General features: G+C 61.0%; 53 protein-coding genes (2 of these 53 running past the window's edge). 24 read left to right on the forward strand and 29 right to left on the reverse strand.

The window, feature by feature from the left end; genetic code table 11:
* The 4 genes from pgm to ACVWXD_RS10440 form a co-directional block, all read right to left on the reverse strand.
* Window positions 1–40, reverse strand: the 5' portion of a protein-coding gene (gene pgm / locus ACVWXD_RS10425; RefSeq protein WP_032891469.1) for a phosphoglucomutase (alpha-D-glucose-1,6-bisphosphate-dependent). Its footprint begins 1,604 nt before the window's first position; 40 of the gene's 1,644 nt are visible here — the first part of the coding sequence; it begins with the start codon at window positions 38–40; its stop codon lies off the left edge, out of view.
* A gap of 96 nt (window positions 41–136) precedes the next feature.
* Window positions 137–1,543: an aminotransferase-like domain-containing protein gene (locus tag ACVWXD_RS10430; protein ID WP_032891468.1), complete on the reverse strand. Its 1,407-nt coding sequence runs from the start codon at window positions 1,541–1,543 to the stop codon at window positions 137–139.
* Window positions 1,540–2,958, reverse strand: a complete 1,419-nt coding sequence (locus tag ACVWXD_RS10435) for a hypothetical protein (protein ID WP_181640017.1) — start codon at window positions 2,956–2,958, stop codon at window positions 1,540–1,542. Before ACVWXD_RS10435 ends, ACVWXD_RS10430 begins: the two co-directional genes overlap by 4 nt.
* A gap of 707 nt (window positions 2,959–3,665) precedes the next feature.
* Window positions 3,666–4,688 (reverse strand): zinc-dependent alcohol dehydrogenase family protein, encoded by a 1,023-nt coding sequence (locus ACVWXD_RS10440; RefSeq protein ID WP_032891466.1) that lies wholly within the window; start codon window positions 4,686–4,688, stop codon window positions 3,666–3,668.
* A 247-nt stretch (window positions 4,689–4,935) separates the two neighbouring features.
* Between ACVWXD_RS10440 and ACVWXD_RS10445 the strand changes: the two genes are divergently transcribed.
* A complete protein-coding gene (locus tag ACVWXD_RS10445; protein WP_028616088.1) occupies window positions 4,936–5,850 on the forward strand; it encodes a LysR substrate-binding domain-containing protein in 915 nt (304 codons plus the stop codon).
* Window positions 5,851–5,988: 138 nt separating this feature from the next.
* On the opposite strand, the gene ACVWXD_RS10450 is transcribed toward ACVWXD_RS10445, so the two are convergent.
* From ACVWXD_RS10450 to ACVWXD_RS10490, 9 genes are all read right to left on the reverse strand, one after another.
* The gene (locus ACVWXD_RS10450) at window positions 5,989–7,323 is read right to left on the reverse strand and encodes an MFS transporter (RefSeq protein ID WP_181643893.1); all 1,335 of its coding nucleotides are present in this window, start codon (window positions 7,321–7,323) and stop codon (window positions 5,989–5,991) included.
* Between the two features lie 54 nt (window positions 7,324–7,377).
* Entirely contained in the window at window positions 7,378–8,139 is a 762-nt protein-coding gene (locus ACVWXD_RS10455) for a 1,6-dihydroxycyclohexa-2,4-diene-1-carboxylate dehydrogenase (RefSeq protein ID WP_095184814.1), read from the reverse strand.
* A 10-nt stretch (window positions 8,140–8,149) separates the two neighbouring features.
* Window positions 8,150–9,172 carry a benzoate 1,2-dioxygenase electron transfer component BenC gene (benC, locus tag ACVWXD_RS10460; protein WP_181643894.1) on the reverse strand — a complete coding sequence of 341 codons (1,023 nt, stop codon included), beginning with the start codon at window positions 9,170–9,172 and terminating at the stop codon, window positions 8,150–8,152.
* A 10-nt stretch (window positions 9,173–9,182) separates the two neighbouring features.
* Complete coding sequence (gene benB, locus ACVWXD_RS10465) at window positions 9,183–9,671, reverse strand: benzoate 1,2-dioxygenase small subunit (RefSeq protein ID WP_457370974.1); 489 nt, start codon at window positions 9,669–9,671, stop codon at window positions 9,183–9,185.
* A complete protein-coding gene (locus ACVWXD_RS10470) occupies window positions 9,668–11,044 on the reverse strand; it encodes a Rieske 2Fe-2S domain-containing protein (RefSeq protein WP_122753279.1) in 1,377 nt (458 codons plus the stop codon). The genes benB and ACVWXD_RS10470 overlap by 4 nt, the downstream gene beginning before the upstream one ends.
* 107 nt (window positions 11,045–11,151) lie before the next feature.
* Complete coding sequence (locus ACVWXD_RS10475; RefSeq protein WP_095184817.1) at window positions 11,152–12,099, reverse strand: AraC family transcriptional regulator; 948 nt, start codon at window positions 12,097–12,099, stop codon at window positions 11,152–11,154.
* Window positions 12,100–12,307: 208 nt separating this feature from the next.
* A complete protein-coding gene (locus ACVWXD_RS10480) occupies window positions 12,308–14,116 on the reverse strand; it encodes an ABC transporter ATP-binding protein (RefSeq protein WP_122765245.1) in 1,809 nt (602 codons plus the stop codon).
* 588 nt (window positions 14,117–14,704) lie between these two features.
* On the reverse strand, window positions 14,705–15,898 hold the full coding sequence (locus ACVWXD_RS10485; protein WP_457370975.1) for a GGDEF domain-containing protein: 1,194 nt from the start codon (window positions 15,896–15,898) through the stop codon (window positions 14,705–14,707).
* A 108-nt stretch (window positions 15,899–16,006) separates the two neighbouring features.
* Window positions 16,007–16,489 carry an Lrp/AsnC family transcriptional regulator gene (locus tag ACVWXD_RS10490; protein WP_032891412.1) on the reverse strand — a complete coding sequence of 161 codons (483 nt, stop codon included), beginning with the start codon at window positions 16,487–16,489 and terminating at the stop codon, window positions 16,007–16,009.
* A 164-nt stretch (window positions 16,490–16,653) separates the two neighbouring features.
* Between ACVWXD_RS10490 and ACVWXD_RS10495 the strand changes: the two genes are divergently transcribed.
* Window positions 16,654–17,694, forward strand: coding sequence for a zinc-dependent alcohol dehydrogenase family protein (locus ACVWXD_RS10495; RefSeq protein WP_260366900.1), 1,041 nt, complete (start codon window positions 16,654–16,656; stop codon window positions 17,692–17,694).
* 103 nt (window positions 17,695–17,797) lie between these two features.
* Here the strand turns inward: ACVWXD_RS10495 and glyA are convergent, their stop codons facing one another.
* Both glyA and ACVWXD_RS10505 read right to left on the reverse strand, forming a co-directional pair.
* Window positions 17,798–19,063, reverse strand: coding sequence for a serine hydroxymethyltransferase (glyA, locus tag ACVWXD_RS10500; protein WP_122681041.1), 1,266 nt, complete (start codon window positions 19,061–19,063; stop codon window positions 17,798–17,800).
* 83 nt (window positions 19,064–19,146) lie between these two features.
* The gene (locus ACVWXD_RS10505) at window positions 19,147–20,442 is read right to left on the reverse strand and encodes a benzoate/H(+) symporter BenE family transporter (protein WP_260366901.1); all 1,296 of its coding nucleotides are present in this window, start codon (window positions 20,440–20,442) and stop codon (window positions 19,147–19,149) included.
* A 283-nt stretch (window positions 20,443–20,725) separates the two neighbouring features.
* Here ACVWXD_RS10505 and pdxR point away from each other — a divergent pair, with 283 nt between their 5' ends.
* On the forward strand, window positions 20,726–22,222 hold the full coding sequence (gene pdxR / locus ACVWXD_RS10510) for a MocR-like pyridoxine biosynthesis transcription factor PdxR (protein WP_122765096.1): 1,497 nt from the start codon (window positions 20,726–20,728) through the stop codon (window positions 22,220–22,222).
* 138 nt (window positions 22,223–22,360) lie between these two features.
* Here the strand turns inward: pdxR and ACVWXD_RS10515 are convergent, their stop codons facing one another.
* Window positions 22,361–22,489, reverse strand: coding sequence for a hypothetical protein (locus ACVWXD_RS10515; RefSeq protein ID WP_260366902.1), 129 nt, complete (start codon window positions 22,487–22,489; stop codon window positions 22,361–22,363).
* A 138-nt stretch (window positions 22,490–22,627) separates the two neighbouring features.
* On the opposite strand from ACVWXD_RS10515, the gene ACVWXD_RS10520 reads away from it, so the two are divergent.
* The 7 genes from ACVWXD_RS10520 (at window position 22,628) to ACVWXD_RS10550 (ending at window position 30,859) form a co-directional block, all read left to right on the forward strand.
* A complete protein-coding gene (locus ACVWXD_RS10520) occupies window positions 22,628–23,884 on the forward strand; it encodes a cystathionine gamma-synthase family protein (protein ID WP_457370976.1) in 1,257 nt (418 codons plus the stop codon).
* Window positions 23,885–23,995: 111 nt separating this feature from the next.
* Complete coding sequence (locus tag ACVWXD_RS10525; protein ID WP_032891407.1) at window positions 23,996–25,420, forward strand: amino acid permease; 1,425 nt, start codon at window positions 23,996–23,998, stop codon at window positions 25,418–25,420.
* A 47-nt stretch (window positions 25,421–25,467) separates the two neighbouring features.
* The gene (locus tag ACVWXD_RS10530) at window positions 25,468–26,358 is read left to right on the forward strand and encodes a LysR substrate-binding domain-containing protein (RefSeq protein WP_032891405.1); all 891 of its coding nucleotides are present in this window, start codon (window positions 25,468–25,470) and stop codon (window positions 26,356–26,358) included.
* A 17-nt stretch (window positions 26,359–26,375) separates the two neighbouring features.
* On the forward strand, window positions 26,376–27,755 hold the full coding sequence (gene thrC, locus ACVWXD_RS10535) for a threonine synthase (RefSeq protein WP_181643900.1): 1,380 nt from the start codon (window positions 26,376–26,378) through the stop codon (window positions 27,753–27,755).
* Window positions 27,756–27,777: 22 nt separating this feature from the next.
* Window positions 27,778–28,215 (forward strand): Lrp/AsnC family transcriptional regulator, encoded by a 438-nt coding sequence (locus tag ACVWXD_RS10540; RefSeq protein ID WP_032891403.1) that lies wholly within the window; start codon window positions 27,778–27,780, stop codon window positions 28,213–28,215.
* Between the two features lie 177 nt (window positions 28,216–28,392).
* Window positions 28,393–29,442, forward strand: coding sequence for a homoserine dehydrogenase (locus tag ACVWXD_RS10545; RefSeq protein ID WP_122681046.1), 1,050 nt, complete (start codon window positions 28,393–28,395; stop codon window positions 29,440–29,442).
* 4 nt (window positions 29,443–29,446) lie between these two features.
* A complete protein-coding gene (locus tag ACVWXD_RS10550; RefSeq protein ID WP_457370977.1) occupies window positions 29,447–30,859 on the forward strand; it encodes an aldehyde dehydrogenase family protein in 1,413 nt (470 codons plus the stop codon).
* A gap of 60 nt (window positions 30,860–30,919) precedes the next feature.
* Here ACVWXD_RS10550 and ACVWXD_RS10555 read toward each other — a convergent pair whose 3' ends face one another.
* The 6 genes from ACVWXD_RS10555 to hpaA all read right to left on the reverse strand — a co-directional run bounded on the left by ACVWXD_RS10555 (window position 30,920) and on the right by hpaA (window position 37,286).
* Window positions 30,920–32,368, reverse strand: a complete 1,449-nt coding sequence (locus ACVWXD_RS10555; RefSeq protein WP_122757278.1) for an amidase — start codon at window positions 32,366–32,368, stop codon at window positions 30,920–30,922.
* A gap of 16 nt (window positions 32,369–32,384) precedes the next feature.
* Window positions 32,385–33,617 (reverse strand): MFS transporter, encoded by a 1,233-nt coding sequence (locus ACVWXD_RS10560; RefSeq protein ID WP_181643903.1) that lies wholly within the window; start codon window positions 33,615–33,617, stop codon window positions 32,385–32,387.
* Between the two features lie 10 nt (window positions 33,618–33,627).
* The gene (locus ACVWXD_RS10565; protein WP_122765090.1) at window positions 33,628–34,560 is read right to left on the reverse strand and encodes a SphA family protein; all 933 of its coding nucleotides are present in this window, start codon (window positions 34,558–34,560) and stop codon (window positions 33,628–33,630) included.
* Window positions 34,561–34,628: 68 nt separating this feature from the next.
* Window positions 34,629–35,621 (reverse strand): helix-turn-helix domain-containing protein, encoded by a 993-nt coding sequence (locus tag ACVWXD_RS10570; RefSeq protein WP_401379538.1) that lies wholly within the window; start codon window positions 35,619–35,621, stop codon window positions 34,629–34,631.
* Between the two features lie 153 nt (window positions 35,622–35,774).
* On the reverse strand, window positions 35,775–36,197 hold the full coding sequence (hpaR, locus tag ACVWXD_RS10575) for a homoprotocatechuate degradation operon regulator HpaR (protein WP_032891392.1): 423 nt from the start codon (window positions 36,195–36,197) through the stop codon (window positions 35,775–35,777).
* A gap of 183 nt (window positions 36,198–36,380) precedes the next feature.
* Window positions 36,381–37,286: a 4-hydroxyphenylacetate catabolism regulatory protein HpaA gene (hpaA, locus tag ACVWXD_RS10580; RefSeq protein ID WP_032891391.1), complete on the reverse strand. Its 906-nt coding sequence runs from the start codon at window positions 37,284–37,286 to the stop codon at window positions 36,381–36,383.
* A 181-nt stretch (window positions 37,287–37,467) separates the two neighbouring features.
* On the opposite strand from hpaA, the gene ACVWXD_RS10585 reads away from it, so the two are divergent.
* From ACVWXD_RS10585 to hpaI, 8 genes are read left to right on the forward strand one after another with little or no spacing between them, the layout of a single operon-like run.
* Window positions 37,468–38,127 (forward strand): fumarylacetoacetate hydrolase family protein, encoded by a 660-nt coding sequence (locus tag ACVWXD_RS10585; protein WP_179179016.1) that lies wholly within the window; start codon window positions 37,468–37,470, stop codon window positions 38,125–38,127.
* An 11-nt stretch (window positions 38,128–38,138) separates the two neighbouring features.
* Window positions 38,139–38,909, forward strand: coding sequence for a fumarylacetoacetate hydrolase family protein (locus ACVWXD_RS10590; RefSeq protein WP_457370978.1), 771 nt, complete (start codon window positions 38,139–38,141; stop codon window positions 38,907–38,909).
* Window positions 38,910–38,914: 5 nt separating this feature from the next.
* Window positions 38,915–40,375 carry a 5-carboxymethyl-2-hydroxymuconate semialdehyde dehydrogenase gene (gene hpaE / locus ACVWXD_RS10595; protein WP_457370979.1) on the forward strand — a complete coding sequence of 487 codons (1,461 nt, stop codon included), beginning with the start codon at window positions 38,915–38,917 and terminating at the stop codon, window positions 40,373–40,375.
* A gap of 48 nt (window positions 40,376–40,423) precedes the next feature.
* The gene (gene hpaD, locus ACVWXD_RS10600; protein WP_032891387.1) at window positions 40,424–41,281 is read left to right on the forward strand and encodes a 3,4-dihydroxyphenylacetate 2,3-dioxygenase; all 858 of its coding nucleotides are present in this window, start codon (window positions 40,424–40,426) and stop codon (window positions 41,279–41,281) included.
* 45 nt (window positions 41,282–41,326) lie between these two features.
* Entirely contained in the window at window positions 41,327–41,719 is a 393-nt protein-coding gene (locus ACVWXD_RS10605) for a 5-carboxymethyl-2-hydroxymuconate Delta-isomerase (RefSeq protein ID WP_095184846.1), read from the forward strand.
* A 52-nt stretch (window positions 41,720–41,771) separates the two neighbouring features.
* Complete coding sequence (locus tag ACVWXD_RS10610; protein WP_260366908.1) at window positions 41,772–43,076, forward strand: MFS transporter; 1,305 nt, start codon at window positions 41,772–41,774, stop codon at window positions 43,074–43,076.
* A 12-nt stretch (window positions 43,077–43,088) separates the two neighbouring features.
* Window positions 43,089–43,892: a 2-oxo-hept-4-ene-1,7-dioate hydratase gene (gene hpaH / locus ACVWXD_RS10615; protein ID WP_032891384.1), complete on the forward strand. Its 804-nt coding sequence runs from the start codon at window positions 43,089–43,091 to the stop codon at window positions 43,890–43,892.
* Between the two features lie 14 nt (window positions 43,893–43,906).
* Window positions 43,907–44,710, forward strand: a complete 804-nt coding sequence (gene hpaI, locus ACVWXD_RS10620) for a 4-hydroxy-2-oxoheptanedioate aldolase (protein WP_457370980.1) — start codon at window positions 43,907–43,909, stop codon at window positions 44,708–44,710.
* Window positions 44,711–44,812: 102 nt separating this feature from the next.
* Here the strand turns inward: hpaI and hpaR (ACVWXD_RS10625) are convergent, their stop codons facing one another.
* Window positions 44,813–45,235, reverse strand: coding sequence for a homoprotocatechuate degradation operon regulator HpaR (hpaR, locus tag ACVWXD_RS10625; RefSeq protein ID WP_032891381.1), 423 nt, complete (start codon window positions 45,233–45,235; stop codon window positions 44,813–44,815).
* A 238-nt stretch (window positions 45,236–45,473) separates the two neighbouring features.
* On the opposite strand from hpaR (ACVWXD_RS10625), the gene ACVWXD_RS10630 reads away from it, so the two are divergent.
* The 6 genes from ACVWXD_RS10630 to ACVWXD_RS10655 all read left to right on the forward strand — a co-directional run bounded on the left by ACVWXD_RS10630 (window position 45,474) and on the right by ACVWXD_RS10655 (window position 50,347).
* Entirely contained in the window at window positions 45,474–46,772 is a 1,299-nt protein-coding gene (locus ACVWXD_RS10630) for an NAD(P)/FAD-dependent oxidoreductase (protein ID WP_122753248.1), read from the forward strand.
* Between the two features lie 31 nt (window positions 46,773–46,803).
* The gene (locus ACVWXD_RS10635) at window positions 46,804–47,169 is read left to right on the forward strand and encodes a cupin domain-containing protein (protein ID WP_032891378.1); all 366 of its coding nucleotides are present in this window, start codon (window positions 46,804–46,806) and stop codon (window positions 47,167–47,169) included.
* Between the two features lie 56 nt (window positions 47,170–47,225).
* A complete protein-coding gene (locus ACVWXD_RS10640) occupies window positions 47,226–47,885 on the forward strand; it encodes a helix-turn-helix transcriptional regulator (RefSeq protein WP_457370981.1) in 660 nt (219 codons plus the stop codon).
* An 84-nt stretch (window positions 47,886–47,969) separates the two neighbouring features.
* Window positions 47,970–48,791, forward strand: a complete 822-nt coding sequence (locus tag ACVWXD_RS10645) for a molybdenum cofactor biosynthesis F family protein (RefSeq protein ID WP_457370982.1) — start codon at window positions 47,970–47,972, stop codon at window positions 48,789–48,791.
* Window positions 48,784–49,584 carry an SDR family NAD(P)-dependent oxidoreductase gene (locus tag ACVWXD_RS10650; protein WP_260366910.1) on the forward strand — a complete coding sequence of 267 codons (801 nt, stop codon included), beginning with the start codon at window positions 48,784–48,786 and terminating at the stop codon, window positions 49,582–49,584. Before ACVWXD_RS10645 ends, ACVWXD_RS10650 begins: the two co-directional genes overlap by 8 nt.
* A complete protein-coding gene (locus tag ACVWXD_RS10655) occupies window positions 49,577–50,347 on the forward strand; it encodes an SDR family oxidoreductase (RefSeq protein ID WP_181643908.1) in 771 nt (256 codons plus the stop codon). The genes ACVWXD_RS10650 and ACVWXD_RS10655 overlap by 8 nt, the downstream gene beginning before the upstream one ends.
* 61 nt (window positions 50,348–50,408) lie before the next feature.
* On the opposite strand, the gene ACVWXD_RS10660 is transcribed toward ACVWXD_RS10655, so the two are convergent.
* The 6 genes from ACVWXD_RS10660 to ACVWXD_RS10685 form a co-directional block, all read right to left on the reverse strand.
* Window positions 50,409–51,008 carry a TetR/AcrR family transcriptional regulator gene (locus tag ACVWXD_RS10660; protein WP_457370983.1) on the reverse strand — a complete coding sequence of 200 codons (600 nt, stop codon included), beginning with the start codon at window positions 51,006–51,008 and terminating at the stop codon, window positions 50,409–50,411.
* A 15-nt stretch (window positions 51,009–51,023) separates the two neighbouring features.
* On the reverse strand, window positions 51,024–51,986 hold the full coding sequence (feaR, locus tag ACVWXD_RS10665) for a transcriptional regulator FeaR (protein WP_099602404.1): 963 nt from the start codon (window positions 51,984–51,986) through the stop codon (window positions 51,024–51,026).
* A gap of 118 nt (window positions 51,987–52,104) precedes the next feature.
* The gene (locus ACVWXD_RS10670; RefSeq protein WP_420875941.1) at window positions 52,105–52,725 is read right to left on the reverse strand and encodes a DUF3156 family protein; all 621 of its coding nucleotides are present in this window, start codon (window positions 52,723–52,725) and stop codon (window positions 52,105–52,107) included.
* Window positions 52,670–54,169 (reverse strand): APC family permease, encoded by a 1,500-nt coding sequence (locus tag ACVWXD_RS10675; RefSeq protein ID WP_122681059.1) that lies wholly within the window; start codon window positions 54,167–54,169, stop codon window positions 52,670–52,672. The genes ACVWXD_RS10670 and ACVWXD_RS10675 overlap by 56 nt, the downstream gene beginning before the upstream one ends.
* A gap of 408 nt (window positions 54,170–54,577) precedes the next feature.
* Entirely contained in the window at window positions 54,578–55,510 is a 933-nt protein-coding gene (locus ACVWXD_RS10680; RefSeq protein ID WP_032891366.1) for a p-hydroxyphenylacetate 3-hydroxylase reductase component, read from the reverse strand.
* Window positions 55,511–55,566: 56 nt separating this feature from the next.
* Window positions 55,567–56,393, reverse strand: the 3' portion of a protein-coding gene (locus ACVWXD_RS10685; protein ID WP_032891364.1) for a p-hydroxyphenylacetate 3-hydroxylase oxygenase component. Its footprint extends 343 nt past the window's final position; the window shows 827 of its 1,170 coding nt (coding positions 344–1,170); the start codon falls outside the window, past its right edge; its stop codon occupies window positions 55,567–55,569.

The raw sequence follows: 56,393 nt of genomic DNA on the forward strand, positions 1-56,393 counted from the left end.
GGGCCGGCGCCGGTTTGCCCGCAAAAGGACTGATTGTCATGCATAAACCTCGGATAGAAGGATCTGGAAAAATGGCAGTTTACTGAGAGTTCGACTACGGCGCGACGGTATCGATCCTACAACCGTAAGAGAAATTTCACCCAGTCTGCGCCTGCCGCAGTGCGTCACTCAACGCTGCCAATGCAATATCCAGATTAGGCTGCCCGTGAAAGGTGTGACTCAAGCGCAGGTTTTGTTGATGCAGCCCGCTGACACTGAACAACTCGCCGGGCGAGATCACTACCTGCCGTCCCAGCAACCGCTGGAATGCCTGACGCATGTCCACCGCACGGCTGGAGGCCAGCCAAAAGGCGGCACCGGCGGCAGGCATTCGATAGGTCACCTGGTCGCCCAAGTGCTGCTCCAGGCGCTGACTCATTTGCACGGCCTGCTCGCTCAGCTGCTGGCGCAGTACGCGCAGGTGCTGGTCCAGTCGCCCGCTTTGGTACAGGCGGGCAATCGCTCGCTGACGGATCGACGATAAGCGGAATGAGCGCAACAAGAATTGGCGCTGTAACTCGTTGCTCATGCGTCGGGACAGCAGATACCCATAAGGAGCTTCAGAACCAAGCACCTTCTCGAACGAAGAAAATACAATCAGTCGTTCAGGGTTCACTAATTCGCGCAATGCCGTGTGCGGCGCTTCGAAACCCAGCTCACCGAAGGTGTCGTTTTCCAGCAACCAGCAACCGTGTTGTTCCAGCAGTTGTGCAACGTAAAGACGCTCGTCAATGGACATAGCCACCCCTGACGGCAGGCTGACCGAAGACGAGAGCAACACCAACTGCACCGACTCATCGCGTAGCAGTCTGGCCAACGTGTTCCGGTCAATACCGCCCTCCTTCGTCCAGGGCAACTCGATGATGCGCACCCCAGCGCCCTGCAACAACCGCAGGATCACCCAATCACAGGGTGACTCCACGATGACGGTAGTGCCCCGCAGGCCCAGCACTTCGATCAGAATATCCAGCACACCGCGAAGGTCGGCACCGATATACACATCGTCGGCATGCCAGCAGCGCGTAGCTGAAGAGGTATAACGTGCCGCCAGCGCCGCACGTAACTCCCACACACCACATGGCTGGGACCATGGCTGCAACTGCGGCGGATACTGGCGCACCAACTCCCGCTCCAGTCGCAGCAGCGTTTCATCCAGCGCTCCCAGCAAGGCCGGCTCGTCACCGCTGAAGACCGCCATGCCAGGGCGCCGAGCGGCAGCGTACAAGCGGTCGAGCAAATCCCCTCCCGCCCACGGCATCGGGTTTGCGGACATTGGCCAGGCGTAATAACCGGACTTGGCCACCGAATAGACCCTGCCCTCCTTCTCCAGCAGCGCATAGGCATACTGAATCGTCGAAATCGACACATTCAGGCGCCCGGCCAACTGCCGCAGGGACGGCAGTTTTACCCGGGTGTCGGTGCTGACTTCGTTGATCAGACTGATCATGTAGCGATAGACCGCCTGATACGCGAAATCCGCCTGACGCTCGCCACGCAGCGTCATCGACCGAACAATGGCACGGCCTGAGCCGCAATTTGGACCGCACCGTCTTGGCGTACGTCTTTCGCACTGACCACCTGCCGTTTGCGGTACAGATGCTGCAACAAGGGCAAGGGCAAGCCGCTGGTGTCCATTACCCACTGCTGCAGCATCTCGGCGCAGGGCTTGCCTTGCAGGACTTTGTGCAATTCGGGCAGTGCCACCAGCATGCCCGGATGGCATTGGCGCAAGTAACCCTCCAAGCGCTGGCCGTGATCAAGAAAGGGAGAGAACAGCATGCAGATCAGCTGAGTTTCATCCAGGCCAAAAAATTGCTGGGCGTAAGTGCTCGACAGCATCCGCCCTTCAGGGGTCCCGGCCTGAGCCAGCACATCTTCGGGCATACGCAGGCGACGCATGTAGGCATCGGCCTGTTGGATAAAGCCGTCGACACCGTCTTCATAATCCAGTTCATGCAGAAACTCGGCCTGCAGCCCGCGCAGATGCGCCATCAGCAACGGATTGGAATAGGCCGGATGGCTGAAGTGAAAGCCCAGCGGGTCTGGAACGTAAGCCATGAACTCAGTCAACAAGGGGGCCGACGCCATGTCGACATCTTCCAGCAGATCGGCGATGCCGATGTAGGCCAAGTGACGGTGCCCGGCTTTGCTGGGATTATCGTTGGCGGTGTATTCCTCACCGAATACATCACGGTAGTAACCGGTGCTGCACTCGTCCATGCGCGCAAACAGCGCGTTGAGCGACAGCGAACTGCTCTTGGGAACAGCGATACCCGCACTTTGAGCAGTTTGCTTGAACCAGGCTAAAAACTGACTCTGCTTACGCGGTGAATCACCGCTGACCAGCGCATGGACACCTCCGTTGTAAGTGGTGACGCGCTGGTAAAAATCACCGACCGCCAAGTAGGTGTCGTTGCACAACGTAGCGCGACAGTCCCCGGCACTCACGTGGCCCACCATCAACATATTGCGCTGGCTGACCTCCCGCCCGATCGCTGACGCGGGGCGCAGATGGTTGAAGGGCTGCACTTCCCGATTTTCCACCATCAATAACTCCACGCGCGGGTCGTCGTGGAGAAACAGCCGGCCGTAGCCGCGATTGAGGGTATCGAGTTGGCCCTCGGTCATGCCTGCGTGCCGTAGCGTCGCGACCCTGAGATGAAAGGTACGGGGTGCCCGACCGGCAATGGTCAATTGGGCAGCGCGCAGCAATGCCAGGGAATAACTGCTGACTTCACCGCCACCATGGGCCACCAGCACTTTGAAATCCCCAACCTGCTCCATGCCCCCTGCTGCGACAACGATTCGCTGCACCAATAACTGCAGGGCGGTACGGCCTGCGCGAGTAAAGTGCCCAATCAAACGTTGCAGAACTTGCTGGTAGACATGATTCATAGCCTGTTCGTGAATAGTGCTCATAGTTCTACTACCTGAGTTGAAATATCAGTTTCAAGCAACTGCTGACAGTGTTTGCTCGACCTATTTTGCGTGTAGGAAAATCGCGCACCGCATTGTGCGCCGATGATTAAACACTAGCACCGCGCAACAAAACGACAGGGATCGCCAGGGGTTTATCCCTCACCCTTAAAAACCCATAACTAAATGAATTTAGAAGGAAATCCAGAAAAACAAACTAGACTTAGGACTCTTCCGACAAGTTCCTACACATTTTTAATCAGCCTTTTAAAGAGGCGTCCGACAAATAGACTCAAACAACTTTCCCTTTTGCAGGGCAGGTACGACTTATGAAGGCTCCTTCCGTCACGAGCCCGTGTGCGCGCCACACTCATAGTTCGAATAAGTATCTGCAGAGTTTTCATAGATTCAATCATTGCTCAATCCTTGAGATGAAAGTGAAGACGCAATTATCAAGGCTGGAATAATGATTAATAGATACAGAAGCCCGCCTAAAACCAGTTCAGATGAGCGCGCGATGTCGCGTACGGGACGCACAAACAACAACGCCGCACTGGGATTCAGCGCGGCGTCAGGGAGGAAGAGCAGGATTTGGGGGCTAAAGTGCCGAATCGGCACCTTCTGGGGCGAGCGGGTTAAGCCCTGTCAAATGGCGTATTTGCCCCATTCACTCAGGCACCGGAACACTCATTTACGAATACTCCTACAGCTCAAACAGCCGCAACCTGCAAAGCAACTCGCTCGCGGCACGGGCATTCGTCCATATAACGGTGCGCTTCCACGAACTGGTTGAACGGAAACACCGTGGTTTTCAGTGGAAGCAGCACGCGGTCGGCGGTGAGTTGGTTGATATCACGCAACGCACGTTGCAATGCCACCTGGTCCTGAATGATGCCCAGCTCCGGTTTACCGGTGAAATTACCGATGCAGTGCACGAAGAACTGAATGTTCTTCTGGAACGCCGCACACGCGGGGAATGGGGTCTGGTTGCCGCCCTGCAAGCCATACAGCACCAAACTGCCACGGGGCGCCAGCACATCGCCGAGCAATGACATCTGCGGGCCACCCAAGCCATCGAACACCACGTCAACGCCACGGTTGTCGGTGAACTTGTTGATTTGCATCAGCAGGTCCTGCTCTTCGGTGACGATCACCTTCTCGGCCCCGAGGGACAGCAGGTACTCACGCTCAGCGCTGTCCTTGGTTGCGGCAATCACCCGCACACCCAGGGCCTTACCCAGCTGGACAAAGGAAGGGCCGGCGCAATGGCTCGCATCGGTGACCAGGGCAAATTGCCCCGGTTTGACCCGAGCCAGATCCATATAAGCAAAGTAAGCAATCAACAGCGGCGTGTAATGCACGCTTGCTTCAATAGGGCTCAGCACGTCCGGATAGCGAGTCAGGGCTGAACGGGGCATGACGATTTGTTCGCCATACACCGGGTAATCATTGGGGCTCTCGGCCGGAAAACTGGCCACCTTATCGCCCACAACCAAGTCGTCCACGCCCTCGCCAAGGGCGACGACCACCCCAGCCATCTCGTGGCCAAGGCCAGATGGAAGACGGGCGTGGGAAGACGCCAGGTTCTGGCGCCACAAAATGTCATACCAACTGATGCCAATCGCCTCGACACGCACCTGCACTTCGCCCGGTGCAGGCTGCGCGGCTGCATGCTCTTCGCATTTGAGCACCTCGGCCGGACCAAACTTGTGAAAACGGATCGTGCGGGACATCGCAAACCTCGTCAAAGTAACCTCTAATGCCATGAACTTTATCTGGGCTTTGCGGGTAAGACCACAGGTCGCCATTAATAGTCGACATGCCTGTCATCGATTCCACGCCTGAGGAATAGACCCCAACTATCGTAGGAAAACTCAATTATCCTGTGCAGAGTACCAGCCTTTCCCCGTAAGATTAATGCTGGTCATCGTTTCCATGTGGCCGCTCACGTCAAGCTAGCTGACTCTTCCAGGACACAAGATGAACCGTAACGACCTGCGTCGTGTCGACCTTAACCTCTTGATCGTATTCGAAACCTTGATGCATGAGCGCAGTGTGACCCGTGCCGCCGAGAAACTCTTTCTCGGCCAGCCAGCCATCAGCGCGGCATTGTCGCGGCTGCGTGGTCTGTTTGACGACCCGCTGTTTGTACGCACCGGGCGCAGCATGGAGCCATCGGCCCGAGCGGTGGAAATCTTCGCCCTGCTCTCGCCGGCCCTCGACTCAATCTCAACCGCCGTCAGCCGCGCCGCCGAGTTCGACCCGGCAACCAGCACCGCCGTGTTCCGCATCGGCCTGTCCGACGATGTCGAATTCGCCCTACTGCCTCAACTGCTCAAACGCCTGCGAGCTGAAGCGCCAGGCATCGTGCTGGTGGTGCGTCGCGTCAACTACATCCTGATGCCGGGCCTGCTGGCCTCTGGCGAAATCTCCATCGGCGTCAGCTACACCGCCGACCTGCCGGCCAACGCCAAGCGCAAAGTGTTGCGCCGCAGCCTGCCCAAACTACTGCGCGCCGACAGCGTACCCGGCTCCCTGAGCCTGGACGACTTCTGCGCCCGCCCCCATGCCTTGGTATCGTTTGCCGGTGACTTGAGCGGGTTTATCGATGAAGAGCTGGAAAAGCTCGACCGCAAGCGCCATGTGGTGCTTGCCGTGCCGCAGTTCAACGGTCTGGGCACCCTGCTGGCGGGCACCGATATCCTCGCGACCGTACCGGATTATGCGGCTGAAGCGCTGACATCCGCCGGCGGCTTGCGCGCCGAAGACCCACCGTTACCGGTGCGCTCGTTTGAACTGCACATGGCCTGGCGTGGGTCGCAGGACAATGATCCGGGGGAGCGATGGTTGCGGTCGCGGATTCAGATGTTTTTTGGCGACCCTGACAGCCTTTAGGGATCGTCTGGCAGGCTGTCCGGCCGATCAACCCTACCTCCATGCTCACGTCCTTTCAGTGCATGTGGCCAAAGTACGACACCACACTCCACCGAGTTCGCGCTGCGCACTGGACCATTGCCCATGAGCATTTGGCAGTCACAGCGCCACGGCGTCGGGCATGGCGATACGGGTGCGCCGCTCATTCAGGGCAAATACCGTCATCGCCAGCGCCGCAATCGCGCCGGGGATGGCAAAGGCCATGAAATTCAGTTGCAGAGGCAGTTCGATCGCCATCAGCGCGCCGCCTAACAGCGGGCCGACAATCGCGCCATTTCGACCGATGCCGGACGCCCAGCCCAGGCCTGTGGCGCGAATCGACAAGCCGTAGAGCTGCGCAGCCCCCGCGTACAGCAGGATCTGCGTACCAATGGTGGTGGCACCCGCGACGAAGATCAGCAGGTACAGGACCGGCATCGGGCTGTTAATGCCCAGCAGGCTGATCGAGACCATGGCGGCGGCGAAGAAGCAGATCACAACTTTCACCAGGTTCAGGCGGTCGCCCAAACGGCCGCCGAGCAGCGCCCCGGCCATGCCGCCCAGGTTCAGCGCGATCAGGAACGACAGGCTCGATCCCAGGCTGTAACCGGCGCCGGCCATCAGCTTGGGCAGCCACGAACTCAATGCATAGACCATCAGCAGGCAACAGAAAAACGCGACCCAGATCATCGCCGTACGCACCGCCAGGTCATGGCGGAACAGCTCCACCACCGAGGCGCCTTTACCTTTGCTGTCGGCGATCACCAGCGCATCTTCGACCTCGATCCTGGTACCTGGCGACAACCGATTAAGCAGCGCGCGAGCCCTGTCTTGTTGGCCCTGGCGGATCAGGAAGCCGATGGATTCAGGCAGCCAGTAAACAATCAGTGGCAACAGCAGCAGCGGAATCACCGCCACAAAAAACATCGACTGCCAACCATAGGCCGGCAGCATGAAAATCCCAACGCTGGCGGCGAGCATGCCGCCCAGGGAATAGCCGCTGAACATGAAGGCCATCAGGGTGCTGCGGAATTTCTTCGGCGCGTATTCGTTGATCAGCGCCGCCGCGTTGGGCATCAACCCGCCGCAGCCGAGCCCGGCGATGAAACGGCAGATACCGAACTCGGTTGGGCTGCTGGCAAAGCCATTGGTCACGGTGGCCAGACTGAATAAGGTGAAACAGAACACGATGCCTTTCTTGCGCCCGAAACGGTCCGCCAGGGTGCCGAAAATCAGCGCACCGAACATCATGCCGAACAGCGCATAGCTGCCCAGGGCGCCAGCCTGTAACGGCGTCAGCCCCCACTCGCGCATGATTGACGGCAGGACCACGCCGTAGATAAACAAGTCATAGCCGTCAAAGATCAACAGCAAGGCACACAGGCTCACGATCAACCAGTGGAAGCGGTTGAACGGGGCATTATCGATAATCGAATGGACATCATGGCTACGCATGGCAGTGCTCTCTTTATTGTTGTTGTGAGTCAGTGTCAGCAGATGGAAAAAGCCTTAGCCGAGGTCGCCGCCGCCCACCGGCAAGGTCACGCCGGTGATGTAGGAGGCCTCGTCGCAGGCCAGGAACAGAATCGCGCCAGCTTGTTCGTCGATGCTGCCGTAGCGTTTCATCGGGCTGCTGTCGAGGGTCTGGTCGACGATCTGCTGGTACCACACGCGCTCCTGCTCGCTCTGCGGCTGGCTGTTGCGCGGGATGCGCCGTGGCGGTGCCTCGGTCCCGCCGGGCGCGGTGGCGTTGACCCGAATCCCGCTGCCGGCAGTCTCCAGGGCCAGGCAGGCCGTCAAGGCATTCACGCCGCCCTTGGCCGCGCCATACGGCACGCGATTGACCCCACGCGTAGCCACGGAAGACACGTTGACGATGGCGCCTTCGCCCTGCTCCAGCATGTAGGGCAACACGCAATGGCAGCACCACAACGTAGGGAACAGCGAGCGGCGCACTTCGGCCTCGATTTCGGCCTCGGCGTAATGCTCGAAAGGCTTGGCCCAGATGGTCCCGCCGACGTTATTGACCAGCACGTCGATGCGACCGAAACGGGCCGTGGCGGCGGCCATCACCCGCGCGCACTCGCTGTATTGTTCCAGATCGGCGGTCAGCAGCAGCGCTCGCTCATGCTGCAATTCATGCACAAGCTCGGAGCGATCCACCGCGACCAGCCAGGCGCCCTCCTCCAGCAAGCGCTCGGCGACACGCCGACCGATCCCTTGGGCAGCGCCGGTGACCAGCGCGACCTTGTTGTTAAACCGTTGAGTCATGGGGCAGTCCTCAGGCGGCATCGCACGTGGCGACCGCGTTAGGGGTGAATTTCTCGTAATGGAAGCTGGCCGGTGTCACGCCCTGCTGCTTGAAGTGCTCGCGCACCGCATCGACCATCGGCGGCGGGCCGCACAGGTACACGTCGACATCGCCGCCATTAAGGGCTTCGTCGGCCATGTGCTGAGTCACATAGCCCTGGCGCGGGTGAGTGGTGTGCGGATCAGCCACGCAGGTCACCAGGTTGAAGTCGGGCAAACGCGCGGTAAAAGCCTGCAACGCTTCGACCATCACCAGGTCCTGATCCCGCGTTACGCCGTAGATCAACCGGATCGGGCGGGTTTCCTGGCGCTGCGCGAGCACTTCAAGCATCGACAGGAACGGCGCCAGGCCGGTACCACCGGCCAGTAACAGCAGCGGCCGCACCACCTCACGCAGGTAGAAACTCCCCAGCGGGCCGGTGATCGCCACGCTGTCGCCCGGCTGGGCGCGCTCGAGCCAGCTGCTCATCAACCCGCCGGGCACGTGCTTGATCAGGAAGCTGGCGCGCGTGTCGCCCGGGCGACTGCTGAAGGAGTAAGCGCGTGTCTGCCCACTGTCGGGCACGCTGATATTCACGTACTGGCCGGGCAGGAATACCGGCGCCTGGTCCAGCTCGAAACTCGCCTCCAGCGCGGCATCGGCATGTCGGGTGATGCCGGCCAGCGTCGCGGCGAAGTGCGTGCTGCCGGTCTTGCAGGCGCTGGACGGCACCGGCACAGCGATCACGCAGTCGGACTGCGGCACCATCTGGCAGGTCAGTACCTGGCGCGCCTGCGCTTCGTCGGCGCTCAGGGCGTCGTCGATATAGTCGTCGCCCAAGTCGTAGGCGCCGGTTTCACAGCGGCATTTGCAGGTGCCGCATACACCGTCCGAGCAGTCCATGGGCAGGTTGATGCGTTGGCGGAAGGCGGCATCGAGCACCTTTTCCCCCACCTTGCAGTCGATGAAGCGGGTCACCCCATCCTCGAAGTTCAGGGCGATGGCATACGTCATGGCGGTGTCCTCAGATGTGGTAGATGTCGATGACCTGGTGGATGTAGTCGTTTTTCAGCACTACCTTCTTGCGCGTGATCAGCGGCTGCTCGGCACGGACGTCGAGGCGATAGAAGGAGGTACCGAAATAACTGTCGGTGGTTTTGTAGCGGTGGCTGAGGGTGTGCCAGTTGAAACGCAGGTCCACCTGCACGCCGTCGTCGGCCAGCACTTCGAGGTTGCACAGCATGTGCACGGTGCGCGGCTCGGGCGTGCTGGCGCTGGAGCGCTCGGTCTTGATGCGGAAGATACGGTCTTCCAGGCCGTCACGGTTGGGGTAGTAGATCAGCGAGATTTCGCGCTGCGGGTCTTCGGTGAGGGTGTCGTGATCGTCCCAGGCGGGCATCCAGAACTCGGCCTTGGGCGAATAGCAGGCCAGCCAGTCATCCCATTGGCGGTCGTCGAGCAGGCGCGCTTCACGGTAGAGAAAATCCAGCAGGTGGTCACGGGCAAGGCTCATGGCTGCACCTCGCGGTCGCTGGCAATCAGCCCTTGCTGTTCGCGCTCGATCGCACGCTGCAGGCTTTGGGCCCAGTGCGCATGCTGGCGCACAAACAAGCCCTCGTCCTCGGTCTTGACCCCGCTGAGCTGCGGTTGCATGCCCATGGCCAAGGCATTTTCGTCCGCGCCTTCGACCCACTGCCTGGCGCCACGGCTCAAGTCATTCCACAGGGTGCTCGCGCCCTGGTAACCGGTCTGGCAGGCGCGGAATTCTTCGAGGTCATCCGGGGTGCCCATGCCGCTGACGTTGAAGAAGTCTTCGTACTGGCGAATCCGCGTGGCGCGCTCCTGGGCGTTTTCGCCGATGGGCGCCATGCAATAGATTGTCACTTCGGTTTTATCCACGGCGAGGGGGCGCACCACGCGGATCTGGGTCGAGAACTGGTCCATCAGGTACACATTGGGGTAGAGGCAGAGGTTGCGGGTCTGGTCGACGATAAAGTCGGCGCGCGCCTGGCCCAGGCGTTCGGCCAAGGCCTCGCGGTGAGCGTGCACCGGGCGCACTTCGGGGTTAAGCAGGCGCGTCCACAGCAGGATATGCCCGTGGTCGAAGGCGTAGACGCCGCCCAGGCTTTTCGACCAGCCATTGGCGTCGACGGTGCGCGTGCCTTCGGCTTCGTAATTGCGCCGGCCCATGGTCGCCGAGTAGTTCCAGTGCACGGAGCTGACGTGGTAACCGTCGGCGCCGTTTTCGATTTGCAGCTTCCAGTTGCCGTCATAGACATAGGATGAGCTGCCGCGCAGCACCTCCAGGCCCAAAGGAGCCTGGTCGACCATCTGATCGATGATGACGCGGGTTTCGCCCAGGTAGTCGCTGAGTTCCGGCACCGCATCGCTGAGGCTGCCGAACAGGAAACCGCGGTAGTTTTCAAAGCGCGCCAGGCGCTTGAGGTCATGGGAGCCGTCGCAGTCGAAACTGTCCGGGTAGGCGCCGGTCTTCGCGTCCTTTACCTTGAGCAGCTTGCCGGCGTTGCTGAACGTCCAGCCATGGAAGGGGCAAGTGAACGAGCCCTTGTTGCCTTGTTTGCGCCGGCACAGCATGGCGCCGCGATGCGCGCAGGCGTTGACCAGACCATGCAGCGCGCCGTGTTTGTCACGGGTGATGACCACCGGCTGGCGGCCGATCCAGGTGGTGAAGTAATCGTTGATCTCCGGCACCTGGCTTTCATGGGCCAGGTAGATCCAGCCGCCTTCGAAGATGTGTTTCATCTCCAGGGCAAACAGGTCGGGGTCGGTAAAGATGTCGCGGCGGCAGCGGAATACCCCAGTGGCGGGGTCTTCCTGTACGGACTCGCGCAATTGGCAGGCGAGTCGGTCGAGTGTACTGATCATGGGGCGGGCCCTCCGTTGTTCTTGTATCAGGCACCCTCACCGTACGTGTTCGCCCTGCGCGTCAATATCCGCTGCCTGCACATCGCTATCCGCCAGGCGCACGTCGCTTAACGATGGCGTTTCCAGGTCTGCGACGGCAGTTCGCCGAAACGTTTGCGATAGGCCTCGGAAAACCGCCCCAGGTGCATGAAGCCATGGTCCAAAGCCACCTCGGTCACGCTGCGCGTGCTGCTCAGTTGCAAGCGTGCATGCACCCGTTCGAGCTTGCAGCGGCGTACATAGTCGCGCGGTGACAGCCCCACCTGGCGCGCAAACAGGCTGTACAGCGAACGTTCGCTGACGTTGGCCACGGCCATCAACTGCTCGACGCTGATGTCATCGCCCAGGTGCTGCTGGATAAATTCGCGCACCGCTTCAAACCCACCGCCGTGGGCAGCCTGGGGGATCACCCGCAACACGTTGCTGCCCAGCAATGCCAGCAGCTTGTTGGCCAAGATGCGTTCGTACAGGCCCTGCATGTGGGGCTCGGCAGCGTTTTCCGCCTCATGACAGATCAGCCCGAGCAACGGCAGGAAGCCGCCCATTTCACTGAGCGCGTGGCGGGCCGTCGCGAAGCGGATACCCACCTGCGGCAGGCTCCAGTGCTGCTCCAGGCAGGCGTTTTCCAGCAAGCGCACCGGCAGTTTGATGATGAATTTCTCGCAGTCGGCGGAATAGGTCAGGTCTACCGGGTCGTCCGGGTTGATCAGCAGGATTTCCCCCGGCCCGAACACGTCATTCTCGCCGCGGGAGCTGGAGCGGCAATGCCCGCTCAACAGGATCTGCAGGTGATAGATGGTCTCCAGCGCCACCGATGTGACCCGCACCGGTGCACCGTAGCTGATGCGGCACAGGTCCAGGCTGGCGAAGGTGCGATGGCTGATACTCGCCCGGGGCCGGCCCTTGGGAGGCAGGCGAATGCAGTGGCTGCCCACGTGCTGGTTGACGTAGTCCGACACCGCGTAGGCATCGGCGCCCTGGAAAATCTGGCTGCGCTCACTCAATAGCACGGTCATGGTTGCGGCTCTTTTATAGTTATTGGGCTCAGGCTGACGCCTGGGTAGGGGGGCGTCCAATATGGATAAAGTCTGAAGGGATACCCTGGAGGTATTGTCGGGCGTTCTGCGCCAGGTTTTCAGCGCTGCGTCGGGGCGCGCAGGGCTTGAGGTGAGAATGTTGGCCTAAAACTTTGAAACAATACGCTTGGCCGGATTGGACGGGGACCTAGCGATACCCCCGCGCCTGAACATCGAACAACTCGGCATAGCGCCCACCCGCTACCATCAACTGTTGATGGCTGCCTTCCTCCAGGATTCGCCCGCCGTCCAGCACGATGATGTGGTCGGCATTGCGCACGCTGGAGAATCGATGGGAAATCAACAACGTCATGCGGCCCTTGGCGTGTTCGCGAAAGTGCTCGAACACCGCCGCCTCGGCGCCGGCGTCCAGCGCAGCCGTCGGCTCGTCAAGAATCAGCAGATCCGCCTCCTGGCGCATATACGCGCGTGACAAGGCGACTTTCTGCCATTGCCCACCCGACAACTCCTGGCCGCCAAGCCAGCGCCCTAACTGTGTGCCGTAGGCCCTGCTCAGGCGCTCGATGAATTCGGCGGCCACCCCCTGGGTGGCGGCCGTGCGCCAGCGCGCCTCATCATTCAGCGCATCGACGTCCCCCACTCCAAGGTTCTCGCCGACGGTCATCTGGTAGCGGATGTAATCCTGAAAAATCACCCCAATGCGCTGGCGCAGTGTCTGTTCATCCCAGTCTTGCAAGTCGCTGCCATCCAGCAGAATGCGCCCCTCGTGCGGGGTATACAGGCGCGTGAGCAGTTTGATCAGGCTGGTTTTGCCCGAGCCATTCTCGCCCACCAGGGCCAGGCTTTGCCCCGGCGCCAAGTGCAGGTTGATGTCAGTCAATGCCTGCCGCTCAGCGCCGGGGTAACTGAACCCTACGTGCTCGCAGCGCAGACCGTCGCCGGGACGCGCACCCTGGGTAAGGCGGCCACTCGGCACGACCACAGGGGTTAGCAGGTACTCATAAAGGTCCGACAGAAACAGACTGTCGTCATACAGGCCGGCAATCGCGCTGAGGCTGGCGGTGATCGCGCTTTGCCCCTGCTTGAACAGCACGATGTACATGGTCATCTGTCCCAGGCTGGTCTGGCCGCGCACGGTGTCCAGCACCACCCAGGCGTAAGCCACATAAAACGCCGCGGTGCCCAGCAGTCCCAGGGCAAAGCCCCAGGCATCCCGACGGACCGTCAACTGGCGGTCTTCGGTGTACAAGCGCCGGGCGTTGTCGCGGTAGCGCTTGAGGAACAGCGGCGCCAGGCCGAACAGCTTGACCTCTTTGGCATGGGTCTCGTGGGACAGCAGCGATTCCAGGTAATTCTGCTGACGGGTCTCGGGCGCGCGCCGGTGGAACAGGCGAAACGCATTGCCCGAGAAATGCGTCTCGGCAAAGAACACCGGTAAGGCGCCGACCACCAGAATCACCAGCGCCCACGGCGAAAAGTGCACTAACAGCACGGCAAAGCTGATCAGCGCGATCAGGTTCTGCACGAGCCCCAGGCCCTTGGTGACCAGGCTCAGCGGCCGTGTCGACGCGCCCTGTCGCACGCGCACCAGCTTGTCGTGGAACTCGGCGTCTTCAAACTGCAGGAGTGAGAGGGTCTGGGCTTTCTCCAGAATCATCAGGTTGACCTTCACCCCCAACTGCACCCGCAGCAACGATTGCTGCATTGACAGCGCGCGCTGAGCGGCGGCCAGCAGCGCCAACACGCCCGCCTCGGCCAGCACGTACTGCATCACTGGCCACACGGGCGCCTGGCTGCCGGCTGCATGAATCTGCATCGCGTGCACCACGCCATCGACAATACGCTGGCCGATCCAGGCAGCCAGCGCAGGCAACAGACCGGCAACGATGGTGGCCAGCAGCAGGCCTATGAATAAGGGACGCGACGTCTCCCACACCAGCTTCAGTGCCCTGCGCGCCTGGATGGAAAACGCGCTCAATCGATTGAACAGCACCATGAATGGCATGGACTCCGTGTGGGGGCTGGGGTGAGATGGGCGGATTATGACAGGCGATGACGTTGCGCACATCCAACGGCGAGGCGACAGGGGCAAGTGGTGGAGCAAGGGGCAACCACGGCAGATTCTCGGCGCGCCGCAGCATGACTCCACCCGCGCCTTGATCGCCGCCGCGCCGGCGCTCGCCAAGCGCCGCCAGCCACTTGCAACGGGACATGGGCATCGCCTACGTGCTGGTGTTGCGCAATGGCCGGGGGATCGAACTGAATCGCCCCTCATTTCGTAGATATTGAAAATCCACACCAGGCCGTAATCGCGGTTGCTCTGGAAGAAACTTCTCCCCCCATTCACAATTTTTGACTGACTCTAAACGTCACCCAAACCAGCTTGGTTTTCTGCCAGCAATCGTCATTCGCTATCGCTCACACACCCGGTACGGGTGGGGGCAAAAATAGGGGCATAACTTATTTTTTCTGCCTGAAACTACCTTTCCAGAGGTGAGTAAAAATCTTTTTTTGGCGATCCGGACAGTCTCCAGGCTCCCTCAGGCACACTGTTCATCTGATCATTTCCGCCTTGGCCTGCCGTTCAATACTCAATGATATCCATGGCGGCAGTTTCCCCGCGATGCACCTGCGGCGCTGCCAAACACAAGGTATTGCGCCCCAGGCCCTTGGCTTCATACAGAGCGGCATCTGCCCGCGCAAGCAGGCTGGCCGTGGTGTCATCCGGGTTTGGCACCACGCAGCAGACTCCGATACTGATGCGCGCCGAGATGGCTGCCTCGCCAAACCGAGCCGGTGAATCAGCGACCGATGCGCGCAATTCGTCCAGAACCTTCACCGCGTCTTCGGGGCTGGTGCGGGGAAGTAACACCAGGAATTCCTCACCCCCATAACGACCAATACTGTCGGACTCACGAATTCGCTGGGTGAGATGATTGACGCAATGGCAAATCACCTCATCACCCGCCAGGTGTCCATACACATCATTGATCTGCTTGAAATGGTCGATGTCGACCATCGCCACGGCCAGGTAGGCAGCGTCTCGGCGCGCGCGCTCCAACTCTTTGGAAAACTGTTCCAGCACGGCTCTGCGATTGAGAATACCGGTCAGCACGTCGCGTAACGCCAGGCGCTGGAATAACGACTCGCTGCGTTCTTTGGCCAGCAGCACCAGTCCGAGGGAGATCATCATCGCGGTGAACGTGCCGATACTGACGGAGATGGTTTGCTTGAGGTTGCTGACGTCATAGCGCATCTCGGCGGCTCCCCCGCCGATGATGGCGACCACCCGCATGCCAAGGCCGATCAGGCTGATACTTGATCCGATGATCAACAGCATGCGCGCACGCCCCTGAGCGGGTATGTAGCGGCGCGTCCAATAGATGATCAAGGCGCATTGCACCATCAACACCAGCGTGGCGGCGAGCATGCGCGGTTCCAAGGTGTCGATCAGGCTTGCCATCAAGGCAAGCATCAAGGCAGCAGGCGCAAAGATCCGCCACCAGGAGACGCGCAACTCAACGATCCGAAAGATGCTGGCCCCATAAAAAGCCAGCGCCACCGCCAGCAATGTGTTGGCAGCCCCATAGGTCAACCACAACGGGGCGTGGCCGAACAAGGTGTATCCAATGTAAGCCAGGGCATGTGCCGCCAAACCAAAGCCAATGGTCAGCAAGCCGTCGCGCTGGTTGAACTGGCCGGCCAATATCAGACAAAACGCCATGATCGTCGCCACTAAGGCGACGCAGGCAAAAAGCGTGGGGGTATGGGCAATCATGACGTCTCACCAGGCGCTGTCAGGAGCAGCTCTGGTGCAGTTTAGTTGAGTAGGCTGTCAGTTTGTCGGCCATCTGCAGCCTTGTCTTCGCGCCTGTCAGGGCAGCGCTTAGATACTCAAGAGCTCGGCTACGGGCAGTCGATTGGTGGTCTTCATTTCTCGCAGGGACAGGTTCGAGCGAATACTCGAAACGCCAGGAAGCTTCCTGAGTACTTTTTCGACAAAGCGGCTGTAGCTGTCCAAGTCCCTTGCAACCACCTCAAGTAGAAAGTCCGCCTCGCCTGTTGTGTTATGGCAACTCAAAACCTGAGGTGCCGCCTGAATAATCTTTTCAAACGTTGCCGTGGCTTCTTCGCTGTGATCGGTGCAAGAGATCTGGACAAACGCCTTCAGGCCCAGCCCTAGTTTCTTTCGATTGAGAATGGCTTGGTATCCCTCGATAACCCCGCACTCTTCAAGCCGGCGTTGCTTGCGCCAGCAGGACGCTTCGCTGAGGGACAGCTGCTCAGCCAGCTTGACGTTCGACAGCTTGCCGTCGCGCTGCAAACGTTCCGATATTGCAATGTCCGCCTTATCAAGCTGCTCAAGCATGAAATAACTCCTCAAATTAAGACTTAAAAATGAAGGTTAATTTCAATTTCTGGGTGACGTCAATTGCAACTTGAAGGGTAATTTCAAGGGGTTCATCCATAATGGAAATGCCTGGATCGTGACACTTCAACGTCACATCGCCCATCCAAACATAGGTCATTTGAATGAAAGCAGTCGTCTACGAAGCCTTTTCCAAGCCACCGCGCCTGATGAACGTGGCAGACCCGTCCCCGGAACGTCATGGTGTGGTTATCCAGGTGCTTGGCACAGGGGTATGTCGCAGCGACTGGCATGGTTGGAAAGGTCATGACCCCGACATTGAGCTGCCCCATGTACCGGGTCATGAGCTGGCGGGCATCGTGGCCGAGGTGGGCAACGACGTCACGCAATGGAAGGTCGGCGACCGTGTGACCGTGCCGTTCGTGGGCGGATGTGGTGCCTGCGCCGAGTGCAATAGCGGCAATCAGCAGGTGTGCCACACGCAGTTCCAGCCAGGCTTTACTCATTGGGGTTCATTTGCCGAATACGTCGGTATCCATCAGGCCGATCTGAACCTGGTCGCGCTGCCTGAGAGCATGGATTTCGCTACCGCTGCAAGCCTGGGTTGTCGATTCGCCACCTCGTTCCGCGCAGTCGTTGACCAAGGAAAAGTCAGTGCCGGTCAATGGGTCGCGGTTCACGGTTGCGGAGGCGTAGGCCTGTCTGCCGTGATGATCGCCCAAGCCATTGGCGCGAACGTGATCGCCATCGATATTTCCCAGGACAAACTCGACCTGGCACGCGCGCTCGGCGCTGTCGCCACGATCAATGCCCAGTGCGTGGCGGACGTCGCCGAAGCCGTGCTGGAAATCACTCAGGGCGGTGCCCACGTATCGCTGGACGCATTGGGCCACCCAACCACCTGCTTCAACTCCATCAACAACCTGCGCCGTCGCGGCAAGCACGTTCAGGTGGGGCTGATGCTCGCTGATCACGCCACGCCGGCAATCCCCATGAGCAAGGTCATCGCCCACGAACTTGAGATCTACGGGAGCCACGGCATGCAAGCGCACCGCTATGACGCCATGATCGAGATGATCACCTCCGGCAAGCTGGCGCCTGAAAAGCTCGTGAGCAAGACCATCAGCCTGGAGCAGTCGATCGACGCATTGATCCATATGGACCGGTTTGAGACGGCGGGCGTCACCGTCATCACCGAGTTTTAATGCATGGCGCCACGTTGAGCCGCGCTGAAATCACTAAAAACCCAGCGTTCACATGGGTGATCGCGCCCGCTGAAAACACGCGGACACACTCCCCCTTACTGACTCAGCGATAGACCGGAAAACGACGGCACAGCGCGACTACGTGTTCGCGCACACGCTGCCCGACCTTGTCGCTGTCGCCGTTTTCCAGCGCGTCCAGCACGTCGCACAACCAGCCAGCCACTTGCTTGCAAGTCTCCACGTCAAACCCGCGGGTGGTCACCGCCGGGGTGCCGATGCGAAGGCCGGAGGTCACAAACGGTGAGCGCGGGTCATTGGGCACCGAGTTTTTGTTGGTAGTGATGTAGGCACGGCTCAGCGCCGCGTCGGCGTCCTTGCCGGTGTAGGGTTTGTCGGACAGGTCGATCAGCATCATGTGGTTGTCGGTGCCACCCGACACGATTTTGTACCCGCGCTGTTGCAACACTCCGGCCATGGCCCTGGCGTTGATTACCACGCGGGTCTGGTAGACGCTGAACTCCGGCGTAAGCGCCTCCTTGAATGCCACGGCCTTGGCCGCGATCTGGTGCATCAGCGGGCCGCCCTGCACGCCGGGAAACACCGCGGAGTCGAGCTTTTTGTAGAAGGCTTCATCCTGACCTTTGGACAAAATCAAACCGCCCCGAGGCCCGCGCAGGGTTTTGTGCGTGGTGCTGGTGACCACATGCGCATGGGGAAGTGGGTCCGGGTATTCGCCCGCAGCGACCAGCCCGGCGACATGGGCCATATCGACCCAGAAAATCGCCCCGACCTTGTCGGCAATGCTGCGCATGCGTGCCCAGTCCTTGTAGCGCGAATACGCGGAAAAGCCACCGATCAACATTTTGGGGCGCGCTTGCAGCGCGATTCGCTCCATCTCGTCATAGTCGAGAAAGCCGGTTTCCGGGTTCAGTCCGTAAGGCACGATGGTGTAGTGACGCCCCGAGAAATTGGCGGGGTTGCCGTGGGTCAAATGACCGCCCTGGGCCAGGTTCATGCCCATCACCGTATCGCCGGGGTTGATCAGTGCGAGGAAGACCGCCGCGTTGGCCTGGGCGCCCGCATGGGGTTGCACGTTGGCGTAGTCGCAGTTGAACAGCGCCTTGACCCGCTTGATGGCCAGCCGCTCGGCGACGTCGACGTACTCGCAGCCGCTGTAATAGCGCTTGCCGGGGTAGCCTTCGGCGTACTTGTTGGTGAGCACCGAGCTCTGGGTTTTCATAACCAGCGGGCTGGCATAGTTTTCCGAGGCTATCAGCTCGATATGGTCTTCCTGACGATGTGCTTCGTTCTGAATGGATTCATACAGCTCAGGGTCGAAAGCGTTCAGGGTCAGCGTCGAGTCGTACATGTGCAAAGTGTCCTTGTTCAAGAATTCAAGCGGTCGGTGACAGCAGGCGCGTGATGCGTACGGCGATGTCGTCGATCTGTGCGTCATTGCAGGTCAGCGGCGGTATCAGGCGCACGGTGGTGCCCCGTCTGACGGTGATCAGCAGACGTTGTCGCAACCGTTTCGGCCTGTCGGGCCGCCGTCTTTTCACGGCGCGGCAACTGCCCATTGAGCACGGCGTAGGCTGCCAGGCCGATGACCATGCCCCAGAACGCGCCGCCGATGCCCAGCACGGTGATATTGGCCGCGCAGGCCAGGAAGGTGATCAGCGACGCTTCCCGGGATTTCACGTCCGCCATGGCATTGGCCAGGCTCGCGCCGAGTGTGCCCAACAGCGCCAGCCCGGCCAGGGTGGTGATGAAGGTCGCCGGGAAGGCCATGAACACCGCGGCCAGGGTCACGCCGAAGATCCCCACCAGGATGTAGAAGATGCCCGCGGCCACGCCTGCGACCCAGCGCTTGGACGGGTCTTCGGAGGCTTCCTTGCCCGTGCAGATGGCGGCCGTGATGGCGGCGATGTTGAAGGCATGGGAACCGAACGGCGCCATCAGCAGAGAACCCAGCCCGGTCACGCTGAGGATCGGGTTGGCACTGGTGTTGAAGCCGTCACTGCGCAGCACCAGCATGCCCGGCATGTACTGCCCCGTGAGGGTGATCAGAAACAGCGGCAGCGCGACGCTCAACAACGCATTGACCGAGAACTCGGGGCGTGTGAACACCGGAGTCGCGAACTCCAGCGCCAATCCCGTGAAGTCCACGCGCTCCTGCATCAGCAAAAAGCCAAGCCCCAGCACCAGAATGCCGACCACCGCGTAGCGCGCACTCAAGCGCTTGAACAGGATGTAGGCGCCGATCAACACGCCGACCAATAGCGGGTCGACGCTCATGCTGGCGAACGCACCGATGCCAAACTGCAGCAGGATGCCGCCCAACAAGCCTGCTGCCACACCTGGCGGGATCAGCCGCACGGCTTTCTCAAAGTAACCGGACACGCCCAACAGCACGAACGCTGCCGCCGAAATCATGTAGGCGCCAATGGCCTCGGCGTAGGGCGTGGTCCCCAGGGCGACGATCAAAAACGCCGCCGCAGGCGTCGACCAGGCGGTGATGATCGGCTCGCGGCTCACCCAACTGAGAAACAGCCCGGTCACCCCTACCCCGATCGACACAGACCAAACCCACGACGCCGTCAACTCAGGGCTGAGCCCGGCAACCTTGGCGGCCTGAAACACCAGGATGAACGTGCCGCCGTAATTGACGATCACTGAAATCAACCCGGCAACCACGGGGTGCAGCAGGTCCCGCAGATGCACGGACGAGAGGGATTGAGTAGATGACATAGGTCTTGGCTCCTTGCTGGACGATGTATCCATCCGGTCGCTGTTAAGCGGTCATTTATAGCGTTTGAATGGCAGGTTTAACCCCTGCGCCTTAGCGCAACCGACCAGACCACTTGGCGTGGTCGGTCAAGCATGCTCTCGCGCAAACGCGCTCATGCCCCCCCCATAACGCCTCGAACGCTGGCACTGAAACGGCGTTGAAACCGTGGGATGGCGAGGGCCAGAGTCTACGGATAAACTGGCCTGCCCCTACCTGCCATTTCATGGGAAGAGAGCAGACCACATGGCAAAGACCTTCGAGCTTGAAACCCTGAAGATGCGCCTCAACGACGCCGAGTTTCAGCTGCTGGATCTGCACCAGCGGATCCAACGTGCATTACGTGCGCTGATCCTCGACGGCGCCCTCGGCCCCGGCTTGAAACTGCCCGCCACGCGGGTGCTGTCCAAGTCATTGGGGTGCGCCCGCGACACCGTTGAGAACGCCTATGTGCAGCTGCATCGGGACGGGTTTATCGTGCGCCGCGAAGGCGCCGGCAGTTACGTCTGCGACACGGTGGGCGTCGAATTGCGCGGTGCCGGCCGCCGACGCCTCAAGGCTCAGGAAACCAGGAGCAGCGTCGCCGCACCGGGTGCCGAACTCAGCCAGCGCGGGCGGATGATCTTCGACACCGGCGGCGTGCGCGATCAGCAAGTCATCAAGGCATTCGCCACCGGCCTGCCGGAAACCCGCAGCTTCCCGACGGATGTGTGGGAGCGTTTGCAGCGCCAGGTCATGAAGGACTATCGCGCCAGCGTGCTGCTGCATGGCGACCCACAAGGCGCCGAGCCCCTGCGCAAAGCGATTGCCACCTACCTGAACCTCGAACGCGGCGCCAAATGCTCACCCGACCAGGTGCTGGTGTTGAGCAGCACACGTCAGGCGTTGTACCTGTGCGCGCAATTGCTGGTGGACGCTGGCAAGCCGATCCTGCTGGAAAACCCCGGCTATTACGGCGCCCGCAAGGCTTTCCAAATTGCCGAAACCAAGGTGATGCCCATTGATGTCGATGAACACGGCATCCGCACCGACCTGCTTTATGCCGACCGCAGCGGCGCCAACTGTGTGTATGTCACGCCCTCTCACCAGTACCCCACCGGCGCGACCTTGCCCCTGGAGCGGCGACTTGAGTTGATCAATTGGGCGGCGCAAAAAGGCAAGTGGATCATCGAGGATGACTACGACAGCGAGTTCCATTACGACGGGCAACCCACGGCCTGCGTGCAGGGCCTGGACAAGTATCAGCGCACGCTCTACATCGGCACCTTCAGCAAGACCCTCTACCCCGGCCTGCGCATGGGGTACATGGTGCTGCCCTCTGCGCTGGTGAAGCCCTTTGCCTATGCCCGCAGCATGATGGACGGCCACACACCGCAAACACTGCAACTGACCCTGGCGCGTTTTATGGAAGACGGTCATTACAACGCCCATGTGCGGGCCATGCGCAAGCTGTATGCCGGACGACGCTCGATCATGCACGACGCGATCGGCAAGTACCTGAGCACCGTGGTCACCGCCGAATTGCCGCCGGGCGGGTTGCAGATCCCCTGCCTGCTGAAAGCCGGATGGTCCGAGGAGAAAACCATCCGCCAGGCGGCTACTGCCGGCGTGCAACTGTCCGGCCTCAGCGGTTTGTACGCGGGCGAACCGAAGCAACAAGGCTGGCTGCTGGGCTACTCCTCCCTGACCGCGCATGAAATAGAAGCCGCCATGTTGCGCCTGGCCAGCGCCCTGAAAATCTAATGGCCCAGCGCGCAGTTCAGCAGCAGTTGCCGGGCTTGTGCGGCCATCCGCGCGCGCCGGGGCAAGCGCCTGGGATGATCAGGCGCGGACGTTCCTGTCGGGCGATCTGCTCGACCTGATCCAGGTCGACCCTGTGCGTCACCGGATGCACGCCATAGTTGAGGGCCTGGAGAAGTTGAACGCAGCGCCATGGGACAAATGCCCACCTGACTTGAGGTCCAGGCCCAGGATCTTTTCCCCCGGTTCCAGCAAAAACAAAACCAGCATATTCCCCCGCCAACCATTAAAAAAAGCAGCCCTTTGGCACCGATAACATCGTTTCTCGGGGGCACCGCTTATCCCTATATTGATCCGCACTATCTGTGTGAACGACTCAACGTTCACCCCTCAGTGCGAGTAGTCTCAATGAACAAAAAACCTGACAGCGCAGGGCTTGATAATGCGGGCGCCGGGACACGGGCGGTCTGGGGTGGAGAGCAAGTCAGGCATCCCTATAACGCCACGCAGACGCCTATTGTGCTCAGTGCGGCGTATGGTTACGACGATATCGACGTCTGGTACGACGTCGCTATGGGTAAAGCCCCGGGCTTTATCTATAGCCGCATGAGCAACCCGACGGTCGAGACCCTCGAAGCCAAGATTGGTGAGTTGGAGAAAGCCGAATCCGCAGTTGCATTCAGCAGTGGCATGGCGGCTATCAGCAGTGTGCTTTATACCCTCCTGGCCCAGGGTGACCGCGTGGTGTCGACCAAGGACAGTTACGGCGGCACCAACAAGATTTTCGAGGAGTTCCTGCCGCGCACGGGGGTGGAGGTGACCTTGTGCGAGACGTTCGATCACGAGGCGATCGAACGGGAAATAGCCAGAGGCTGTCAGGTGGTGTACCTGGAAACGCCGACCAATCCGACCCTGAAGATCCTTGATATCCAACGCCTGGTTGCGGCGGCCAAACGCGTGGGCGCGCTAGTGGTAGCCGACAACACGTTTGCCACACCACTCAATCAGAACCCCTTGGCTCTGGGGGTCGATGTGGTCATTCACAGCGCGACCAAATTCCTCAGTGGTCATGGTGACGTATTGGGCGGCCTGGTCTGCGGCAGTGAAGCCCTGATGGCCAAGGTTCGGCATTACCGTGAAATCAACGGTGCCACCCTTGATCCACTCTCGGCTTACATGATCATTCGCGGTATGAAAACCCTGGTGCTGCGCATGCGTCAGCAGCAACACAGCGCCCGTGCCCTGGCAGAATTTCTCTGCACAGAGCCGCTGGTGGCTTCGGTCAATTATCCCGGCCTGGCGGACCACCCGAACCACGCGGTGGCGTGTGCGCAGATGGGCGGTTTTGGCGCCATTGTCAGCTTCGTACTTGTTGGCGGCATGGACTCGGTCAAGCTGCTGCTGCCACGCCTGCGATTTGCACACTGTGCGGGCAATCTCGGTGCGGTGGAAACCATTTACGGCCCTGCGCGCACTACCAGTCATGTGGAAAACACGCTGGAGGAGCGCCAGGCGCTGGGCATTTCGGAAGGATTAGTGCGGGTTTCGGTGGGTATCGAAGACACCGACGATCTGCTCGACGATTTAAAGCAGGCGTTCGCATTTGTCAGGGGTTTGCGCGATGAAAAAAGTCAGCAGCCCGCCTTCAGCGAGGGGGTGAACTGACCTTTCAAACCTCACGACAGGGCCGTCTGTGAGGCGTTTCATGAAGAGGAATAATAATAAAACTGTGTGGCGACGCTTCTATCTGCCCTCACTACTTTCATGAGAACAACCATGTCCATAACAGAAGAAAAAACCAACACGCGTGCCGGCTTCAAACAGGAAATGCAGACGCGCCACATTGTCATGCTGGCCTTGGGTGGCGTGATTGGCACCGGACTCTTTCTAACCTCCGGCTATACCGTTAACCAGGCAGGCCCGCTGGGTGCGGTGATCGCCTACATCATCGGCGCACTCATGGTGTACATGGTGATGATGTGCCTCGGCGAGCTCGCAGTGCAGATGCCGGAAACCGGCTCGTTCAGCACGTACGCGACCCGTTTTCTCGGCCCAGGCACCGGCTACACCGTGGCCTGGCTGTATTGGCTGACGTGGACGGTGGCCATTGGTTCGGAGTTCACCGCCGCCGGCATCCTGATGACGCGCTGGTTTCCTGACACGCCCGTGTGGATCTGGAGTGCATTGTTTGCCGGGGCGGTATTTTTTACCAACGTGGTCTCGGTCCGTTTGTTCGCCGAGACTGAGTTCTGGCTGTCCCTGATCAAAGTGGTGACGGTCGTGGTGTTCCTGATCATCGGCGGCGGCGCCATTCTCGGCCTGCTCAATATCGATCAGGCCCACAGTATCGGCCTCGGTAACTTCACACGCGAAGGCTTGTTCCCCACCGGTTTCATGTCGATTGCCATGACCTTGCTGGCGGTGTCGTTCGCGTTTTCAGGCACCGAACTGATCGGTATCGCCGCCGGTGAAACCAAGGACCCGCAACGCAATGTGCCACGGGCCATCCGCACCACTGTGCTGCGCTTGGCTATCTTCTTCGTCGGGACCATTTTCGTGCTGGCGACGTTGCTGCCGCGTGAGCAGGCCGGTCTGGTCGAAAGCCCCTTCGTCACCGTGTTCACCTACATCGGTATCCCCTACTCCGCCGACATCATGAACTTCGTGATCATCACCGCGCTGTTGTCGGCGGCCAACTCCGGGCTGTACGCCGCCTCACGGATGCTCTGGACCCTGAGCGACCAAGGGCACCTGCCCAAGCAGTTCTCCCACTTGACCCGCATGGGCACCCCATTGAACGCCATCGTACTGAGCATGGTCGGAGGCGGCGCGTCCCTGCTCAGCAGCGTGTTTGCCGCCGACACGGTGTACCTGGCGCTGGTGTCGATTTCCGGGTTGGCGGTGGTGGTGGTGTGGATGAGCATCGCCGCGAGTCAAATTGCATTCCGCCGTCAGTTCGTGGCCAATGGCGGCGACGTGCGCGACCTCAAATTCAGGGTCCGGGGTTACCCGTGGGTGCCTTTGGGCGCACTGGTGTGCTGCAGCCTTGCTTGTGTGGGGATCGCGTTCGACCCGGAACAGCGCGTCGCGTTGTACTTCGGTTTGCCCTTCATCGCCTGGTGCTACTTCGTGTATTACATTACCCGTAACAGCCGCGAACGACGCTTGTCGCTCGCCACCACGGTTCAGCCGTCCCCCTAGACGGTGTGGGCAAGCGTGCTGAGTACCGCGTCAATAAGGTCCAGACCATGAAGCAAAAGCCGCTCCCTCCGTTGAACTGGCTGCGCGCGTTCGAGGTGTCCGCCCGGAGCCTGAACTTTACTCACGCCGCCGACGAACTGTGCCTGACCCAGGGCGCGGTCAGCCAGCAGATCCGCCAACTGGAAAGTCATCTGGGCGTGGCGCTGTTCAAGCGCCTGCCCCGGGGACTGGGGCTGACCGAAGAAGGCCAGGCTTATCTGCCGGTGGTGCAGGATGCAATTACACGGCTGGCGGTGGGCACCAACGAGATTTTTGGCCAGCACAAACGGCGGCCGATCAAGGTGCGTGGCAGCCTGGCGTTTTTCGTCCACTGGCTGGCACCCAAGCTGGTGGACTTTCGTCAGGCTCACCCCCACGTCGATATCCGCTACATCAGCAATATCTGGATCAAGGAACTGGATGGCGAAGACGATATGGAAATTCGCTGGGGCCATGGTCAATGGCCTGGCCTCGTGTCCCAGCGGCTGACCTGGGACACCTTGTTCCCGGTCTGCTCACCCGCCCTGATGGCACGATCACCGCTGACGGTGGCGAGCGACGTTGCGCGGCATACGTTGTTGCATGTGCTGGGTTACGAAGAGGGTTGGGGATACTGGCTGAAGATGGTCGGCGCGGACGACGTCGATTCGTCCCGTGGCATGCAGTTCGACACATTGATCTCGACGTTGCGCATGGCCGAACTCGGGCAAGGGATTGCGCTGGCGCGCTCCTCAATGGTTGACGAGATGCTCCAGGACGGGCGTTTGATCGAGCCCTTCGACCAGCGCATCGAAGCCAGCGAGTCGTTCTACCTGGTACGCGGCTCCGGGGCAGACCAGCACCCCGACGCCATGATGTTTTCTACCTGGCTGGTCGAGCAGGCCCATCGCTACAAATAAATGGCCGGAGCCAAACCATGCACTACATAAGCACTCGAAGTTCGACCGTGCAGGCCGACTTTGAAAAGGTCGTGTTGTCCGGCCTGGCCGACGACGGCGGACTGTTCGTACCCACCGAACTGCCGCTGTTCGAGCCCCAGGATATCGCCAACTGGTCAACCTTGCCCTACGACGAACTGGCGTATCGGATCATACGTCCGTTTGTTGGCGGGACCATCCCCGAAGCGGACCTCAAGCGCCTGCTCAAAGAAGCCAGCAGTCAGTTCAAGCACCGTGCGGTGGCGCCGCTGCATCAGGTCGATCGCAACGAATGGGTGCTTGAGCTGTTCCACGGCCCGACCCGCTCCTCGAAGGATTTCGCCGCGCAGTTGCAGGCGCAACTGGTGCAGTACTTTCTGCATAAGCACCCGCGACGCGCAGTGGTGCTCGGCGCCACCAACGGAGACACCGGACTCGCGGCGATCGAGGCGTTCAAACACAGTAACGACACCCACGTGGTGCTGCTATACCCGGAGTCCGCGGTCGCGCAGCATCAACTGCACGAGTTGCAGGGGGTTGCGCATCCCAATGTGCATACGTTCGCAGTCGCCGGTAGCTTTGACGACTGCCAGCAGCTCGCGAACCACTTGTTCAGGCATTGGCCCAACCCGCGCCATGAGGCGATCAGCTTCAATTCCAGCAACTGGGTCAACGTGCTGGCGCAGCTCGTGTTTTATTTCTACGCCGTGCTGCAATTGGGCGCAGGTCAACGATCTGTCGGCTTCAGCGTGCCGGCGGCGAGTTTCGCCGAAGTCTACGCAGGCTACATCGCGCAAAAAATGGGCCTGCCGATTACCCAAATCATCGTCGCGACCAACAAAAATGACGCCCTGCATCAGTTGTTCCTCAAGAACCATTACAGCCGCCAGCGCGCTGACAAGACCCTGTCACCGGCCATGGACTTGTCGATTTTCTCCAACCTGGAGCGTTTTCTCTGGGAGTTGTATGGACACGACGCTGCGGCAGTCAGTGCGCTGATGGCTGAATTCGAAGCCAGCGGCGAGATGACCATCGCCAACGACTGCTGGTTGCAGGCCCGGATGATCATCGACTCTTATGCGGTCAGCGATGAAGAAACCCTGGCCGAAATCGCCTCGCTCTACCGTGACACGGGCTACCTGATTGACCCCCACACGGCCACCGGAGTACTGGCCGCAAGGCTTTATCGGCGCAGCCTGGTCGCGCCAATGGTCACCCTCGGGGAAACTTCACCGGCCAAATCCGCTGCGCTGCTCAACGAACTGGGCATCAATGTGCCGGGGCAACACGGCCAGGCGACAGCGCACTTACACGCGCAGCGTTACCGGATAACGCCCGACGACGCCGGCCTCCTTTATCAACTGCTCGATACGCTGTGAACGACGGGAGGCAGGGGGCCACATGAAGCGCATTCTGGATCCGCTCGATGAGCGCATCATCGCCGAGTTGCGGCTCAATGCCCGGGCCGCTCACGCTGAGCTGGCGGCCAAGGTCAACCTGTCCCGCAACGCCGTGCGCCAACGGATCGAACGGCTGGAGCGTGACGGTGCAATTCTGGGCTATACGGTACTGACCGGCGACGGGCGCCAAGCCTCATCCCAGATCAACGCAGTGATTTTCGTCTATCGCTATGACCGCATGCGCGGCGAGGATGTCTTGCAGGCCCTGCGGGCAATTCCTGAAGTGATCCAGTGCGACGTCATGAGCGGCGAATTCGACCTGATGCTGCGCGTCGGCGCATCAAGCCCGCAGCGGGTGCATCAGGTCTGGACTCAAATCTCGGCCCTGGCGGGGGTGGAAAATACCGTGACGTCATTCGTTCTATCGTCCGTTGTCTAAACCGGTTTCGCGGTAAAAAAAAAGCCAACGATCGTTGGCTTTTTTTGTTCCCCACGCAGCACCTACCCCTTGGTCAAAACGCCCATGAAATAGAGCAAATTGGCATATTTCACTGCCATGGTCGCGCCCCTAATCTTATGCCAGACCACTCATCACACAGATCAAGGGCATAAAAAAATGACTGAATATAAAATTGCGCTGGTGGGCTTCGGTGGCGTCAACCGAGCGTTGGCCCAGTTGATTGCCGAACGCAACGAAGACTGGAAAAACGCACTGGGTTTTACCCTGAAAATCGTCGGTGTCACCGACCTCTTCCTCGGCTCACTGATCAACCGCCAAGGGCTGGATGCCGCCTCACTGGCCGCGCTGCCGGTGACCAAGGGCGCCCTGGCAAACCTACCGGGGGGCGACGCGGTCGCGCGCACTGAAGCCGTGATCAAAGACTCCGGCGCAGACATCATTGCCGAAGCGACCTTCACCAACCCGGTGGACGGCGAACCTGCGACCACGTTCTGTCGCTGGGCCCTGGAAAACGGCCAGCACGTGGTCACCACCAACAAAGGACCGATTGCCTTGCACGGTGCGGCGCTGAAGGCCCTGGCTCAGCGCAACCACGTGGCGTTTGAATACGAAGGCTCGGTGATGAGTGGCACGCCTGTGATCCGCCTGGCCAGGCAATTGCTGGCCGGCAGCAGCATCAACAGCTTCGAAGGCATTCTCAACGGCACCTCCAATTTCGTCCTGACCCGCATGGAAAATGGCCTGGGCTTTACCGAAGCAGTCGAGCAGGCGCAGGCCCTGGGGTACGCCGAAGCCGACCCGACGGCGGATGTCGAAGGCCATGATGTACGTCTCAAGGTGGTGATCCTGGCCAACGAGCTGCTGGATGCATCACTCACCGTCAGCGATGTGCGCTGCAACGGTATCAGCGCCCTCACCCTTGAGGACATCGATCAGGCCCGCCAGAACAATGCACGCTGGAAACTCATTGGCGCCGCCACACGGCATGCCGATGGCTCGGTCAGTGCCAGCGTCGAACCGCGCCTGTTGGGCAACGATCATCCGCTCTCCAGCATCGGCGGCGCCACGAATGCAGTGTCGTTCAGCAGCGACCTGATTGGCACGGTGACGGTTTCGGGACCGGGTGCCGGTCGTACAGAAACAGCCTTTGCGCTGCTGTCGGACATCATCAGCCTTCATCAATCCGCTGCACAGGGTCGGGAGTAAGCCAATGAACGTATCGAATTTGGCCCGTACGGTTGGGGCAGCACAAATACAGGTGTTCAATCCCTTTGACGGTGCGCTTGTCGGCACCGTAGCCGACGTGTGTGCGTCCCAGGTTCCGCACTTGCTGGAACAGGGGCGCCAGGGCGTTCGGGCCAGTGCGGGCTTGCCGCGTTATCGCAGGGCACAGATTCTCGAACAGACGGCCTTGAACATCGAACGCGATGCATCGGCATTTGCCCGACTGATCGTCGACGAAGCCGGCAAGACCCTCAAGCAGGCGCAAAAAGAGGTCAAGCGCTGCGTCAACACCCTCAAGCTGTCAGCCGAAGAAGCCCGGCGCAATGCCGGCGAGGTGATCCCTTTTGATGCCTATGAAGGTTCAGAATCTCGCCAGGGTTGGTTCTCCCGCGAGCCCCTTGGCTTGATCGTCGCCATCACGCCATACAACGATCCCTTGAACCTGGTGGCGCACAAGCTCGGCCCAGCCATCGCCGGCGGCAACGCGGTGATTCTCAAACCGTCGCAATTGGCGCCGTTGTCATCCATGAAACTGGTGGCGTACCTGATCGACGCTGGCTTGCCCGAATCGGTGGTCACGGTTGCCACCGGTGGTGCCGAACTGGGCAAAGCCCTGGTCGCGGCGCGTGACGTGCGCATGATTTCCTTCACCGGAGGCTTTGTCACCGGTGAGCAGATCTCCCGCACCGCAGGCTTGAAGAAACTGGCAATGGACTTGGGCGGCAATGCGCCCGTAATCGTCATGGACGACTGCGACCTTGAGGCCGCAGTGGCGTGTTGCGTGTCCGGCGCCTTCTGGGCGGCAGGACAAAATTGCATCGGCACTCAGCGACTGCTGGTTCATGGGTCCGTTTATGCCGCGTTCCGCGAACGTTTTGTCAGCCAGGCCCAGGCCCTGTTGGTCGGCGACCCGTTGCTTGCCAGCACCGATATCGGCCCGATGATTACCCGGCAAGCGGCGCAGAATGCCGAGCGCGTGGTAGCCGACGCGTTGGCCCAAGGCGCAACCTTGCTGTGCGGGCACACACGACAGGATTCGTGTTACGCCGCCACCGTATTGGAAAACGTCGATCACGCCAGCGCACTCTGGCGCAACGAAGTCTTTGCGCCCGTGGTGGTATTGCAACGGGTTGAGTCCTTCGATGAGGCCATCGCGCTGGCCAACGAGCCTGACTACAGCCTGCACGCCGGTATCTTTACGAGCGACCTGGCGACGGCCTTGAGCGCTGCCCGCAGGATTGAGGCGGGAGGTGTGATGATCAACGACTCGTCCGACTATCGCTTTGATGCAATGCCCTTTGGCGGTTCCAAATACGGCAGCCTCGGCCGTGAGGGCGTGCGTTTCGCCTACGAGGAGATGACCCAACCCAAGGTGGTGTGCCTGAATATCCGGGCTTGATCGATCCAAGGTAGTCAGCAGTGGGAGCGGCTGCCTCCCATTGCCAACCGTCCCAGGCACTCACCGCTGACAGGCATTGATCGGCGGCACTCGCCGACGCCAGGGTTGCGCACGCTCCAACTGCGCAGCAAGGGCGAACAGCGTACTTTCCTCGCCAAAACGGCCCGCGAAGTGGGCGCCCATCGGCAGGCCGGCGGCGCTCCAGTACAGCGGCACCGACATCGCCGGTTGCCCGCTGGCGTTGAACAACGCGGTAAACGGTGAGTAGCTGTGAAACTGCTCAATCAGTTCATCCAGGCTCAAGCGGTCGTCCTGCACATCCAGCTCGCCAATCGGTGCCGGCTCACGGGCCAGGGTCGGCGTGAGGATCAGGTCGTATTCCTGCATGAACATCGCCAACTGCCGGCCCAAGCCATGAATCCATTCCACCGCGCCCGCGTAATGGGCCCCGCTGACATCGCCCTTGCTGCGCAAAATGATCCGGGTGCGCGCCTCAAGCTCCTCGGGCTGCACCGCAAAGCCGCGCATCTGTCCCAGCACGTCGAGATAGTGACGGGTACTGGCGCCAATGATGGTGAAGACCTGATCGAGAAATTCCGGCAGTGACACCGGCAACTTCACCGGCTCAACCCGATGGCCCAAGGATTGGCACAATCTGGCGGCCTCCTGCACCGATGCCAGCGCTTCGCTGGACGTCGGCCAAGGCCCGAGTTGCTCCACCAGTGCGATGCGCAGCGGCTTTGGGTCGCGCTGTAACGCCGAAACATAGGGCTGCGCCTGCACCGGTGCGGCATAGGGTGCGCCGAGGTCGATCCCGGCCGTTGCATCCAACAAGGCGGCGCTGTCACGTACCGACAAGGTGATCCCATGGGGCGTGCCCATGCCGGCCCAGCCTTCGCCGACCATCGGCCCTGATGGCAACAACCCGCGACTGGGCTTAAGGCCAAACACCCCGCAGCAGGACGCCGGCACGCGCAAGGAGCCGCCGCCGTCGTTGCCATGGGCAAACGGGACGACACGCGCCGCCACCAAGGCGGCCGCGCCACCGCTGGAGCCGCCCGCACTGTGGCCGGTGTTCCAGGGGTTGCGTGTGGCGCCAAAGCGCGTGGACTCGGTGGAGTACGACGTGCCGAATTCGGGCGAGGTGCTGGTGCCGGCGATCACGCAACCGGCACGGCGCAAACGGGTCACCAGTTCGGCCTCAAAATCTGCGCGAAACCCTCCCAGTGCCTGGGAACCGTTGGTCATCGCCGCGCCGTTGACCGGCGAAAACAAGTCTTTGATCAAGGTCGGTACGCCCGCGAATACGCCGTGGCCGGGCTGCACGGTGCGTGCAGCTTCACGGGCCGATGTGTACAGCCTTTCGGCCACGGCATTGAGCTGCGGCTCGACCCACTCAATCCGGTCAATCACCGCTTCAAGCAACTCGCCGGGGTGCACTTCGCCACGGCGGACCCACTCGGCCAGGCCGGTGGCATCCTCGCTGTCCAACAGATTCTGGATGTTCATGTTTATCTCCTTTTAGTTACGAATGACTTGACCGGAAGGCACCCGGAGCCCCTTTACGTCGGGCGTGCAGGCCTGCCAGCGCCCAGATCGCCGCCGAGGCAAAGCTGGCCAGCGCCAGCCACTGGATGGAGGTGCGCAGGTCAACGGCGTAGACACTGAGCAGCGCCACCACCAGCGGGCTGACAAATTGGCCGAAATACAGGCAAGCCGTGAACCCGCCCAGGCCGCGCCCGCGCGTCCGGGCACTCAGGGCATTCATCACCGGCGCCATCACGTTGGGCACCAGCAGCCCGGCGCCCAGGCCGTGAATCAGCACCGCCACCAGCACCGCGATGTAGCTTTGCCCGCGCATCAGCAGCCACAGCCCCAACCCCAGCAGAGCCAGCAACAGCGCGTTGCAACCGACGATACCGAAGCGTCGACGCAGCAATGGCCAGGCCAGCGAACCGCCCAGGGTCGCGAGCAAACCCAAGCCCGCCGACAGCCCGATCAGCGTGCTAGAGGTCACTCCCAGGCCGACCAGCAGAATCGGGGCCTGGATCGGCACGATAAAACTCAGGACCATCCCGCTGAGAATCAGCAGATAACCCAGTACCAACGGCACCACGGCTACCCTGCCCGGCTCGGGTTCGTCGAGGGACTGCGGGCGGCTAGCCGGTTCCCACAGCACCTTCATCATCAGCGGCACCAACAGCAATGGCAGCAGGTACAGCAGGAACGGCAGGCGCCAGGAATGCTCGCCCAGCGCGCCGCCCACCACAAAGAACAGCGAGCCCACCAGGCCGATGGTTACTACCTGCCGATTGATGTAACGCAGCCGTTCCTCACCGTGCCAATAGTCGGCAATCAAGGTGGCGCAACAGGTCATCACGGCGGCTTCGGCGCAGCCGAACAACAGGCGCACGCCCACGATGGCCTGCAAGTTATCCAGCAGTGCCGGTAAGGCGCCGAGCACGGCGTATAACAAGGTCGCGATGACCAGCAACGCCTTGCGCCCGACCCGGTCGGCCAACCAGCCGGCCAACGGCGCGCACAGTGCAATCGCCAGCGCCGGCCCGGTGACCGCCAAGGGCACCAGCAAGTCGGCGCGCGGCTCCAGCGGACCAAACGTGGCGCCAAGCTTGGGCAGGATCGGCGCAACCATGACCGCGCCCATGATCGTCAGGCTGCTGCCGAGCATCAGCACCAACCCTTCACGGCGCCCGCTGGCTTGCCGGGGTGGTGCGTATTCAGAACGTGATGGATTCATGGCCAGCCCCTTAAAAGCTTTGAGAAATGCGCAGCGCCACGGTGTAACCCTCGGCACGGTTGCGCGCGTCGGTTTCCTTGTAGGCATGCAGCCAGACCGGTGGCAGGCCCGGCTTGAAGTAACTCACCGCCGGCCCCACTGCCAGCACCCGTGCCCGGTTGCCCGACTGCAACCCTGGCGCATCGTCATCGCTGAACTGGCGGTAGTAATAACCGCCCAGGCCCAACGTCCACGGGCCGATGTGCTGGCCCACGGCAAACTCGTGGCGGTACTCGACACCGTTTTTGTAATCGGTTGCGGGGTTGCGGGTGTTGACGTCGACTTCAAAGCTTGAGGAAACCTCGAAGCCACTGTCGGTGAGGTAGGTGGCGTTGACGATCGGCGAGAACGTCCAGTGATTGAGACCGGGGGAAACCAGACGGTTCTTGTCGTAGTCACCGGTAGGCGCCTGGATCTGCAATTGGGTGTTGATGAACAGATTCGGCGATGGGTTCCATTGCAGGATCACCGGCAGGAATTGCACATCGGCCAGTCGAAACGGATCAGCCTCCAGGCTCAGCGGCCCAATGGGGGTCGGCACCTTGACGGAAGCGTCCATCTTGAAAAACGGCACCACCACGCCAAACCCATAGTGGGCGCCCAGTACAGTGTGATCAGTCATGCGCATATAGGCGACGCCAATCGACAAGACGTCCAACGAGAAGTGGTTGTCGATCGAACGGCCGTTGCGGTCCTTCTGCACATTGGCCGAGTAGAACGCCGTACGCAGCCCGATGGTGCCGAACGGCGTGGCCGGTGGCATCATCCCCGCGCCGAAGTCATACACGCCGACCGCCGTGGTCGGCGCGCCGTTCTCGGTTGCCTGGACGCCGGCGCAGCAACCGAGCAGCCCCAGGGTGAACAACGTCTTGCGTGCAGCGCTTGCGTTATTGTTATTGCTCATCGAATGCCCCTCCCAGCAAGTGGTGTGGGTCATCCTAGGCAGCAGCGCCGTGGGCGGGTTATCCGTTTTCAGCAGAGTTGCGTACGGCGCAGGGTCTGTGAAGGGGTTTCACCAAACAGGGTGCGATAGTCACCGGAGAAGCGGCTCAAATGCCAGAACCCCCAGCGTGCCGCGACGTCCTGTACGTTCAGGGATTGGGTGCTCATTCGCAATTCACGACGCACTGCATTGAGGCGCAACGCACGCAAATACGCCACCGGACTGATCCCCAGGGTTTCCTGGAAGCAATATTGGAGTTTGCGCCGGCTGGCGCCGATGTGGTTACACAGGTCGAGGATCGACAACGGCTCGTCGAGGTGACTCAGCGCGTATTCCCGTGCGCGGTCGACCATCCTTTTGCGCGCGGTGGGGTTGAGCGGTGGCGCGTGATCCGGCGCAATCAGCTCAAGCACGTGCAGCATCACCGAATCCCGCAGGCCACGGCGGATCGAATCGTGTCCCAGCAACGCATCCCGCGCTTGCTCGGAGCCGGACAGTGCCTCGAACAGCGCCGCGAGTTCAGCCTGCACAGACGAGTCACCCAAGCGGTAACACTTGGGAAGATCGGTAATTCGAAAGTGGCTGCCCTGACGCTCCAGCACATGCTCAAGGACGTGCTCGTCAATGGCCACACTGAGCAAATCCAGGTGTTGGGGAGTGTGCAACTCAGGAAGATGCTCACCGTGGGCGACCAACAGGCTTGGCTCATGGATCGGATGCCCCGAGCAATACACCGGGCCATCGGCACTCAAGGGGATGCTGAAAGTGATCGCGCCTTTCCACGCCATGCCACTTTTGATCATGGCCTGATTAGAGCGGTCGCGGGCCAATTGCATCCAGTCCGACCGGAACGCCACCAACTCCCCTTCAAAGGCCCCCGCAGACACTTGATCGTAGCGAACCTGCCAGCCGTGCATATTGCGAGCGTGCTCGTCGATATCGCGGGTCAGAAAACGTTGGAGCGCTGGCGCCCCTCGGGCAACCACCGCGGCCTCAGGCATCAGCACATTATTGTTGTTCATGGACCCAACCTTTTTCAGTTGCAAGGCTTACCGGTCAGGTACGAGGCAAGTTCCATTCCGAACTCAGGTGATGCGGCACATTTGTGCCGAAAACGGATAGCGATCGGTGCTGCGCGGGGCGAACACATTCACTTATTAACTAAATTTAGCCCATCAAGGCTTTATGTTTTTCAGCTCGTTGAGCAAACCCAGCAGTTGCTCCATTTTTTCCGCGCCAAACTGTTCCTCGATTTTCTGGTAGTTGCTTTCCATGCCTTCACTCATGGAAACGAAGCACTGCTGGCCGCGTTCGGTGAGGGCGACGAACACGCGGCGCTGATCCTGGCTGGACTTCTGCCGACGCACCAGGCCGTCACGCTCAAGGCGACTCAGCACGCCAGTCATGCTCGGTTTGAGAATGCATGCCTGCTGGGCGAGTTGATGGCTTTCAAGTTCACCCTGCTGGCGCAGTATGCGAATGACGCGCCACTGTTGTTCAGTCAGTTCGTGCTGGTTCAGGGCGGGTCGGAAAAAAGCCATTGCGGCTTCACGGGCTTGCAGCAAGGTCAGGGTCAGCGAAGGTCGGGGGTTGGCCATATCGGCACCACTTGAGGGGGCGAGTCGGCAGCTTAGTGTCGCCGGCCTGTCCGTGCAAGCCGCGCGCAAGCCTGTGAAAAGTGCAATCGGTTCCGTGTAAAAGCCATTCTGTCGCACCGCTGCGCTGGTCATGCTGATCCGTACAAGATCAACAAGATCAAGGCGCAGTTCCCCATGCCTGTCTCAACGCAGCCCCAATTGTCGCTGGCGGTACTCCCCCGGAGTGAGCTGTGCGTAGCGCTGGAAAAACCGACTGAAGTAGGCCGGGTCCTTGAAGCCGAGCTGGTAGCAGATCTCGTTGGCGGAGCTGCCCGTGAACATCAGCAGCCGCTTGGCCTCCTGCATCAGCCGCTCCAGGATCAGGCGCTTGGACGGCAGGTCGGCGATGCGCCGGCACACATCGTTGAGTCGCGCCTCGGTCACCCCGATGCCTTGCGCATACCGGGACAAGGGCCAGTGTTGCTGGTAGTGCGCTTCGATCAGCTCGTTGAAACGGTGGAAAATCCTCAAGTCTTCGTGCCGCGCAGGCGTGGCTTTCAGCGAGTGGGAGCACAGCCGCAGCAGGCTGATCATGATCAAGCGCGTCAGGCTGTCCAGGGCCGCACTGTGCCCTGGGCGCTGGGCCTCGACCTCTGCACTGAGTTCCTCGAACAGAAAATCCAATCGACGGACCTCACTCGCGTCATGCAGGCCCAACTGCGCCAGCGCCACGCACGCGGCCGGGAGTTGCGCGCCCGCCGGCGCCAGGCTGGGATCAGCATCGATCAGTTGCCAGACCAGTTGCTGGCGCACCGTCAACACATGCCCGTCACTGTCGGCCTCGGTCACAAAGGAGTGCGGCACCGTGGGCGGCGTGAGAAAGAACATCGGCCCGGACTCGACGTATTGCTGGTCGTCCAGATACACCCGCACCGTACCGCTTTTCACGTAGTGAACCTGGAAGAACCGGTCGTGCCGGTGGATCGGCATATTGCGCCCGAAGAAACCCGCAAGGTTGGCCAGCCGGTCGTAGTGGACCTGCGCGTCGCTGTAGCGCTGGTCGTACACCTGGCCAATGTTGATGTTGGGAATGGGTTGTCGGTCGGTCATCGCACGCTACTCATTTTTATTCTGATTGCCGGGGTGCTGCCACGCTCATCCTGCACCGATTTGGGCAGCGCAACCACCGCGAGAACAGTCTGCCACGCTTGACGATAGTTAACATCTTAATTATAACTGTTAACACATTAACAATATTCAGAGCCTCCCCATGGCTCTGCCAGGAGAAAGCATGAGCCATGCCTTGCATGACGTCGCGACCGGCACTCTTTTCGGTGTGGCGCTCAACTACCAAGGGCTGCTGAAGCAGCGCCTCGCCGAATTCGAACAGCCTCCATATCAGAAGCCGCCGGTCAAACCGGTGCTGTTTATCAAGACGCCCAATACGCGCAATCAGCACGGTGCAGCGGTGGTGCATCCAGGCCAGGGCGAGCGCCTGCAACCCGGCCCAGCCCTGGGCGTGGTGATGGGCAAGAGCGCCAGCCGCGTCAGCCAGGGCGACGCACTCGATTACGTTGCCGGATTCACCGTCATCAATGAATTCAGCCTGCCGGAAGACAGCTACTACCGCCCCGCCGTCAAAGCCAAATGCCGGGATGGCTTCTGTTCCGTCGGGCCCGAATTGATCCCTACCGCCCAAGTCACTGACCCGCATAGCCTGGCGATCACGCTGTACGTCAACGGCGAGATTCGCCAGCAAAACACCACGGCTAACTTCGTGCGCAACATTCCTTTGCTCATCGCCGAAATCAGCGAGTTCATGACCCTGCACGCTGGCGATGTGTTGGTCACTGGCACTCCGGAAGGTCGCGTGGATGTGCTGCCGGGTGACACCGTCGAAGTCGAAATCAGCGGTTTGGGCCGCCTCGTCAACCATGTCGTGGCCGAGTAACAGGAGCTTCCATGAAACACGCCCGTATCCAGTTTGAAGGCGAAGTGCACCTCGCCCATGTCGAAGACCACAACGCCGTGCGCCTGGCCGATGGCCGCCTGCTGGCCGAACATCAAGTGCAATGGCTGCCACCGGCCACAGGCAGCATGTTTGCCCTGGGCCTGAACTATGCCGATCACGCCGCCGAGCTGGCGTTCACGCCGCCGACCGAGCCGCTGGCCTTCATTAAATCTCCAGGCACTTACACCGGTCACAACCAAGTGACATGGCGCCCGGACAACGTCGCCTACATGCACTACGAGTGCGAGCTGGTGGCCGTCATTGGCAAGCCCGCGCGCCACGTCAAGCGCGAAGACGCCCTGGACTACGTGGCGGGCTACACGGTGTGCAACGACTACGCGATTCGCGACTACCTGGAAAACTACTACCGCCCCAACCTGCGGGTGAAAAACCGCGACGCCACCACGCCTGTCGGCCCGTGGATCGTCGATGTGGCCGATGTGCCAGACCCAAGCAACCTGACCCTGCGCACGTGGATCAACGGTGAACTGCGCCAGGAAGGCAGTACCAGAGACATGATTTTCGACATCCCCTACCTGATCGAATACCTGTCCAGCTTCATGACCTTGCAGCCCGGCGACATGATCGCCACCGGCACGCCGGAAGGCCTGGCCGACGTGGTGCCCGGTGATGAAGTGATCGTGGAAGTCGAAGGCGTCGGCCGCCTGGTCAATCGAATTGTCAGCGAAGCGGCGTTCTTCAACGCCCGTAAAGAGGCTTGAGCAGCATGATCAAACATTGGATCAACGGCCGTGAGGTCGAAAGTAAAGACGTGTTCGTCAACTACAACCCAGCCACCGGTGAAGCCATCGGCGAAGTCGCCAGCGGCGGTGCCGAGGAAGTCGCGCAAGCTGTGGCCGCCGCCAAGGAAGCCTTTCCCAAATGGGCTGGCACACCGGCCAAAGAGCGTGCGCGCTTGATGCGCAAGCTGGGCGAACTGATCGAACAGAACGTGCCGCACCTGGCCGAACTGGAAACCCTCGACACCGGCCTGCCGATTCACCAGACCAAAAACGTGCTGATCCCCCGCGCCTCGCACAACTTCGATTTCTTCGCCGAAGTCTGCACACGCATGGACGGGCACAGCTACCCGGTCGATGACCAGATGCTCAATTACACCCTGTACCAGCCAGTGGGTGTATGCGCGCTGGTCTCGCCGTGGAACGTGCCGTTCATGACGGCTACCTGGAAGACCGCGCCGTGCCTGGCGCTGGGTAATACTGCCGTGCTGAAAATGTCTGAATTGTCGCCATTGACCGCTAACGAACTGGGGCGCCTGGCCGTCGAAGCCGGCATCCCCAACGGCGTCTTGAACGTGATCCAAGGCTATGGCGCAACGGCGGGTGATGCGTTGGTGCGTCACCCGGACGTGCGCGCGATTTCCTTCACCGGCGGCACCGCCACCGGCAAGAAAATCATGCAGACCGCCGGCCTGAAAAAGTACTCCATGGAACTGGGCGGCAAGTCGCCGGTGCTAATCTTTGAAGATGCCGACCTGGAACGCGCCCTCGATGCCGCCCTGTTCACGATCTTCTCCCTCAATGGCGAGCGCTGCACCGCCGGCAGCCGCATCTTTATCCAGGAAAGCGTCTATCCGCAGTTCGTCGCCGAGTTTGCTGCGCGCGCCAAACGCTTGATCGTCGGCGACCCGCAAGACCCGAAAACCCAGGTCGGCTCGATGATCACCCAGGCCCACTACGACAAGGTCACCGGCTACATCAAGATCGGCCTCGAAGAAGGCGCCACCCTCCTCGCCGGCGGCCTCGAACGTCCGACCAACTTGCCGGCGCACTTGAGCAAAGGCCAGTTCATCCAACCGACGGTGTTCGCTGACGTGAACAACAACATGCGTATTGCCCAGGAAGAAATCTTCGGCCCGGTGGTGTGCCTCATTCCCTTCAAGGACGAAGCCGAAGCCCTCAAACTGGCCAACGAAACCGACTATGGCCTGGCGTCGTACATCTGGACCCAGGACATCGGCAAGGCGCATCGTCTGGCCTATGGCATCGAAGCCGGGATGGTGTTCATCAACAGCCAGAACGTGCGCGACCTGCGTCAGCCGTTCGGCGGCGTGAAAGGCTCCGGCACCGGCCGTGAAGGCGGCCAGTACAGCTTCGAAGTGTTCGCCGAGATCAAGAATGTGTGCATCTCGATGGGCAGCCATCACATTCCACGCTGGGGCGTTTGAGTCACATCAGCCCCCTAAGACAACAACAATAATTTCAGGAGAATCATCATGGGCGAAGTCGTCCTGGCGGCGAAAATCTGCCACGTTCCCTCGATGTATTTATCGGAGCTGCCCGGCAAGCACCATGGCTGCCGTGAAGCAGCGATTGCCGGTCACAAAGAGATCGGCCGCCGCGCCCGCGAACTGGGCGCCGACACCGCCGTAGTGTTTGACGTGCACTGGCTGGTCAACAGCGCCTATCACGTCAACAGCGGTGAGCACTTCAAGGGCACCTACACCAGTAACGAGCTGCCGCACTTCATCAAGAACATGGACTACGAATACCCAGGCTGCCCGGAACTTGGCGAGTTGATCGCCGCCGAGGCCAATGCGGCCGACGTGCGTACCCTGGCCCACAACATCCCCAGCCTGGAGCTGGAATACGGCACCCTGGTACCGATGCGCTACATGCACATGGGCGTACCGGACGCGCAGAAATTCAATGTGGTATCGATTGCCGCCTGGTGTGCCTGGCATCGCCTGCAAGACAGCTTCACGTTCGGCGCCGCCGTGCGCCGGGCCATCGAGAAGAGCGACCGCAAAGTCGTGGTGCTGGCTTCCGGCTCACTGTCGCACCGGTTCTCCGACGACCGTAATGCCGAAGCCAATATCCATAACTGGACGCGCGAGTTCGACAAACAGGTCGATCTGCATGTGGTGGAGCTCTGGCGCCAAGGCCGCTGGAAAGAGTTCTGCGCGATGCTTCCGGACTACGCCGAACACTGCTTCGGCGAAGGCAAGATGCACGACACCGCGATGCTTCTCGGGCTACTCGGCGGGCCGGATTACGACAAGCCTGCCGAAATCATCACCGCCCCGTTCGGCAGCTCAGGCACCGGGCAGATCAACGCCATTTTCCCCGTTTGACCGTATGGCCGCACGGTGTCCCCGCGCGGTCTGAAGGAGCCGTCCATGCCCCACTTCATCGCTGAATACACCGACAACATCGAGCAGCAGGCGGACTTGCCTGCCCTGTTTGAAAAAGTCCATGCCACCCTGGGCGACAGCGGTGTGTTCCCGCTGGGCGGCATCCGCAGCCGAGGCGTGCGCCTGGATACCTGGCGCATGGCCGACGGCAAGCACGACTACGCCTTCGTGCACATGACGCTCAAGGTCGGCCATGGCCGCGACCTGGCGACCCGTCAGCAAGTCGCCGAACATCTTTTTGAGGTGATCACCGCGCACTTTGCCGAGCTTCAGGCCCAACGCCTGCTGGCCCTGTCGTTTGAAATGATCGAGCTGCACGAGCAGCTCAACTTCAAGCAGAACAACGTGCACGCCTTCCTCAAGGCCCAGCTGGGCTAGCACGCCCTGCCCGTTCACTCCATCGGCCTTCTCAGACAAAAAGTATAAAACCATGAGCACAGCCAATATCGCCGACAGCCTCGGCAGCGTCGCCCGCGACCGCACCCACAGCACCATCACCTGGCGGCTGATGCCGCTGTTGTTGATCTGCTACCTCTTTGCCCACCTCGACCGCATCAACATCGGCTTCGCCAAGATGCAAATGAGCGCCGACCTGAATTTCAGCGACACGGTCTACGGCTTCGGCGCCGGTCTGTTCTTTGTCGCCTACGCGCTGTTCGGCGTACCGAGCAACATGGCCCTGGACCGTGTGGGTCCCAGGCGCTGGATCGCCACGTTGATGGTGGTGTGGGGCGCGCTGTCGACCTGCATGTTCATGGTCGACAGCGCCACGGGCTTCTATGTGCTGCGCTTTTTGCTCGGAGTGGCCGAGGCGGGTTTCTTCCCAGGCATCCTGGTCTTCCTCAACCGTTGGTACCCGGCGGGTCGGCGTGCGCAAGTCACCGCCTTGTTTGCGATTGCGGTGCCCATGGCCGGGGTGATTGGAGGGCCACTGTCGGGCGGCATTCTTGAGCACTTCCATGACCTGGGCAGCCTGCGCGGCTGGCAGTGGATGTTTGTCATCGAGGGCGCGCCGGTCATCCTGCTCGGGCTGGTGGTGCTCAAGTGCCTGCCGGACAGTTTCGAGACCGTTACCTGGCTGACGCCCGCGCAGAAGCAACAACTGCGCGAACAACTGACGAAGGAAGAACAGCGCAAATCGATCACCTCGTTCTCCGCGATTCTGCGTAACCCGCAAGTCTGGCTGTTGGTGGCGGTGTATTTCGCGGTGATGCTGGCGGTCAACACCCTGGCGTTCTGGATGCCAACACTGATCCACGGCGCCGGGGTCGGCAGCGACGGCAAGGTCGGACTGCTCAGTGCAGTGCCGTATCTGGCGGGTTGCTTTTTCATGATCGGCTGCGGGCGTTCGTCGGATCGCCAGCGTGAACGCCGCTGGCACCTGTGCGTGCCGTTGCTGATGGCGGCTGCCGGTATTGCCTTCGCCGGGCTCGCTCCAGCCAACCCGACCCTGGTGCTGAGCGGCCTGATCCTCGCCGGCATGGGCGCCAGCGCGGCATTGCCGATGTTCTGGCAGTTACCTCCGGCGTTTCTCTCCAACACCACTCAGGCCGCCGGCATCGCCTTGATCAGTTCCTTCGGCAGCATCGCGTCTTTCCTTGCGCCCTATCTGATTGGCTGGATGCGCGACACCACCCACAGCGCCAGCCTGGCCCTTTACGCCCTGGCGCTGCTTATTGCACTCGGTGGCCTGCTGGTGCTGCGCACCCAGGCCGCCATCGTCAACCCTCACTGAGAGACCCTTGTCATGCTTGATCAACAGCTCATCCAGCAAGCCGCCGCCCGCCTTGACCAGGCCGAAAGGTCACGGGAACAGGTGCGCCAGTTTTCCCTGGAGCACCCGACGATCACGATCGAAGACGCCTACGCCATCCAGCGCGCCTGGGTCGCCCAAAAGATCAAGGACGGGCGCAAGCTGGTCGGCCACAAGATCGGCTTGACCTCCCGCGCCATGCAAGTGTCGTCCAACATCACCGAGCCGGATTACGGCGCGCTGCTCGATGACATGTTCTTCGATGAAGGCACCGACATCCCCTTCGAGCGCTTTATCGTGCCGAGGGTCGAGGTGGAGTTGGCGTTCATCCTGGGCAAACCGCTTAAAGGCCCGAATGTGACGGTGTTCGATGTGCTGGACGCCACCGAGTGGGTGATCCCGGCGCTGGAGATCATCGACGCGCGTATCCAACAGGTCGACCCGCACACCAACGCCACCCGCAAGGTGTTTGACACCATCTCCGACAATGCCGCCAACGCGGGCGTGGTCATGGGCGGACGCGCCGTGCGCCCCACCGAAATCGACCTGCGCAAAGTGCCGGCAGTGCTCTACCGCAATGGCGTGATCGAAGAATCCGGCGTATCGGCCGCCGTGCTCAATCACCCGGCCAAGGGCGTGGCCTGGCTCGCCAATAAACTCGCCGCGTATGACGTGACCCTGCAACCTGGGCAAATCATCCTCGGCGGTTCCTTCACCCGGCCGGTGGCGGCCAACCCTGGCGATACCTTTCATGTCGACTACGACATGCTTGGCTCGATTGCCTGCCGCTTCGTTTAACAGGAGATCGCTCGATGGACATGCCTATCAACACCTTCAAGCAACGCCTGCACAGCGGTGGGGCCCAGATCGGCCTGTGGTTGGGTTTATCCGATGCCTATTGCGCAGAACTGGCCGCCAACGCCGGGTTTGACTGGCTGCTGATCGACGGCGAACACGCGCCCAACGACCTGCGCGGCATGCTCGGCCAGCTCCAGGCCGTGGCGCCCTACCCCAGCCACCCGGTGATCCGCCCGGTCATCGGTGACACCGCGCTGATCAAACAAGTGCTCGATATCGGCGTACAAACCTTGCTGGTGCCCATGGTGGAAAGCGCAGCGCAGGCACGGGAACTGGTCAAGGCGATCCACTACCCGCCCAACGGCGTGCGCGGCGTCGGCAGCGCGCTGGCACGGGCATCGCGCTGGAACAGCATCCCCGATTACCTCGACAAAGCCGACGAGCAGATGTGCTTGCTGGTGCAGATCGAAAGCCGTGAAGGCCTGGCCAACCTGGATGCGATTGCGGCGGTAGAGGGCGTGGATGGTGTGTTTATCGGCCCGGCGGACCTGAGCGCCTCGATGGGTTTTCGCGGCAACCCCGGCCATCCTGACGTGCAGGCGGCGATTGAACACGCCATCGCCCGTATCCGCAGCGCCGGCAAGGCCGCCGGCATCCTCAGCGCCGACCAGAATTTGGCGCGGCGTTACATCGAACTGGGCGCGGCGTTCGTCGCAGTGGGCGTCGACACCACCGTGCTGATGCGCGGATTGCAAAGCCTCGCGGCGGCCTTCAAAGATGCACCGGCGCCCACAAGCACTGCCGGTGCTATCTACTGACGCTGTGGTATTCGCGTTTGCTTTGGCTTTGCCGTCAAACACGCTGTCCGAACGCAGGCTTGAATCCGTGGGCTAACCCGGCAGGACGCCGGGTTAGCCCTATCAACGCTTGAGCGTCTTCAGCTCATTGAGCAACGCCAGCAACGTCTGCAACTTCTCCTCACCAAAGCCCGCCTGCAGACGCTGATAATTCGCCTCCATGCACTGACTCATCGAGGCAAAACACGCCTGACCTTTGTCGGCCAACCGCACCAGCACACGCCGCTGGTCCTGCTGCGCCTTGCGCCGTTCAACCATGCCCGCGGCCTCCATACGAACCAGCACACCGGTCATGCTCGGTTTGAGGATGCACGCAAGCTCCGCCAGACGATTAATCTCCAGCTCATCGTGCTGGCTCAGGATGCGAATGACCCGCCATTGCTGCTCGGTCAAACCGTGTTGGTTAAGCGAAGGACGAAAAAACCCCATGGCGGCTTCACGCGCTTGGAGCAAAGTAAGGGTCAGGGATTGGCGCGGTTTGGGCATGGGTGCAGGCGTCGCAATTAGTTAACAGATTAACAACATTCTAGCACCCGCGACTGATCACCGTGTGCCGCTTTACCGCCTGGCCGGCTCCAGGGTGGACAGTGGCAGCCTGGGTCAAGACCGACGGCACACAGAATCAAGACACCTACCGCTCGGAAGGCAGTTAATAGACCCCAACAGGCACAGAGCTTCTTGTCGGCTCTGCAGTGAGTTCCCCTTCACTTTTCCAGGCTGCGCCATGATCAATATCGAAACGCCGACCTACTACTCGGCAACCAAAAAATACAACCTCAGTTTCCCAACCCTCGAACAGGACGTGGAAGCGGATGTGGTAGTGATTGGTGGCGGTTTCTCCGGCATCAACACCGCGCTGGAACTCGCTGAAAAAGGCATCACCAATATTGTGGTGCTGGAAGCGCGCTACCTGGGCTTTGGTGGCACGGGTCGCAACGGCGGGCAAATCATGGCGGGGATCGGCCATGACCTTGAAAAGATCAAGCAACAAGTGGGCGACGAAGGCCTGCGCCAGATCTTTGAAATCAGCGAGCTGGGCGCCGGGATCATCAAGGACCGCATCGCCAAATACTCGATTGACGCCGACTTCTGCCACGGCTACGGCTACATGGGCTTCAACGCCCGCCAGGAAAAAACCCTGCGCGCCTGGGAGAAAGACTTCAAGTCGATCAATACCAAAGACGAAATCCGCTTTATGGCAGGGTCCGAGGTCAAGCAGATCATCGGTTCCGACGCCTATACCAGCGCGCTGCTGCACATGGGCGGCGGCCACGTGCATTCGCTCAATCTGCTGCTGGGCGAAGCCAAGGCACTGGCCGGCCATGGCGTGCGCATCTTCGAACACAGCCCGGCCCTGGACGTCAGTTATGGCGAGCGCATCACCGTGCGCACCGGCCGCGGCTCGGTCAAGGCGTCCAAGTTGCTGTGGGCCTGCGACAGTTTCCTCAACAAGCTCGAACCCGAACTGCACAAGACGACCGTTAACACCTACGCCTTTCAGTTGATGACCGAACCGTTGTCGGACGAGATGATCCATCGCATCAGCCCGATACGCGGCGCCTACAGCGATATTCGGCCGGTGATCGACTACTACCGCGTCACCAATGAAAACCGCCTGCTGTTCGGTGCCGCCACGCCGTTTGTCGAGCACATCCCGCTGGACCTCAAAGCCTGGAACCGCAACCTGATGCTGAAGATTTTCCCGTACCTCAAGGACGTGAAGATCGACCTGGCGTGGGGCGGGCCGATGGCGACCGGGGCCAACCTGTTTCCGCAGATCGGCACCCTCAGTGGTCGCCCCAACGCCTTCTATGTGCAGGGTTACGCCGGCTTTGGCGTCACGCCCAGCCACATCATCTGCAAGGTCCTGGCCGAAGGCATGAGCGAGGGTTCATCGCGCTATGACCTGATCAGCTCGGTCAAGCATGCGCAGATCCTGGGTAAGGACCATATCCGCCCACTGCTGCTGACCGCCGGTAAAAGCCTTCATCAACTGTCGGGTTACTTCAACGGTCGCCGTTGATGCCCACCGTTTCATTCTCAGGAGAACTGCCATGCCCGTTACGACGCTCAAGAAAGACATCCAATTATCCGACCTCGATGCCTGGGGCACCGTCGCCGACCTTGGTTCCGAGATCCTCGAAGGTGAAGTCAACGCCTTCGGCAAAATGACCTTTGGCGCACCGACCGACCCGGTCAGCAGTGCCTATTTCGGCACCACCCAAGGCAAGTTCCGCATGGTCTATCCGTTTGCCGAACAGGCCACCGTGGTCACCGGCGAAGTGGTATTGACCGATGAAAGCACCGGCCAGAGCAGCCGTTACAAGGCCGGCGACAGCTGGTTCGTGACCAAGGGCACGCCGGTGCTGTGGGAGATTGTGAGCGAGAGCTTTGTGAAGCACTATTTCGCGGTTGTTTGATGGTTCTGCCTGCCGGCTTCGGTCGGCAGCATTTTCTCCGGCGCAGGTGACCGACCATGCACGCCATCCCCGCTCAGGAAGTCGCCGGCCATTGCCTGCAGGCTTTCACCCAGCTCGTCCCCGCCAGCCAGGCCGCGTTTTATTGTGTCGACCGCCAACTCCAAGCCCGCGATTTCCAACTGCAAGGCATGAGTGGCGAGATGCACCGCGACTACCTGGACAACTACCGGCAATTCGACCCGTTGCAGCCGCGCAATTGCCTGTCCACCGGGCTGGCCGTGGTGCCGCTGGGTTTGGCCATGGCCCGCCAACCCCAGCGTGACAGCCGCCGCTATCGCGACTTCCTGCAGCGCTACGGTGTAATCGATGTGGTGGAGATCGTTGCCCATCGCGCCGACCAACCCCAGGCGGCCATCTCGTTACTGCGCACTGCCGAACAAGGCGCCTTCACCCCCGACCAATTGGCGCAGCTCACTGCCTTGCAGGCCCTGCTGCAAATGGCAGTGGCCAATATGCAGCCCTGTGAGGATGCATTCGCCGCCTTCACGCCCAAGGAGCGCCAGATCGCGTGGTTATTGCGTCAAGGCGCGAGCAACAAGCAACTGGCCCTGGAACTGAACGTGGGCCTGCCCACCATCAAGACCCACCTGATCCACCTGTTCCGCAAGGCGGGCGTGAGCAGCCGCACCGAACTGGTGGCGACGCTGTTTCTGTAGCGGGCTCAACCCTTCGGTTGATAGGCGCGCGCCCTGCTCCACCTCATGCTCCGGGTTGTCCATTCAACCCACAGGAGCCATGCAATGACCACCCCATCCGACTGGATCACCGTAGGCGCCCTCGCCGACGGTTTCGCCCCCGCAGCGTTCATCCTGCCCAACCTCGCCGACCTCAACGGCAAAACCTTCACCCTGCACTTTGCCAACGGCTGGCAGATCGAACATCGCTTTGAAGCCGACGCGCTGCACTGGCACGCTGCCGACGGCCACTCCAGCGGTTCGGCCGCGTACCGCGCTACATCGGTGCGACCGGGGCTGTACCTGGTCGATTTCATCAAACACGAAGCTGGCCAGGCGTGGTCGATCAGCCTGGTGCTGGACACCGCCACCTCGTCGTTCACCGCCGTGATCGGCCGCATGCCGCGCCGCGAGCACACCGAAGAAGGCCTCTACAGCCGCGCCCTGGCCGGCAAAGCGTTGACCTCGGTTGAGGTGGATTTCCTCCACGGCAGCCTGGACCAACCCTGGCAACCCGGCCATTGCCCCCACGCACCGACCCAGGAGCTGACCGGCTTGCGCAACCTGTACCGCTACAGCCCGAGCGAAGTCTACGAGCACATCTACCTGAACGATCAGTTCTACGCCTGGCAATGCATCAAGGGCGTAGAGCAAGGCCTGTGCGATACCGACCGCTGCCACTACTACAAGATCGCCGACCAGTTGTACCTGTTTGTCTGGCGCGAAAAGATCATCCCGACCTTGGGCCTGGTATTGATCGACCTGCAACAGCACCGCAGCGACGGCAAAATCTTCGGCTATGCCGACGTGTCCTTTGCTGAGCTGTCGAACTTTCCGGTCAGTTCCTACTGCCAGGTACTCAACCGTACGGAGTATCCCGATGCCTGATCCACGCACCGTCGTCATCACGGGCGCCGGCACCGGCATCGGCGCCGCCTGCGCCAGGCTGTACGCCGCCGAAGGGGCCAATCTGATCCTGATCGGCCGGCGTCGCGAGCCATTGGAGCAGGTGGCGGCCCAAACCGGTGGCCTGATCCTGGTCGGCGATGCGGCCTGCCCGGACACTTGGGAAGGCTTTATCGCGCAGATTCGCGCGCTCCATGGCCGCCTTGATGTATTGCTGGCGTGTGCCGGTGGGCATGGCGTGGGCAGTGCCAGCCAAACCAGCCCGGCCACCTGGGAAGCCGCGTTGCGCAGCAACCTGGACAGCGCGTTTTATAGCGCCCGGGCTTGCCTGCCGCTGCTGATCGAAAGCGCCGGCAATATCGTGCTGCTCGGCTCCATCGCCTCCCTGGCCGCCGGGCCGGAAGTCTGCGGCTACACCACCGCCAAGCATGCGCTGCTCGGGCTTAACCGCTCGCTGGCACGGGACTACGGGCCGCGTGGGGTGCGGGTAAACGCGGTGTGCCCCGGCTGGGTCACCACGCCGATGGCCGATCAGGAAATGCAGCCGTTGATGGAGGCTTACGGCGACACGTTGCAGCAAGCCTATGTCCGCGTATGCGCCGACGTACCGTTGCGCCGCCCCGCCAGCGCCGACGAAATCGCCAAGGTGTGCCGCTTCCTCGCCAGCCCTGACGCCTCAATCATCACCGGCGCAAGCGTGGTCGCCGACGGCGGTTCGAGCATCGTGGATGTGCCGACGCTGGCCTATGCCCATATGGAGAACGCCCATGCCTGAAGATTTAAATTTCAGCGGCAAAACCGTGCTGGTCACCGGCGGCGCCCAAGGCATCGGCCAGGCCATTGTCGAGGCGTTTGCCTGGCGCGGCGCGCGCGTGATGATCGCCGACCTGCGCCTGGCGCAAGCCCAAGCGCTGGCCGAAGCGCTGCGCGTGCGAGGCTGTCAGGTCGAAGCCATGGAACTTGATCTGGCTGACGCCGCCGCCGTGTTCGACGGTATCAAGGCCATAGACCTGGACTGGGGCCGCCTGGATGTTCTGGTGCACAACGCCGGCTATTTCCCGCTGACACCCTTCGCACAGATCACCCCCGCCGTCCTGGAACGCACCCTGGCGGTCAACCTCTGCGCATTGTTCTGGCTGACCCAGGCCGCCTTGCCCATGTTTCAGCGCCAGGGCGGTGGCTGTGTGTTGGTCACGTCATCGGTCACCGGGCCACGGGTTGCCTATCCGGGCCTCAGTCACTACGCGGCGTCCAAAGCCGGGGTCAACGGTTTTATCCGCAACACAGCGCTGGAGTTGGCCTGCGACGGAGTGCGGGTCAATGGCGTCGAGCCAGGGATGATCGCCACGCCGGCCATGGGCAATCTGGGCGACGAACAAGTCAACGCCGACATCGCCAGCCGCGTTCCTCTGGGACGACTCGGCGCCCCGGAAGATATTGCCGCAGCCATGTTGTTTCTGGCGTCTGACCTGGCCGCCTACATCACTGGCCAAACCATCGTGGTGGATGGCGGATCGACGTTACCTGAGGTGAAATAACCTCTGTGTCTCTGTAAACCGAATCAACTGCGGGAGGGGCTTGCCCCTCCCACAGGTTGATCTAGCGCTCGGCCCTTTCGAGCATCGACAGTGAGTCACCGAACACCCGCGACAACGCCGCTAGCCGTTTGACGTACCCCTGAGCCGTCGAATAAATCAACTCCACATGCAAGCTGTCGACAATCCCCAGATAGGCATCACAAAACACCTCAAGCGCCTCGGGCTCTACCCGGCTGTACCGACTGCGCGCTGCATGCTGAAAACCCTCGCGTATGCAGGCCAGATACCCCTCGAATCCCGCCGTAATCACGCTGCGAATCCGCGCCGGCGGAAAGTACGCCGTACGCAACAGAAAGCGCAGATGCGCAGAGCCTTCATAGCGGCCGATCAAGCGCTCAAGGTGCAAATAACCCGGCATCCCCGTGTACCCGGCCTGGTCCTGAAAGCACCCAGCGATAGAGTGATGTTCATGGTCCAGGGCAATCTGGAAGACCGTCTGAAACAGCGCATCCTTGCTCACAAAGTGCGCATACAACGACGCCTTGCGCATACCCGCCCCCACCGCGATATCGTTCAGCGACGAGGCGTCATACCCATGATCGGCAAAGTGTTCGACCGCCACCGCACAAATATTACTGGCCGACAGGCTGAGCGCTTTCATTGATCGATGGACAACCTACGCCGCACCGACCGCTTGCTGCAGATGGGTCGAACGAAAGTCCTTGGGCGACAGCTCGAATTGCTTCTTGAACGAGCGACTGAAGTGAGCCGAATCGGTGAAGCCCCACTTATAGGCAATCGAGGTGATCGACTCACTCTTGAGGAACGGGTTGGTCAGGTCATCCGCGCTACGCTTGAGCCGCGCCCGCTGGATGTAGCGGCAGACGCTGTCGTCCTGTTCTTCAAACAGGCGGTACAAGTGTCGCACCGAGATGTTCAGCCGATTGGCCAGGCCCACGGGGCTCAGGCCCGGCTGGGTCAGGGACTCATCAATGACTTTCTGCACATAACTGCGCAGGTTGCTGCCGTGCAACGAGGCGGTGCTGTCACCTTGGGTGTCATGCGCGTCAAACGCCGAGCCCAGCAAGGAGACAAAGGCCGCCTGCAGTGCCTGCGCCTCTTCCTCTGAATCCTGGCCTTCCAGCCCTTCCCTGCACAGTTGGTCCATCAACACATGGAGCATCCGCCCACAGGCTTTACTCGACGAGATCTTGCCGAAGGTTTTCGAGGCGTTGCCCAGCTGTTTGCACACTGCGTTGCGCGAAAGAGACAGGGATGCATGTTCAATCAGGCCGAAGGGGCTGATCTCGATTGAACCGGTGGAATCCATCAGCAGCATGTCACCGGGGGCCAACTGGATGACCTCGTCGTTCTGGGTGATCTGGCAATAGCCGCTGCGCTGGCTGACGAGGAAGCAATGCTGGTCCATGTCGTGATCGGCGTTGGGCCGTGGGCGCTTGATCAGGCCGGCATTGGTCCGCAGGGAGGCCAGTGAGAGGCAACCACGGGAGAGCGTGGAGACTTCACCGATGAACAGCGAGCGGTTGAAGGCCAGTTCAGTGTCGAAATGGCCACAGGCCGCTCGCAAATCCTGAGTCCAGGTGTCCAATCCAGTGTGCGCAGATTGATAGGTGCTCATGGCAACTCCACAGTGGCTTCTTGTTTTTGTTGGCCAATAGTTAACATGTTATCTATATAGGCGCAACAAGTACGTAGTGCCGACTGTGGAAGCAGTAATGATGCCAAGTCGCCAAAAATCAGAGCGCGCCCAGCACCCGGTGTAACCCCGCCAGAACATCGAACAAAGCCCCTCGCTGCGCGCCGCTCAAGGCGATGTAGCGACGAAACGCTGGCATGCGGCTGACCACTTCGCTGCCGCCCATATGTTCAAGCCGAACGTGCCACTGCTGGCCGTCCAGTGCGATGCACAGGCGCTTGAAGTCCAGCGCCATCAACGCTTGATGCAGGGCTTGATCCTGCGTCAACGCAGCCTCAAGCCTGGACAGCAAGCTCGGCGTACCAGCGCGTTGCCGACATGCCAGCCCGGTGCGCCGAATCGACCCGCGGTGGTGCAGCTCGAAGCGTGCATTGCCCTGCTCTGAGGCGGGCACGTTGACCATGAATTCGGTCATGACCAAGTGCATCAGCAACTGCGATTCGGTGCGCTCGCCAACCGCCACCTGCACGTCGCTATCGCCCAGGCCGAACACTGCGCTTGTCGGTCCCGTCGAGGTAAAACTCGCCAAGCCAAGGTTGCGTCGCAGGTACTCAAGCGTGACGCCGGGACGATAACCGGCCGGGGCACGTTTGGCACTGAACAGCTCAGACAGCTTTTGCAGCATGCTCGATATACCCAGGGTGAGGGTTGCCAGGCTCATGGGAAAACTCCTTGGCCAGCACGTCTTCTACCGACGCGGGCTTGAATGGATTGACCTTCTGCACCACCAGTGTCCAGAACAGCGCATAGCTCGCGGTGATCCCAAGCATCACGCCAAACGGCACATAAATGTCGGCGGGGTTCATGCCCGGTGGGGTGATGAACCACATGCCCAGCAAGATGCCGACGCTGGACAGGATCTGCGGCAACGGGAAAAACGGCGAGCGATAGGCCCGTGGCAGATCAGGGCGACGAATCCGCAGGATCACCACCGACAGCGTCACCAGCAGGTAGGAGAAACTCCACGCACACACCGCCGCCAGCACCAGGTGCATGATGTTATCGGTGTTGCCACCCAGCCACAGGGCATACAGGCACGGGATCAGCATCGCCACGAGGATGCACAGCAGCGGCGTCTTGAAGCGCGGGTGCAAGTAGGTGAACACCTTGGGCAACGCACCGTCCACCGCCATGCCGTAGAGAATCCGCGGTACACCGGCCATCAACGTGTTAATGGTGGCGGCGCCCGCGAACAGAAAACCGATCCCCAGCCACAGCGGGCCTACCTGGCCCATGACCTGCTCGGCAAACTTGGGAATCGCCATCGGTGTGTCGAGCAGGTGCACGCCCGACGCGGCGTCCAGCAGCACGTTTTCGACCTGGCGCTTCATCGCCGCGCCATAGATAAACATGCAGGTTGCCACGCTCAGCAATCCAAGAATCATCGCCTTGGGCATGACCTTGGCCGAGTTGCGAAGGTCCGGGGCCAACGGTGTAACGAACTCGCAACCGACGAACATGAACATGGCCATGCCCACCAGCGACAGAATGGTGATCAGGTCAGTGCCCACCAGCGACACACCAAACCAGCCCTCCAGCTGCACCGCCGGTGCGGCGATCAGGCCCATCACGCCAAACACCATCAGGGTGGTCCACATGCCGAAGGTCAGGATGATCTCGGCCCGGCCAAAAGCACTGACGCCGAAAGCATTGAGAATGCCGAACACCACCACGAACCCGACCCCCAGCAACCAGGAACCGCCGGCCGACTCCGCCAGGGTATTGAGGTGCTCGAAGTTCACCAGGGCCATGACCCCGGACAGAATGGTCTCTGCCGTGCCCGCGAACACGTGCACGATCAGGTACGCCGACAAAGTGCCGGTGATCGCAAAGAATCGACCCATGCCGCAATTGATGTAGTCGTAGACCGAACCGGTGGTCGGTAGGATCGAAGCCGCCTCGGCAAAGGTAGTCGCCTGGGCCAGCATCATCACCACTGCGATCAGCATGGCCACCGCAAAGGCGCTGCCGCCGATCCCGAAACCCATGGTCGCGGTAAGAATCACCGGGCTGGCCATGATCAGGCCAATGGTGCTGGCCAGCGCGGTTGGAAAGCCGACGCTGCCTCGTTTCAAATGCTGCGTGAGCCGGTCATTGATCGACATGGTGCGGATCCTCGAAAGCGGATTTCTTAGTGGATGCATCGAGCCCTACAGGGAGCCGGCGATAACGCCCTCCCCAACCAGTCCCTGATCAAAACGGCATCGAGCGAAATCACTGTGCGCCCATGACCTATCGAGCGTCTTGCCCATGTCTGCCGTCGCTTTTGTTGCTGCCTGCCACGGGCAAAGTAAACAGATAACTCAAATTGATCAGGTGTAACACCCATAAAATGTGGGAGGGGGCTTGCCCCCGATAGCGGTGGATCAGCCATCACATCAGTGACTGACACACTGTCATCGGGGGCAAGCCCCCTCCCACATCTGACCGACTGCGTCTGCCCGCTCGGTGAACGGCTCACCACCTATAGCGCCAGCCCTGCAACATTTCAGATCGGCTTACACACACGCCCATCAGCATTGGCTGATCAACTGCTTAAGCACGGCCTTGAACGTTTCGACCTGAGCTTGGCTGAACTCGGCAAACACCTTTTCCTGCTGTTCCCGTGCAATCGCCCACAGATCTTCGGTTTGCTCGACACCGGCAGCGGTCAGATGCACGCCCTGCTCATCATCATCCACCAACCCCTTGCGCTTGAGGTTGGCCACCGCGTCGTCGATCTCCCGCACCGGCATCGCGACTTCCCGCAGCAGGTCGCCGGGGCTCAGGCGGGCGTCGTTCTCCAGCACCATCAACATCCGCGCCTCGTTGGTGCGCAGGCCGGTGGACAGCTGTCGGGGTTGGTAGCTGGATTGGTAGGCGCGCACCGCCTGGGTCATCAAGTAGTAGAGGTTGTGGCGCAGGCGCCCCTGGAAATGGCTGCTCGGCGGCTGGCTTTCGTCACGCTTGGTCATGCGGGTATGGGGCAAGACCATGGAATAGGCGCCCTGATGGTAGAGCAGCGGCGCACGGCCAAAATCGTCGAAGGCCACCACCTTGCCGATCATGATCCAGTGATCGCCGCCGTCCACTTGTTGGTAGTTCTCGCAGTGAAAGCGCGCCGCACAGTCGGCAAATACTGGCGCGCCACCCTCTCCCGGTTCGTATTCGATCTCAGCGAAGCGATCGTCCTTGGGCCGCGCAAAATTGTTCGACAGGTCGATCTGGTCCGCCGCCAGCACGTTGACGGCGAAATGGCTGGCCTGCTCGAACACCTCATGGCTGTTGGAGCGTTTGTCGATGCTCCACAGCACCAGCGGTGGGTCAAGGGACACCGAATTAAAGCTGTTGGCGGTAACGCCCACCTTGCGCCCGGAGGCGTCAGCGGCGGTGACCACGGTGACGCCCGTGGCGAAGTTGCCCAGGGCGCGGCGAAAGGCCCGTGGGTCGAAGGTCGATTCAGACATGCAAGACTCCCGGACTGCGTCATGCGCAGCCCCTATTGTTGTTTTCAAAAGCGGGTTCAGATCATGCTCGGATCGGGCTCCAGGCCCATCAGCTCACGCCCGAGGATCTGCGCACAGACGTCGTAGTCGGTGTAGGCATGGGCGCCGGTCATGTGCGAATCGCGGAACAGGCGCTGCATCTCGTTATGTTCAAACCAGGCATTGCCGCCAGCGGCTTCGAACAGGCGGTCCACCGCCTGGATGCACATCTTGGTGGCGTAGGCTTGGTTGGTGCGCCAGAACGCCAGGGTTTCGCGGCTTGGGTAGCGTTGCTGCTCACTGTGCTCGGCGTGTTCGGCCCAAGTCTTTTCCAGGAACGCTCGCGCGGCGCCCACCTGGTGCGTCGACTCGGCCAGGCGCATCAGCGCCGGGGTGGCGGCACCGACTGCGGCACCGGTGTAGGCGCGTACTCGCGTTTTGGTCTTCTCGCGGAACACTTCCAGCATCCGCTCGGCGACGCCCAGGCTCACGGTGGAAAAACCGCTGGCGAAATAGGGTCGATACGGCGAGTAGAACACCTTGCTGTCGGGGTACAAGCCGAAGCCTGCGGACTTGCCTTCCATCATGTCCTTGGCCTTCTGGATGCGGTGCTCCGGCACCCTGGCCTTGTCGATGATCAAGGTCTTGGTGCCGCTGCCTTTCATGCCCGCCGCAAACCAGTCATCGCGGATCTGATAGTCACTGCGCGGCAGCACCGCAAAGCAGTAATCCTGAGTGCCCTCGGCATTGGGCCGACGGAATCCGACAATCGCCCATTCGGCGTGATCGCAGCCGCTGCTCCAACCCATCTCACCGCTGAACAGCACGCCACCCTCAACCTCTTCGGTGCGACCGAACGGCGCGA

This window comes from Pseudomonas sp. TE3911 (assembly GCF_054062775.1).

Coding starts and splice junctions, on each gene's coding strand:
- ACVWXD_RS10430 (WP_032891468.1), bottom strand. CDS start 1,543: ATGACGCTGCGTGGCGAGCGTCAGGCGGATTTCGCGTATCAGGCGGTC.
- ACVWXD_RS10435 (WP_181640017.1), bottom strand. CDS start 2,958: ATGAGCACTATTCACGAACAGGCTATGAATCATGTCTACCAGCAAGTT.
- ACVWXD_RS10440 (WP_032891466.1), bottom strand. CDS start 4,688: ATGTCCCGCACGATCCGTTTTCACAAGTTTGGTCCGGCCGAGGTGCTC.
- ACVWXD_RS10445 (WP_028616088.1), top strand. CDS start 4,936: ATGAACCGTAACGACCTGCGTCGTGTCGACCTTAACCTCTTGATCGTA.
- ACVWXD_RS10450 (WP_181643893.1), bottom strand. CDS start 7,323: ATGCGTAGCCATGATGTCCATTCGATTATCGATAATGCCCCGTTCAAC.
- ACVWXD_RS10455 (WP_095184814.1), bottom strand. CDS start 8,139: ATGACTCAACGGTTTAACAACAAGGTCGCGCTGGTCACCGGCGCTGCC.
- benC (WP_181643894.1), bottom strand. CDS start 9,172: ATGACGTATGCCATCGCCCTGAACTTCGAGGATGGGGTGACCCGCTTC.
- benB (WP_457370974.1), bottom strand. CDS start 9,671: ATGAGCCTTGCCCGTGACCACCTGCTGGATTTTCTCTACCGTGAAGCG.
- ACVWXD_RS10470 (WP_122753279.1), bottom strand. CDS start 11,044: ATGATCAGTACACTCGACCGACTCGCCTGCCAATTGCGCGAGTCCGTA.
- ACVWXD_RS10475 (WP_095184817.1), bottom strand. CDS start 12,099: ATGACCGTGCTATTGAGTGAGCGCAGCCAGATTTTCCAGGGCGCCGAT.
- ACVWXD_RS10480 (WP_122765245.1), bottom strand. CDS start 14,116: ATGGTGCTGTTCAATCGATTGAGCGCGTTTTCCATCCAGGCGCGCAGG.
- ACVWXD_RS10485 (WP_457370975.1), bottom strand. CDS start 15,898: ATGATTGCCCATACCCCCACGCTTTTTGCCTGCGTCGCCTTAGTGGCG.
- ACVWXD_RS10490 (WP_032891412.1), bottom strand. CDS start 16,489: ATGCTTGAGCAGCTTGATAAGGCGGACATTGCAATATCGGAACGTTTG.
- ACVWXD_RS10495 (WP_260366900.1), top strand. CDS start 16,654: ATGAAAGCAGTCGTCTACGAAGCCTTTTCCAAGCCACCGCGCCTGATG.
- glyA (WP_122681041.1), bottom strand. CDS start 19,063: ATGTACGACTCGACGCTGACCCTGAACGCTTTCGACCCTGAGCTGTAT.
- ACVWXD_RS10505 (WP_260366901.1), bottom strand. CDS start 20,442: ATGTCATCTACTCAATCCCTCTCGTCCGTGCATCTGCGGGACCTGCTG.
- pdxR (WP_122765096.1), top strand. CDS start 20,726: ATGGCAAAGACCTTCGAGCTTGAAACCCTGAAGATGCGCCTCAACGAC.
- ACVWXD_RS10515 (WP_260366902.1), bottom strand. CDS start 22,489: ATGCTGGTTTTGTTTTTGCTGGAACCGGGGGAAAAGATCCTGGGCCTG.
- ACVWXD_RS10520 (WP_457370976.1), top strand. CDS start 22,628: ATGAACAAAAAACCTGACAGCGCAGGGCTTGATAATGCGGGCGCCGGG.
- ACVWXD_RS10525 (WP_032891407.1), top strand. CDS start 23,996: ATGTCCATAACAGAAGAAAAAACCAACACGCGTGCCGGCTTCAAACAG.
- ACVWXD_RS10530 (WP_032891405.1), top strand. CDS start 25,468: ATGAAGCAAAAGCCGCTCCCTCCGTTGAACTGGCTGCGCGCGTTCGAG.
- thrC (WP_181643900.1), top strand. CDS start 26,376: ATGCACTACATAAGCACTCGAAGTTCGACCGTGCAGGCCGACTTTGAA.
- ACVWXD_RS10540 (WP_032891403.1), top strand. CDS start 27,778: ATGAAGCGCATTCTGGATCCGCTCGATGAGCGCATCATCGCCGAGTTG.
- ACVWXD_RS10545 (WP_122681046.1), top strand. CDS start 28,393: ATGACTGAATATAAAATTGCGCTGGTGGGCTTCGGTGGCGTCAACCGA.
- ACVWXD_RS10550 (WP_457370977.1), top strand. CDS start 29,447: ATGAACGTATCGAATTTGGCCCGTACGGTTGGGGCAGCACAAATACAG.
- ACVWXD_RS10555 (WP_122757278.1), bottom strand. CDS start 32,368: ATGAACATCCAGAATCTGTTGGACAGCGAGGATGCCACCGGCCTGGCC.
- ACVWXD_RS10560 (WP_181643903.1), bottom strand. CDS start 33,617: ATGAATCCATCACGTTCTGAATACGCACCACCCCGGCAAGCCAGCGGG.
- ACVWXD_RS10565 (WP_122765090.1), bottom strand. CDS start 34,560: ATGAGCAATAACAATAACGCAAGCGCTGCACGCAAGACGTTGTTCACC.
- ACVWXD_RS10570 (WP_401379538.1), bottom strand. CDS start 35,621: ATGAACAACAATAATGTGCTGATGCCTGAGGCCGCGGTGGTTGCCCGA.
- hpaR (WP_032891392.1), bottom strand. CDS start 36,197: ATGGCCAACCCCCGACCTTCGCTGACCCTGACCTTGCTGCAAGCCCGT.
- hpaA (WP_032891391.1), bottom strand. CDS start 37,286: ATGACCGACCGACAACCCATTCCCAACATCAACATTGGCCAGGTGTAC.
- ACVWXD_RS10585 (WP_179179016.1), top strand. CDS start 37,468: ATGAGCCATGCCTTGCATGACGTCGCGACCGGCACTCTTTTCGGTGTG.
- ACVWXD_RS10590 (WP_457370978.1), top strand. CDS start 38,139: ATGAAACACGCCCGTATCCAGTTTGAAGGCGAAGTGCACCTCGCCCAT.
- hpaE (WP_457370979.1), top strand. CDS start 38,915: ATGATCAAACATTGGATCAACGGCCGTGAGGTCGAAAGTAAAGACGTG.
- hpaD (WP_032891387.1), top strand. CDS start 40,424: ATGGGCGAAGTCGTCCTGGCGGCGAAAATCTGCCACGTTCCCTCGATG.
- ACVWXD_RS10605 (WP_095184846.1), top strand. CDS start 41,327: ATGCCCCACTTCATCGCTGAATACACCGACAACATCGAGCAGCAGGCG.
- ACVWXD_RS10610 (WP_260366908.1), top strand. CDS start 41,772: ATGAGCACAGCCAATATCGCCGACAGCCTCGGCAGCGTCGCCCGCGAC.
- hpaH (WP_032891384.1), top strand. CDS start 43,089: ATGCTTGATCAACAGCTCATCCAGCAAGCCGCCGCCCGCCTTGACCAG.
- hpaI (WP_457370980.1), top strand. CDS start 43,907: ATGGACATGCCTATCAACACCTTCAAGCAACGCCTGCACAGCGGTGGG.
- hpaR (WP_032891381.1), bottom strand. CDS start 45,235: ATGCCCAAACCGCGCCAATCCCTGACCCTTACTTTGCTCCAAGCGCGT.
- ACVWXD_RS10630 (WP_122753248.1), top strand. CDS start 45,474: ATGATCAATATCGAAACGCCGACCTACTACTCGGCAACCAAAAAATAC.
- ACVWXD_RS10635 (WP_032891378.1), top strand. CDS start 46,804: ATGCCCGTTACGACGCTCAAGAAAGACATCCAATTATCCGACCTCGAT.
- ACVWXD_RS10640 (WP_457370981.1), top strand. CDS start 47,226: ATGCACGCCATCCCCGCTCAGGAAGTCGCCGGCCATTGCCTGCAGGCT.
- ACVWXD_RS10645 (WP_457370982.1), top strand. CDS start 47,970: ATGACCACCCCATCCGACTGGATCACCGTAGGCGCCCTCGCCGACGGT.
- ACVWXD_RS10650 (WP_260366910.1), top strand. CDS start 48,784: ATGCCTGATCCACGCACCGTCGTCATCACGGGCGCCGGCACCGGCATC.
- ACVWXD_RS10655 (WP_181643908.1), top strand. CDS start 49,577: ATGCCTGAAGATTTAAATTTCAGCGGCAAAACCGTGCTGGTCACCGGC.
- ACVWXD_RS10660 (WP_457370983.1), bottom strand. CDS start 51,008: ATGAAAGCGCTCAGCCTGTCGGCCAGTAATATTTGTGCGGTGGCGGTC.
- feaR (WP_099602404.1), bottom strand. CDS start 51,986: ATGAGCACCTATCAATCTGCGCACACTGGATTGGACACCTGGACTCAG.
- ACVWXD_RS10670 (WP_420875941.1), bottom strand. CDS start 52,725: ATGAGCCTGGCAACCCTCACCCTGGGTATATCGAGCATGCTGCAAAAG.
- ACVWXD_RS10675 (WP_122681059.1), bottom strand. CDS start 54,169: ATGTCGATCAATGACCGGCTCACGCAGCATTTGAAACGAGGCAGCGTC.
- ACVWXD_RS10680 (WP_032891366.1), bottom strand. CDS start 55,510: ATGTCTGAATCGACCTTCGACCCACGGGCCTTTCGCCGCGCCCTGGGC.